The 57,671-nt window shown below is 68.1% G+C and carries 46 protein-coding genes and 1 tRNA gene (2 of these 47 cut by a window edge); 20 read left to right on the top strand and 27 right to left on the bottom strand.

What is annotated here, in order from left to right; translation table 11 throughout:
- The 7 genes from secA to mtrA form a co-directional block, all read right to left on the bottom strand.
- A protein-coding gene (gene secA, locus AB0N75_RS09245; protein ID WP_364648321.1) for a preprotein translocase subunit SecA crosses the window boundary here: on the bottom strand, positions 1 to 391 show its 5' portion. It extends 2,333 nt beyond the left edge of the window; only the first 391 of its 2,724 coding nucleotides appear in the window; it begins with the start codon at positions 389 to 391; the stop codon falls past the left edge of the window.
- A 44-nt stretch (positions 392 to 435) separates the two neighbouring features.
- Positions 436 to 1,686 (bottom strand): crosslink repair DNA glycosylase YcaQ family protein, encoded by a 1,251-nt coding sequence (locus AB0N75_RS09240; protein WP_364648318.1) that lies wholly within the window; start codon positions 1,684 to 1,686, stop codon positions 436 to 438.
- 40 nt (positions 1,687 to 1,726) lie between these two features.
- Complete coding sequence (raiA, locus tag AB0N75_RS09235) at positions 1,727 to 2,452, bottom strand: ribosome-associated translation inhibitor RaiA (RefSeq protein ID WP_364648315.1); 726 nt, start codon at positions 2,450 to 2,452, stop codon at positions 1,727 to 1,729.
- A gap of 208 nt (positions 2,453 to 2,660) precedes the next feature.
- Positions 2,661 to 3,485, bottom strand: coding sequence for a phosphoribosyltransferase family protein (locus AB0N75_RS09230; RefSeq protein WP_364648312.1), 825 nt, complete (start codon positions 3,483 to 3,485; stop codon positions 2,661 to 2,663).
- A gap of 108 nt (positions 3,486 to 3,593) precedes the next feature.
- Entirely contained in the window at positions 3,594 to 5,291 is a 1,698-nt protein-coding gene (locus tag AB0N75_RS09225; RefSeq protein ID WP_364648309.1) for an LpqB family beta-propeller domain-containing protein, read from the bottom strand.
- A 10-nt stretch (positions 5,292 to 5,301) separates the two neighbouring features.
- Positions 5,302 to 6,927, bottom strand: a complete 1,626-nt coding sequence (gene mtrB / locus AB0N75_RS09220) for an MtrAB system histidine kinase MtrB (RefSeq protein ID WP_364648786.1) — start codon at positions 6,925 to 6,927, stop codon at positions 5,302 to 5,304.
- Positions 6,928 to 6,996: 69 nt separating this feature from the next.
- Entirely contained in the window at positions 6,997 to 7,674 is a 678-nt protein-coding gene (mtrA, locus tag AB0N75_RS09215; RefSeq protein ID WP_127511342.1) for an MtrAB system response regulator MtrA, read from the bottom strand.
- Positions 7,675 to 7,867: 193 nt separating this feature from the next.
- Between mtrA and AB0N75_RS09210 the strand changes: the two genes are divergently transcribed.
- The 7 genes from AB0N75_RS09210 (at position 7,868) to AB0N75_RS09180 (ending at position 16,318) form a co-directional block, all read left to right on the top strand.
- Positions 7,868 to 9,397 (top strand): glycerophosphoryl diester phosphodiesterase membrane domain-containing protein, encoded by a 1,530-nt coding sequence (locus tag AB0N75_RS09210; RefSeq protein WP_364648306.1) that lies wholly within the window; start codon positions 7,868 to 7,870, stop codon positions 9,395 to 9,397.
- Positions 9,385 to 10,071, top strand: coding sequence for a DUF4129 domain-containing protein (locus tag AB0N75_RS09205; protein ID WP_364648303.1), 687 nt, complete (start codon positions 9,385 to 9,387; stop codon positions 10,069 to 10,071). The genes AB0N75_RS09210 and AB0N75_RS09205 overlap by 13 nt, the downstream gene beginning before the upstream one ends.
- The gene (locus AB0N75_RS09200; protein ID WP_364648300.1) at positions 10,068 to 11,330 is read left to right on the top strand and encodes a DUF4350 domain-containing protein; all 1,263 of its coding nucleotides are present in this window, start codon (positions 10,068 to 10,070) and stop codon (positions 11,328 to 11,330) included. The genes AB0N75_RS09205 and AB0N75_RS09200 overlap by 4 nt, the downstream gene beginning before the upstream one ends.
- On the top strand, positions 11,327 to 12,352 hold the full coding sequence (locus AB0N75_RS09195) for a MoxR family ATPase (RefSeq protein ID WP_364648298.1): 1,026 nt from the start codon (positions 11,327 to 11,329) through the stop codon (positions 12,350 to 12,352). Before AB0N75_RS09200 ends, AB0N75_RS09195 begins: the two co-directional genes overlap by 4 nt.
- Before the next feature lie 7 nt (positions 12,353 to 12,359).
- On the top strand, positions 12,360 to 13,652 hold the full coding sequence (locus AB0N75_RS09190) for a DUF58 domain-containing protein (RefSeq protein ID WP_364648295.1): 1,293 nt from the start codon (positions 12,360 to 12,362) through the stop codon (positions 13,650 to 13,652).
- Positions 13,653 to 13,655: 3 nt separating this feature from the next.
- Positions 13,656 to 14,306: a DUF4166 domain-containing protein gene (locus AB0N75_RS09185; protein ID WP_364648293.1), complete on the top strand. Its 651-nt coding sequence runs from the start codon at positions 13,656 to 13,658 to the stop codon at positions 14,304 to 14,306.
- A 311-nt stretch (positions 14,307 to 14,617) separates the two neighbouring features.
- Positions 14,618 to 16,318 carry a DUF222 domain-containing protein gene (locus AB0N75_RS09180; RefSeq protein ID WP_364648291.1) on the top strand — a complete coding sequence of 567 codons (1,701 nt, stop codon included), beginning with the start codon at positions 14,618 to 14,620 and terminating at the stop codon, positions 16,316 to 16,318.
- Positions 16,319 to 16,620: 302 nt separating this feature from the next.
- Here AB0N75_RS09180 and AB0N75_RS09175 read toward each other — a convergent pair whose 3' ends face one another.
- The 5 genes from AB0N75_RS09175 to AB0N75_RS09155 all read right to left on the bottom strand — a co-directional run bounded on the left by AB0N75_RS09175 (position 16,621) and on the right by AB0N75_RS09155 (position 21,454).
- Positions 16,621 to 17,679, bottom strand: a complete 1,059-nt coding sequence (locus tag AB0N75_RS09175) for a hypothetical protein (RefSeq protein WP_364648288.1) — start codon at positions 17,677 to 17,679, stop codon at positions 16,621 to 16,623.
- 1 nt (position 17,680) lies between these two features.
- Positions 17,681 to 18,046: a chorismate mutase gene (locus tag AB0N75_RS09170; protein ID WP_127511335.1), complete on the bottom strand. Its 366-nt coding sequence runs from the start codon at positions 18,044 to 18,046 to the stop codon at positions 17,681 to 17,683.
- A gap of 72 nt (positions 18,047 to 18,118) precedes the next feature.
- Positions 18,119 to 19,255: a tRNA 2-thiouridine(34) synthase MnmA gene (gene mnmA, locus AB0N75_RS09165; protein WP_364648286.1), complete on the bottom strand. Its 1,137-nt coding sequence runs from the start codon at positions 19,253 to 19,255 to the stop codon at positions 18,119 to 18,121.
- 80 nt (positions 19,256 to 19,335) lie between these two features.
- Entirely contained in the window at positions 19,336 to 20,559 is a 1,224-nt protein-coding gene (locus tag AB0N75_RS09160) for a cysteine desulfurase family protein (RefSeq protein ID WP_364648283.1), read from the bottom strand.
- A gap of 229 nt (positions 20,560 to 20,788) precedes the next feature.
- The gene (locus tag AB0N75_RS09155; protein ID WP_364648280.1) at positions 20,789 to 21,454 is read right to left on the bottom strand and encodes a helix-turn-helix domain-containing protein; all 666 of its coding nucleotides are present in this window, start codon (positions 21,452 to 21,454) and stop codon (positions 20,789 to 20,791) included.
- 177 nt (positions 21,455 to 21,631) lie between these two features.
- Here AB0N75_RS09155 and AB0N75_RS09150 point away from each other — a divergent pair, with 177 nt between their 5' ends.
- The 3 genes from AB0N75_RS09150 to AB0N75_RS09140 are packed head-to-tail and all read left to right on the top strand — an operon-like array spanning position 21,632 to position 24,617.
- Positions 21,632 to 22,867 carry an FAD-dependent oxidoreductase gene (locus AB0N75_RS09150; protein WP_364648277.1) on the top strand — a complete coding sequence of 412 codons (1,236 nt, stop codon included), beginning with the start codon at positions 21,632 to 21,634 and terminating at the stop codon, positions 22,865 to 22,867.
- Positions 22,864 to 23,808 carry a dihydropteroate synthase gene (folP, locus tag AB0N75_RS09145; protein ID WP_364648274.1) on the top strand — a complete coding sequence of 315 codons (945 nt, stop codon included), beginning with the start codon at positions 22,864 to 22,866 and terminating at the stop codon, positions 23,806 to 23,808. The genes AB0N75_RS09150 and folP overlap by 4 nt, the downstream gene beginning before the upstream one ends.
- On the top strand, positions 23,805 to 24,617 hold the full coding sequence (locus AB0N75_RS09140; protein ID WP_364648271.1) for a pyrimidine reductase family protein: 813 nt from the start codon (positions 23,805 to 23,807) through the stop codon (positions 24,615 to 24,617). Before folP ends, AB0N75_RS09140 begins: the two co-directional genes overlap by 4 nt.
- Here AB0N75_RS09140 and AB0N75_RS09135 read toward each other — a convergent pair.
- Positions 24,539 to 25,444, bottom strand: a complete 906-nt coding sequence (locus AB0N75_RS09135) for a YegS/Rv2252/BmrU family lipid kinase (protein WP_364648268.1) — start codon at positions 25,442 to 25,444, stop codon at positions 24,539 to 24,541. The two genes, AB0N75_RS09140 and AB0N75_RS09135, sit on opposite strands and share 79 nt — an antisense overlap.
- A 116-nt stretch (positions 25,445 to 25,560) precedes the next feature.
- On the opposite strand from AB0N75_RS09135, the gene AB0N75_RS09130 reads away from it, so the two are divergent.
- The 3 genes from AB0N75_RS09130 to AB0N75_RS09120 all read left to right on the top strand — a co-directional run bounded on the left by AB0N75_RS09130 (position 25,561) and on the right by AB0N75_RS09120 (position 27,681).
- A complete protein-coding gene (locus tag AB0N75_RS09130; RefSeq protein ID WP_364648265.1) occupies positions 25,561 to 26,487 on the top strand; it encodes a J domain-containing protein in 927 nt (308 codons plus the stop codon).
- A 66-nt stretch (positions 26,488 to 26,553) separates the two neighbouring features.
- Positions 26,554 to 27,021 (top strand): tRNA (cytidine(34)-2'-O)-methyltransferase, encoded by a 468-nt coding sequence (locus tag AB0N75_RS09125; protein WP_364648262.1) that lies wholly within the window; start codon positions 26,554 to 26,556, stop codon positions 27,019 to 27,021.
- A gap of 72 nt (positions 27,022 to 27,093) precedes the next feature.
- Positions 27,094 to 27,681: an anti-sigma factor gene (locus tag AB0N75_RS09120; RefSeq protein ID WP_364648259.1), complete on the top strand. Its 588-nt coding sequence runs from the start codon at positions 27,094 to 27,096 to the stop codon at positions 27,679 to 27,681.
- A 65-nt stretch (positions 27,682 to 27,746) separates the two neighbouring features.
- On the opposite strand, the gene AB0N75_RS09115 is transcribed toward AB0N75_RS09120, so the two are convergent.
- The 4 genes from AB0N75_RS09115 to AB0N75_RS09100 all read right to left on the bottom strand — a co-directional run bounded on the left by AB0N75_RS09115 (position 27,747) and on the right by AB0N75_RS09100 (position 32,010).
- Positions 27,747 to 28,475 carry a PIG-L deacetylase family protein gene (locus tag AB0N75_RS09115; protein WP_364648783.1) on the bottom strand — a complete coding sequence of 243 codons (729 nt, stop codon included), beginning with the start codon at positions 28,473 to 28,475 and terminating at the stop codon, positions 27,747 to 27,749.
- Between the two features lie 23 nt (positions 28,476 to 28,498).
- Positions 28,499 to 29,443, bottom strand: coding sequence for an electron transfer flavoprotein subunit alpha/FixB family protein (locus tag AB0N75_RS09110; protein ID WP_364648256.1), 945 nt, complete (start codon positions 29,441 to 29,443; stop codon positions 28,499 to 28,501).
- Positions 29,444 to 29,476: 33 nt separating this feature from the next.
- Positions 29,477 to 30,292 carry an electron transfer flavoprotein subunit beta/FixA family protein gene (locus tag AB0N75_RS09105; protein ID WP_364648253.1) on the bottom strand — a complete coding sequence of 272 codons (816 nt, stop codon included), beginning with the start codon at positions 30,290 to 30,292 and terminating at the stop codon, positions 29,477 to 29,479.
- Between the two features lie 152 nt (positions 30,293 to 30,444).
- Complete coding sequence (locus AB0N75_RS09100) at positions 30,445 to 32,010, bottom strand: trypsin-like peptidase domain-containing protein (RefSeq protein WP_364648250.1); 1,566 nt, start codon at positions 32,008 to 32,010, stop codon at positions 30,445 to 30,447.
- Positions 32,011 to 32,344: 334 nt separating this feature from the next.
- Between AB0N75_RS09100 and AB0N75_RS09095 the strand changes: the two genes are divergently transcribed.
- The gene (locus AB0N75_RS09095) at positions 32,345 to 34,420 is read left to right on the top strand and encodes a TPM domain-containing protein (RefSeq protein WP_364648247.1); all 2,076 of its coding nucleotides are present in this window, start codon (positions 32,345 to 32,347) and stop codon (positions 34,418 to 34,420) included.
- 75 nt (positions 34,421 to 34,495) lie between these two features.
- Positions 34,496 to 35,263 (top strand): PspA/IM30 family protein, encoded by a 768-nt coding sequence (locus AB0N75_RS09090; protein WP_364648244.1) that lies wholly within the window; start codon positions 34,496 to 34,498, stop codon positions 35,261 to 35,263.
- A 73-nt stretch (positions 35,264 to 35,336) separates the two neighbouring features.
- Here the strand turns inward: AB0N75_RS09090 and AB0N75_RS09085 are convergent, their stop codons facing one another.
- The 4 genes from AB0N75_RS09085 to AB0N75_RS09070 all read right to left on the bottom strand — a co-directional run bounded on the left by AB0N75_RS09085 (position 35,337) and on the right by AB0N75_RS09070 (position 41,110).
- The gene (locus AB0N75_RS09085; protein WP_364648241.1) at positions 35,337 to 36,518 is read right to left on the bottom strand and encodes a hypothetical protein; all 1,182 of its coding nucleotides are present in this window, start codon (positions 36,516 to 36,518) and stop codon (positions 35,337 to 35,339) included.
- Between the two features lie 152 nt (positions 36,519 to 36,670).
- A tRNA-Met gene (locus AB0N75_RS09080) sits at positions 36,671 to 36,744 on the bottom strand.
- Positions 36,745 to 36,789: 45 nt separating this feature from the next.
- Entirely contained in the window at positions 36,790 to 39,705 is a 2,916-nt protein-coding gene (locus AB0N75_RS09075) for a UPF0182 family protein (protein ID WP_364648780.1), read from the bottom strand.
- A 271-nt stretch (positions 39,706 to 39,976) separates the two neighbouring features.
- Positions 39,977 to 41,110 (bottom strand): S16 family serine protease, encoded by a 1,134-nt coding sequence (locus AB0N75_RS09070; RefSeq protein ID WP_364648238.1) that lies wholly within the window; start codon positions 41,108 to 41,110, stop codon positions 39,977 to 39,979.
- 274 nt (positions 41,111 to 41,384) lie between these two features.
- On the opposite strand from AB0N75_RS09070, the gene AB0N75_RS09065 reads away from it, so the two are divergent.
- A complete protein-coding gene (locus tag AB0N75_RS09065) occupies positions 41,385 to 42,818 on the top strand; it encodes a zinc-dependent metalloprotease (protein ID WP_364648235.1) in 1,434 nt (477 codons plus the stop codon).
- Here the strand turns inward: AB0N75_RS09065 and AB0N75_RS09060 are convergent.
- Positions 42,815 to 43,480 carry a YgjP-like metallopeptidase domain-containing protein gene (locus AB0N75_RS09060; protein WP_364648232.1) on the bottom strand — a complete coding sequence of 222 codons (666 nt, stop codon included), beginning with the start codon at positions 43,478 to 43,480 and terminating at the stop codon, positions 42,815 to 42,817. The genes AB0N75_RS09065 and AB0N75_RS09060 overlap by 4 nt on opposite strands.
- 151 nt (positions 43,481 to 43,631) lie before the next feature.
- On the opposite strand from AB0N75_RS09060, the gene AB0N75_RS09055 reads away from it, so the two are divergent.
- A complete protein-coding gene (locus AB0N75_RS09055) occupies positions 43,632 to 44,705 on the top strand; it encodes a TOMM precursor leader peptide-binding protein (RefSeq protein ID WP_364648229.1) in 1,074 nt (357 codons plus the stop codon).
- A 39-nt stretch (positions 44,706 to 44,744) separates the two neighbouring features.
- On the opposite strand, the gene AB0N75_RS09050 is transcribed toward AB0N75_RS09055, so the two are convergent.
- Together AB0N75_RS09050 and nudC are read right to left on the bottom strand one after the other, a co-directional pair.
- Entirely contained in the window at positions 44,745 to 46,874 is a 2,130-nt protein-coding gene (locus AB0N75_RS09050) for an ATP-dependent DNA helicase UvrD2 (RefSeq protein ID WP_364648227.1), read from the bottom strand.
- A complete protein-coding gene (nudC, locus tag AB0N75_RS09045) occupies positions 46,871 to 47,818 on the bottom strand; it encodes an NAD(+) diphosphatase (RefSeq protein ID WP_364648224.1) in 948 nt (315 codons plus the stop codon). Before nudC ends, AB0N75_RS09050 begins: the two co-directional genes overlap by 4 nt.
- Positions 47,819 to 47,979: 161 nt before the next feature.
- Between nudC and AB0N75_RS09040 the strand changes: the two genes are divergently transcribed.
- Entirely contained in the window at positions 47,980 to 49,458 is a 1,479-nt protein-coding gene (locus tag AB0N75_RS09040; RefSeq protein WP_364648221.1) for a macrolide 2'-phosphotransferase, read from the top strand.
- A 25-nt stretch (positions 49,459 to 49,483) separates the two neighbouring features.
- On the opposite strand, the gene AB0N75_RS09035 is transcribed toward AB0N75_RS09040, so the two are convergent.
- Genes AB0N75_RS09035 through AB0N75_RS09025 form a run of 3 tightly spaced genes read right to left on the bottom strand, consistent with a single transcriptional unit; the run spans position 49,484 to position 56,468 of the window.
- A complete protein-coding gene (locus tag AB0N75_RS09035) occupies positions 49,484 to 52,840 on the bottom strand; it encodes an ATP-dependent DNA helicase (RefSeq protein WP_364648218.1) in 3,357 nt (1,118 codons plus the stop codon).
- The gene (locus AB0N75_RS09030; protein ID WP_364648215.1) at positions 52,837 to 56,097 is read right to left on the bottom strand and encodes an ATP-dependent DNA helicase; all 3,261 of its coding nucleotides are present in this window, start codon (positions 56,095 to 56,097) and stop codon (positions 52,837 to 52,839) included. Before AB0N75_RS09030 ends, AB0N75_RS09035 begins: the two co-directional genes overlap by 4 nt.
- Positions 56,094 to 56,468 (bottom strand): MGMT family protein, encoded by a 375-nt coding sequence (locus tag AB0N75_RS09025; protein WP_364648213.1) that lies wholly within the window; start codon positions 56,466 to 56,468, stop codon positions 56,094 to 56,096. The genes AB0N75_RS09030 and AB0N75_RS09025 overlap by 4 nt, the downstream gene beginning before the upstream one ends.
- 120 nt (positions 56,469 to 56,588) lie before the next feature.
- Between AB0N75_RS09025 and AB0N75_RS09020 the strand changes: the two genes are divergently transcribed.
- Together AB0N75_RS09020 and AB0N75_RS09015 are read left to right on the top strand one after the other, a co-directional pair.
- Entirely contained in the window at positions 56,589 to 57,287 is a 699-nt protein-coding gene (locus AB0N75_RS09020) for a 3'-5' exonuclease (protein WP_364648210.1), read from the top strand.
- A 186-nt stretch (positions 57,288 to 57,473) separates the two neighbouring features.
- Positions 57,474 to 57,671, top strand: partial view of an ATP-binding cassette domain-containing protein gene (locus AB0N75_RS09015; protein WP_364648207.1) — the beginning only. Its footprint extends 795 nt past the window's final position; the window shows 198 of its 993 coding nt (coding positions 1–198); it begins with the start codon at positions 57,474 to 57,476; its stop codon lies beyond the right edge, outside the window.

Here is a 57,671-nt window from a genome sequence, read left to right as displayed (position 1 = left end):
TGACCGTGACGACGTGGACGCCCTTGCCGGTGAGAGCGTTCAGGTAGGCAGGCGCGGTAGCCACCAGCGTCTTGCCTTCACCGGTCTTCATCTCCGCGATGTTGCCCAGGTGCAGGGCCGCCCCACCCATGAGCTGGACGTCGAAGTGGCGCAGCCCCAGCGTGCGGCTGGCGGCTTCGCGGACCGCGGCGAATGCTTCAGGGAGCAGGTCGTCAAGCACCTCGCCGTCCTGGTAGCGCTGTTTCAGCGTGTCGGTTTCCCCGCGCAGCTCGGCATCGGTGAGGGACTTAAAGTCCTCTTCCAGCACGTTGATCGCATCGGCGTAACCGCGCAGCCTCTTCAGCGTCTTCTTGTCGCCGGTACGAAGCACACGCTCGAGAATCGTTGGCACTACATTGCTCCCAGTCAGTCGCGCAGAATTCTGGCTTGTTCAGTCTACGTGAGAGACGTGCCGCGCACTGTTTTGGTTCCCTGGGCCCGTTTCGCAACCTCCCGGGCCAGGCCGGCAGCCAGATCGCCCCTGTCCTCAACCGCCACACGGTCCAGCGCCAACCATCCGGCCATGGCCGCGAGCTCGGCTGCCAGCTCCGCGGCCGTGCCGGGTGGAGCGTCGACTTCGGAATGCGCCGACCTGACCACCAGCCTGCCTGCGGGCCGGTCCGCCTTCAGGTCCACCCGGGCACACAGCCGGTCCCCCAGCAGGAACGGCAGGACGTAGTAACCGTAGGTCCGCTTCGCCGCCGGCGTATAGATTTCGATCCGGTAGCGGAAGTTAAACAAACGTTCGACCCGCTGGCGCTCGAAAACCAGGGAATCGAAGGGGCTCAGCAGCGCCCGGCCGGTGGCCCGGCGCGGCCTGGCGGCACCGGCATGCAGATAGACCTCCCCTTTCCAGCCATCCACCTCCACGCGTTCCAAGGTGCCAGCGGCCTCCAGCGCCCTCACCGCGCCGGCCGCAGCCCGCGCCGGGACACGGAAGTAGTCGGCAAAGCATTTGACCGTCCCGATACCGTGGGCCCGCGCCGCGGCTTCAGTCAGCCGGAGCATCGCTTCTTCCGGATGGGGCCGGTGCCCGGCGTCATGCGGCGCGGGCAGAACCCTGTCGGTCAGGGTGTAGAGCCGCTCAAATTGTGGGGTGCGCGCGGCGGCGCTGACCAGCCCCTGTTCAAACAGAGCCTCCAGCACCCGTTTGACCGCGTTCCAGTTCCAGCCCCAGTCGGTCTTGGCCCGGGTCTCCTCATGGCCGATCCGGTCCGCCACCGCGCGGGCAGTCAGGCCCCGCGAGGTGGCCAGCGCGTCGAGGATCCGGGCGGACAAATCCCGGACCACGTCCGGATCCATTCCGGCAGCGCCCACCCAGCGGCGCCGCTGCCACTGGCGGAGATCGGCGAAATCCTCCGGCTTGATGTAGCTGGCTTCGTGGGCCCAGTACTCGATCATGCGCCGCGGCGCTTTCCCGGCCAAGCGGTGCAGGATATCGACGTCGTAGCCGCCGAGCCGGGAGAAGAACGGCAGATAGTGCGAGCGCACCAGCACATTCACCGAATCGATTTGCAGCAGCCGTAGCCGGTCAAAGGTCCGGCCCACCTGCCTTGCTGTCACAAGACCGGTGGGCCGTTCCTTGGCCAATCCTTGGGCGGCCAGCGCAATGCGGCGGGCCTGGACCAGACTGATGCGGGCTGTCATGCCTTCATATTAGGCATCCATTAGGCAGCCGCTGCGGCAGTCAGGCGTTGGCGTTCTCCTGCGAGCGGTAGGCCAGCAGCTCTTCGCGCGCCTTGGCTTCTTCGGCACTGCAGTCGGCATCGAGGGTAATCACGCCATAGGTCCAGCCACGGCGGCGGTAGACGACGCTGGGCGCGCTGGTTGCCTTGTCAACGAACAGGTAGAAGTCGTGTCCCACCAATTCCATGTTGTCCACGGCATCGTCGAGGGTCATGGCCGCGGCCGGGAAGACCTTGCGGCGGATCAGCACCGGCGAGTCTCCCGCGGGGATGTCGTTTTCGATCTCGTAGCCGGTTCGTTCCTCGGCCGGGGTCTGGAGAGCGGCCGCGGAGGCCAGCGTTTCTTCATGCAGCGGCACGTCCGTGCTGGCTGGTTCCAGCGTGGCGGTGGCCTGGTGGACGGCGGTCGGAGTGTGGCGTCCGTGATGGACCTTGCGGCGGTCCCGGGCGCGGCGCAGGCGCTCCAGAAGCTTGTTATAGGCGATGTCGAAAGCTGCGAACTTGTCCGCTGCCTTGGCCTCCGCACGGACCACGGTGCCGCGTCCGAGCACGGTCAGTTCGACGGTCATCGAGCTCTCGGCATTGCGGGCATTGGCTTCTTTGGTGACTTTGGCATCAAGCCGTTGGACCTTGTCGCCCAGCTGCTCGATCTTGGAGATCTTCTCCTCAGCGTACTCGCGGAACCTGTCGGAAACGGACAGGTTGCGGCCGTTGATGTTGAATTCCATGGTGCCCTCCATAGTTGCCTAGATGACACAACAGCGACTGAAAGAGAAACTCCTTTCAGCCGCTGAAGACGGGAATCCTCCCTTACGGGAGCCCATACCTCACGTTAGATCACGTATGCCTTTTATTCACCTTTTAGTCAGATAATCTCGAACATTTCCTGCCGATTCCCTGCGGAACCCGCACCAACATCGGCTCGTCCGGCGCTCATCAGGATGGTCCGTCGGCGTGTCCAGCCGGAGCCGAGGCAGCTGCCAGCACCGCTCCGCCCAGGGGAACTCCGCCGGCGGCGCGGAGCGCCCTGGCCAGCTCGGCCATCGTGGCCCCGGTCGTCAGCACATCATCCACCAGCAGGCAGCCGCGCCCGGCGATCTGTGGCACGTAACGCTTCGGCACGGCCATGCTGCCGGCAACATTCCGCTGCCGGGCGGTCCGGCCCAGCGACTTCTGCCCGCCCGGGGAAGTCCACCGCATCAGCCGCTTTCCCGAGCCCGCCGGCCGGACCGCCGGCAGCAACTGCACTCCGGCCGGCAGCAGTCCGTGCCGTTCCAACCGGGAGAGCAGCAGCTGCAGCGGATCGTAGCCGCGGCGCCGGCGGGAGATCCCACGGCCGGGAACCGGGACCAGCACCGCGCCGTCGGGCCGGCCGGCACGCTCGGCGGCCGCGTCCAAGGCGCCCGCCAACGCGACGGCCAACACCGGGGCCAGTTCGGTCCGGCCATGATTCTTGAAGGCGAGCACTGCTTGGGACAATTCGCGCCGGTAGGGACCGCCCGCCGTCACCGGCAGCGGCCGGCCGGCCTCGTCCAGCGGGAGCGATTCGGACGCCTCCTCGACCGCCACCGGGCGCAGCGTGGAGCGCCGCAGCCGCTGCCTGCAGGCAGCGCACAGCACCTGGTCCGGCGCACCGCAGGCCACGCAGTCGGTCGGCAGCAGGAGCCGCCCGAACTGCCCGGACCAGATCCGCAGGGCCTGGACGCTCCGGCTGAAATACAGCCGGTCCAGCCCGCCGCCCAGCTCCGCCGTCGTCCTCATCGCCGTGTCCCTGCCATGCACCAAGCTTTGCCTTCCCCTGCCGCACCGGGGACGGATGCCGTGCGGTTGTGGACACGGCTGGGCCAGCAGCGGCCTGTGCAGGCGAAGCTAGCCCGGGAAGGACGGATCGATGACCAACGGCGAATTCCGCTGCGGCGCCCAGCTGTTGCCCACCCGGATGTAGAGCATCTCGTTGGTTTGCGCGTAGACGTCCTGGTCACCGTTTCCGGCGCTGATCTCCACCATGCCTTGCAGCGGTGCGGTCCGCTGGCTGCTGCCGTCCAGGTGCAGAATTTCCGCGGTCACGGCCTCTTCCGCCGAGGACTTCATGACAATGACGGTGTCCTCGTTCGCCCACACGCCGGTGTCCACCGGCACCGACGCTTTCAGCCGCTTGGGCGTGGTGATGCCGCGCGGCCGCCCATCCCGGTCTCGGACCACGCCGGCGATATACACGCCCGTGCTTTCTCCTTCGCGGGTGATGATCAAAGCCCTGGAGCCTTCGCGGGAGATCTGCAGCTCGGTCACCGTCCGCTCGGTCAGCCACTGGGCACTGACCGCAACCACTTCGTCCGGCTTCTCGATGGAGACCGCGGAAACCCTCCCGCTGCCGTCGCCGGCGGCGGTCCAGGCCCAGCCGAAGGGATCAACGCTCGGACCGGTCAGTTCCCGCCCTGAAGCCGCTTCCACCGCCCTGCGGTCTTCACCGATCACGAACATCCGATTGCGCTCTGCGGTCAGGAACGCGAAGCGCTCCTGGTCCAGCGACATCGCCGGTTCGCGCGGGCTCAGCCGGTCAACCGAGGGCAGGCCCTCGGGCTTGACCGGACGCGATCCCTCGTAGAAGACCAGCTCCTCGTTCAGGATCCCGACCTGTACATTGCCGACGGCGGGGTCGGTCACCGCGGCCTGGAACTCAGGATCGGGGCCGCTGCCCAGATCCACTTCCCGCTGGTCAACAGTCATCTGGACCGTGGAGACGGTATTGAGCTCGCCCAGGGTCAATTCCAGCTGCTGCTGCATCTGCTGTCGGCGCAGGAACGTGGTGCCGGTCAGGACCTCAGCGGAAAGGTCAACGCTGGCAGCGCCCGATTCGATGGGCACGGCCCGGCGCACCAGCTGCGATCCCTCCGGGAAGGCGCTGATCACCGCCCCGGCCAGGTACGGTGCCGGCCCCTCCAGCATGGCCGCTACGATGGCCGCCGAAATTCCCTGCCGGTTGGCGAACCAGCGCACATCGGGGACAGCGTAGGTGTAGGTGGGGTCGTAGAAGTAGAGGTTGTACGGGGAGAACAAGGTGCGGAAATCCACGGTGGAGACCATGGTCCCGTCCGGGATGCTGGAAATACGCCATTCGCCGTCCACCTCGGTCAGTTCAACGGGCAGCGATTCCGTGGCGCCTTCCTCGGCCTGCGTCCGCACCCCTGCTTCGTTGATGGAGGTGTCAACTTCCACCTGGAGCACGAACTCGGTTTCGGACGGCGAGCCCACGGTCTTCACGACGTTTCGGTACACCAGCGTCCGTTGCACCGGCTGCCATTCGCCCGCCAGATCCGGCGCCAGGAATTCGCGCGCTATCCGGTAGTCGTCCTGCGGCGCCGTCCCGGCCTGGATGAATCCCTCGACAATTTCCTTCGGGTCGTCCCCGGGCGTCGGTCCCGGCGGGTTGAAGGTGTATCCAGTCCCCCGACTGTCGCCGGAGTCGGCCTGGACCGTCGCGACCGGTCCCGACATCGGGATGGAGGAGCAGGAGGCCAGCGCCAGCATGGCCAGTACCATGACGACGACGGCGCGCAGGCGACTCACGCGGGCGGCCTCAGCTGGGGTCCGGAACACCGTTTTCCTCCTGCTGTTCGAGTAGGACGTTCTCCGCCGCCGGATGCCCGTGCATGCCGTTGGCACCGGCGGGCGGCAGCGGCAGCGGCGAGTGCGTGAGCGTGCCGCCGCTGTGCCGCGGCAAGGTTAAGCGGAAGCAGGCACCGTTGCCGGGCTCGCCCCACGCCTGAAGCCAGCCGCCGTGCAGGCGCGCGTCCTCGGTGGAGATGGACAGTCCCAGGCCGCTGCCGCCGGTGGTCCGCGCCCGGGCAGGGTCGGCGCGCCAGAAGCGGTCGAAGACCCGGGAGGCTTCCATCGGGGTCATGCCGATGCCGTAGTCCCGGACCGCAACGGCCACCGCTTCCTCGGTGGCACCGACGGTCAGTTCCACCGGGTTGCCGTCGCCGTGTTCCAAGGCGTTGACGATCAGGTTCCGCAGGATGCGTTCGATCCGTCGGCGGTCCATGTCCGCAATGCAGCGCGGTTCCAGCGCGATCAGGCGCAGTTCGGAACCAGAGTTGTCCGCCAGCGGCTGGGCAGCGTCAAGCGCTGTGCGGGCTATCTCCACCAAATCGGTCGGTTCCGCATCGAGCGCGGCAGCACCTGCGTCGAAACGCGAGATTTCCAGCAGGTCGGCCAGCAGTGCCTGGAAGCGCTCCACCTGGTTGTACAACAGCTCGGTGGAGCGGGCGTTGATCGGATCGAAGTCCTCGCGTGAGTCGTACAGCACTTCGGCTGCCATCCGGACCGTGGTCAGCGGGGTGCGCAGTTCATGCGAGACGTCGGATACGAACCGCTGCTGCATCTCGGACAACGTGGCCAACTGGGTGATCTGTTCCTGCAGGCTGCCGGCCATGTGGTTGAAGGAGGCTCCCAGCCGGGCCAGTTCGTCCTCGCCCCGGACTTCCAGCCGCTCCTGCAATTGGCCGGCGGCCAGCTTCTCCGACACGATCGCCGCCTGGCTGACCGGGTGCACCACCGCACGGGTCAGCAGCCAGACGATGCCGCCGACCAAGACCAGGAGCAGTGCGCCGCCGATCCAGAGCACGCGGTGGATGAAGTCCAGCGTCTGCTGCACGGAGGAGAGGTCGTAGACCAGGTACAACGCGTAGGCGTTGCCCGGCGGCAGCTGCACCTGGGTGCCGAACCCGATAGCCGGCACGTCGCTGTCGCCTACCGGCAACGCGAGTGCCTGACGGTACTGTCCGCTGCCGGTGGCGACCTCTTTGGCCAGCCCCTCCGGGATGATGTTGGCGGTGATGGACGTGTTGGACTGGCTGAACACGTAGAGGTTCTGCCCGCCCGGCAGCGGCGTGAGCAGGTAATAGCGCGGGGCTTCCGCGCCGGTGCCCTCCAGCAGTTTCAGCGTGTCCCCCACCATGCTGGCCACGGTGGCACGGTCGCTGGCGGACGAGCTCTCGAAGATGGTCTTGACTTGGGACAGGCCTCGCCGGGACTCGGCCTCTGCCTGGTTGACGCGCTCTTGGTAGAGCCCGGAGGCGATCTGGCTGGAGAGGAACGCGCCCACGCCCAAGAACGCGAAGGCGGTGAGCAGGACGGCAGCCGTGACCGTCCGGAACTGCAGCGATCTCCGCCATTTCCGGTTCAGGAAGTCGCGGCCCCGCAGTGTGGCATGCCAAGCGGCCTCAGCTGCCGCCTTCAGCTTGGCTTTCCACCGGTTGAGAACCGGCTCCACTTACCCTTGGCCGGCCTTGTATCCGACGCCGCGAACCGTGAGCACCACTTCGGGAGCTTCCGGATCGCGCTCGATCTTGGAGCGCAGCCGCTGGACATGCACATTGACCAGCCGGGTGTCTGCGGCGTGGCGGTAGCCCCAGACCTGCTCCAGCAGTAATTCACGGGTGAACACCTGCCACGGTTTCCGGGCCAATGCCACTAACAAATCGAATTCCAGCGGGGTCAGCGAAATCCTCTCGTCCCCGCGGTGCACCACGTGGCCGGCGACATCGATCACGACGTCGGCGATCCGCAGCGTCTCAGGGGCCCGCTGGTCTCCCGGGCGCAGCCGCGCACGCACGCGGGCCACGAGTTCTGCCGGTTTGAACGGCTTGGGCACATAGTCGTCGGCGCCGGACTCCAGTCCGCGGACCACGTCCGACGTATCCGCCTTGGCTGTCAGCATGACAATGGGGACATCCGATTCGCCGCGAACCTGTCGGCAGACTTCGATCCCGTCCAGTCCAGGCAGCATCAGGTCGAGCAGCACCAGATCGGGCTTGCTGCTGCGGAACACCTCGAGGGCCTGGGAACCGTCCGCGCAGAACACCGGATCGAAACCGTCGTTGCGCAGCACGATGCCGATCATCTCGGCCAGGGCCTCGTCGTCGTCTACGACCAGAATGCGTGCCTTCATATCTCCTAATTGTCCCCTATTTGACTGAGTTCCTGCCGCAACGGCACACCGGGCGCACCTAAAACGAGCCCACGGCCGGGCCCGGCCCGGGATTCTAGGAACTCACGGACCGAAACTATAGGCTGATGAGAGGCTAACACTTCGCCGACAGCCTCCCGCAGTCGGCCACACGAGATCAGAAAGACGGAACGCGATGAGCCACGGGGCCAACGACGCCGGGCATGACAGCAGGGATCCGCAGCAGGGCTCCGGCGGCGCCAGTTCCGATCCGGCCGGGCAGGGCAACGACGCCGGCCCGCAGCGGCCGGGCCGGCAGGATGCGGCCGGGCAACCGGTCTGGAACCAACCGGCAGCGCCGGGTCAACCGGGACAGTCCGGCCAGCCGGTCTGGGGCCAGCAGCCGGTGTGGGGGCAGCCTGGACCTGCCGCAGCACAACCTACGTGGGCACAGCCGGGCCAGCAGGCGCCGCCCGCCCCGGCCGGCTGGAACCAGCAGCAATGGGGGCACCCCGCTCCCGGCCAAACGGCAGGACAGCCCGCACCGGGTCAGCCGTGGGGGCAGCCCGGACAGGCATGGGGACAGCCCGCCCCCGGCGGCCAGCAGCCAGGCTCGTGGCAGGGGCTGCAAGGCGGCGGCTGGCCCGCGCCGACCGGCCCCGGTCCGTACCGAGGTTATGTGGCGCCGCCGAAACCGGGTGTCATCCCGCTGCGTCCGCTTGGCGTGGGCGAGATCCTCGACGGCGCATTCCAAGCTGCCCGCAAGAACGCGGCGGCCGTCTTCGGCACGGCGGTCCTGCTTCAAGTAGTGATCAGCGCGCTGGCCTGGTTGGTGGGTGGCCTGATCATTTCGGCCTTCGGCGGCCTGCAGGTCATGGCCAACGAGGAACTGACGGACGAGTCCGCGCTGGCTTTCGGCCTCTCCATCATCATCTCCTCCTTGGTTCTGGGCCTGCTGTCCAGCGTTGGGGTCTTGGTTCTGCAGGGCGTGCTCGCCATTCCCACGGCCAGGGCCGCGGTCAACCAGAAAACCGGCTTCCGCCTGATGTTCGCGCTGGCCAAGGGCCGGATCGGGGCCCTGGCGGGACTGGGCCTGCTGTATCTGGCCCTGACGGCCGTTGCGCTGGTGCTGATCGTTGCCGGCTCGTTCTTCCTGGCCGACCAGCTGGGCGTGTCCTCGGTCTGGGTCATCGTGCTGATCATTCTCGCCCTGACGGCTGTTTCCATCTGGATCGGCATCAAGCTGATGCTGGCCCCGGCGGTCATCATCATGGAACGTGCACCGCTCTTCCACTCGCTCGCCCGGTCCTGGCAGCTGACCAACCGCAGCTGGTGGCGGACCTTCGGCATCATCCTGCTGTGCACCATCATCGTCACGGTGATTACGTCGGTCATCAGCATGCCGATTTCGTTCATCCTTGGCCTGGCCGGCCCGCTGCTGGGCGATCCGACGTCGGCCGAGAGCATGCTCTCCACCATGGGACCGCTCACGCTGGCTTCGATGCTGCTGTCTTCGATTTTCTCGGCCATCGGCTACGCGTTCCAGGCCGCGGTGATCGCCCTGGTCTACATCGACCTGCGGATCCGCCGCGAGGGGTTCGACGTGGTGCTGCTGCGCGAGCACGAGGCGTCCGGCGGCCAGGATACGCGCAGCATTCCGGGGCTCGGCGCCGGAACGGCTCCCGGCTCCGCGGTCCCGGGAGCATCCGGGCCGTGGGGGCCGTGACAGTGGCCCCGGCCGCTCTGGCGCTCGCCGCGGCCCTGCTAAACCCGGATCCGGAGGAGGCGCGCGAACTGCTGGTCCGCGAGCTGGCCAAGGAGGAATACCAGAACGCCCGCCCCTCCGTGTTGGAGTCGGTGTTGCAGCGGATCCTGGACTGGTTCGCCGACCTGATCTCCCAGCTGAACGGCTTCAGTCCCAATCTGGGCACGTTGATCCTGGTCCTGGCCGCCCTGCTGTTGATCGGCGCGGCCGTTTGGGTGGTCAAGCCGCGGCTCAACGCCCGGCGCCGTGCAGCGGCAGAAATTTTCGACGCCGCCGTCCCGCTCACCGCCGACGAGCACCGCCGGAACTCCCGTGACGCGGCCGCCCGAGAAGACTGGGACACGGCCCTCGCCGAGAGGTTCCGCGGGCTGGTGCGCTCGATGGAAGAGCGCGTGGTGCTGGATCCACAGCCCGGCCGGACCGCCGACGAGGCAGCCGCCGGGATTGCTGCCGCGTTCAGCGCCGAAGCCGGACGGCTGCGGGCTGCGGCCAACCGTTTTGACTCCGTGCGTTACGGCAAAGTTCCTGCGTCCCGGGACGATGTGGAACGGCTGGCCGCCCTGGATGACTCGCTGGCTGCAGCGTCGCCGGCGGCGGCAAGAGCGAGCATCCCACCGCTGGCGGTCCCGCGATGACCCCGACAGGAACAGCCCCGGCGCCGGCAGAAGCCGGAAACCGAGCCGAACGCCCAGCCGATCGCGCGGAAGTCAACGCAGCCGGGACCCGGCCGGAAACGGTCGGCGACGGCGGCAGCGTGTGGTCCACGCTCCGCAACCGGCTGCGTCGGTGGAGCTTCTGGCTCGTCTTGCTGGTGCTGCTCTGCGGCGTCGTCGCCTTGGAATTGCTCCGCGGCCCGGCAGCCGACCGTGCCGACCTCTCCCCCGGCAATGCCGCGCCCAACGGTGCCAAAGCCGTGGCCGAGGTGCTCCGTCAGCAGGGCGTGCAGGTGGTTGCCACTGGCTCGCTGCAGGAAACGCACGACCAACTCCAGGCGGCCGACGCCACGTTGCTGGTCCATGATCCCAACGGCTACCTGGCGGCGGACCAACTGGAACCGCTGAAGCAGCAAACGGACCACATTGTGCTGCTTGAACCCGGCTTCGAGGCCCTGCGGGCGCTCGCCCCCGGTGTCCGGGCAGCGGGCGTGGTCCCGGGCGAAGGCGGGAACTTGCCAGCCGGCTGCACGGTCCCCGGCCCCAGCCGGGCCGGCGAGATCACCCGCGGCGGCCTGTCCTACCGCGGCGGCAGCGAGATGTGCTTTGCCTTCGAAACTCCTGCGGGGGACGCGGCACCCTATGTGCGCTCCGACGACGGGGTCACCGTGGTGCTGGGGGCAGGCCATGTGCTCAGCAACAACGCCATCGTGCAGGCCGGCAACGCGGCGCTGGCCCTGAACACTTTGGGCGCCACGGACCGGCTGGTCTGGTACCGGGCGGGACCGCAGGACATGCCCGTGGCCGAAACACCGGTCAACCCGATGAGCCTGCTGCCGGGATGGGTGCTGCCGGTTTCGCTGTGGCTGATGGCCGTCGGTGTCATCGCCATGTTCTGGCGCGGGCGCAGGCTCGGCCCGCTGGTGTCCGAGCCGCTGCCGGTTTTGGTCCGCTCGGCCGAGACGATCGAGGGCCGCGCCCGGCTCTACCAGAATGCCAAGGCCGTGAACCATGCGGCGGACAATCTGCGTGCCGCCACCCTGACCCGGCTCGCCGCCCACCTGCGCCTGCCCGCGGGAGCCGGCAGCGCCGACGTCGTTACTGCGGTGGCCCGGAACAGCGGACGCGCACGGGCGGATCTGGAACGTATCCTGCGGGACGAAGCGCCCGGGACCGAAGCCCGGCTGGTGGTCTGGGCCCAAGAACTTCAGCAGCTAGAGAAAGAGGTAACGCACCGATGAGCGAACAGACAGGACAGCGGCAGGCGGCCCAGTACGGCAGCGGCCCCGCCGTGGCCACGCCGCCCTCCGACGACGACCGCCTGCGCCAGGCCCTGCACGATGTGCGCGGCGAAGTGGCCAAGGCCGTGGTGGGCCAGGACGCCACCGTGACCGGGATGCTGATCGCCCTGCTCTCGCACGGACATGTGCTGCTTGAGGGCGTGCCCGGTGTGGCCAAGACACTGCTGGTCCGCTCGCTCTCCGCCGCGCTGAGCCTTGATACCAAGCGGATCCAGTTCACCCCGGACCTGATGCCGGGCGACGTCACCGGCTCGATGATCTACGACACGCACACCTCCGAGTTCCGTTTCCGCGAGGGTCCCGTGTTCACGAACATCCTGCTGGCCGACGAGATCAACCGCACGCCGCCGAAGACCCAGGCCTCGCTGCTGGAAGCCATGGAAGAACGCCAAGTCTCGGTGGACGGCACCTCGCGGAAGCTGCCCGAGCCGTTCATCGTGGCAGCCACGCAGAACCCGGTGGAATACGAGGGCACCTACCCGCTGCCGGAGGCCCAGCTGGACCGGTTCCTGCTGAAGCTGACCATGAACCTGCCGGACCGGGACGCCGAGATCGAGATTATCCGCCGGCACAGCCTGGGCTTCGACCCGCGCGACCTGCAGGGCGCCGGGGTGCGGGCCGCGGCCTCTGCCGAGGACCTGGTCCAGGCCCGGGCCGCCGTGGCCCGGGTGGCGATTGCACCCGAGGTCGTCGGCTACATTGTGGACCTGGTCCGGGCCACCCGGTCGGCGCCGTCGTTCCAGCTGGGCGTCTCGCCGCGAGGCGCCACCGCGCTGCTCAATACCTCCCGGGCCTGGGCCTGGCTGAACGGGCGCAGCTTCGTTACACCAGACGACGTCAAGGCGCTGGCCCTGCCGGCGCTGCGCCACCGAGTCGGCCTGCGGCCGGAGGCGCAGATGGATGGCGTCCAGGCCGACGACGTGCTGCAGAGCATCCTGGCCACCGTGCCGGTCCCCCGCTGAGCACGTCATGGCGATTACCGGGCGTTTTGTCCTGCTGGCCCTGGCGGGCATGATTCCGCTGCTGCTCTTTCCGCGGCCGGCCACGGCCCTGGCGTGGTGCCTGCTCTTGGCCGCCGCACTGGGCGTTGACCTGGCGCTGGCGCTTTCGCCGCGCCGGGTGGGGCTGCAGCGGCGGCTGCCCGCGAATGTCCGGCTGGGCGAATCAGTGACGGCCCAGCTACTGCTGGCCAATCATGGCCGCCGCCAACTGCGGGCCGTGGTGCGCGATGGCTGGCAGCCCTCGGCCGGCGCCGCGAATCCCGACCAGGGCGTGCGGATTTCGCCGGCCGAACGCCGGCTGCTCGAGGTCCGGCTGACGCCTCAGCGCCGCGGCGACCTCCTGGCCCACCACGTGGCCATCCTGTCGCTCGGTCCGCTGGGCGTGGCCGCGCGGCAGATTACCATCGACCTGCCGGGCCGGCTCCGCGTGCTGCCGCCCTTTCATTCCAAACGGCATCTGCCCTCCAAACTGCGCAAGCTGCGCGAACTTGACGGACGGGTTGCGGTGCAGATCCGCGGGGCCGGCACCGAGTTCGACTCGCTGCGCGACTATGTGCGCGGCGACGACGTGCGCTCGATCGACTGGCGAGCCACCGCCCGGCGGCAGGCCGTCGTCGTCCGCACCTGGCGGCCGGAACGCGACCGCCGCGTGGTGATCGTGCTGGATACCTCGCGCACCTCGGCGGCACGGATCGACGACGAGCCGCGACTGGACACCGGGATCGAAGCGTCCCTGCTCCTGGCAGTGCTCGCAGAACGCGGCGGCGACCGCGTGGACTTTTTGGCCTACGACCGGCGGCCGCGGGCCAAAGTCGCTTCCGCGGCCAAAGGCAACCTGCTCAGCCAACTGGTCAACGCCATGGCACCGCTGGACCCGGAGCTGATCGAAGCGGACTGGTCACAGATACCTGCCGAGGTCCATGCCCTGTCCTCGCACCGGTCCCTGGTGGTGCTGCTGACCGCGCTGGATTCCGGGGCCGCCGAGGAGGGGCTGCTGCCCGTACTGGCCCAGCTCAGCGCCAAGCACACCGTGGTGGTCGCCTCGGTCAGCGATCCGCACATCGACCGGCTGCGCACCGTGCGCGACACCGCCGACGACACGTTCCGTGCCGCCGCCGCGGAGCGGGCCGTGCTGGAACGGGCCGCCGTCGCGGCGCAGATCCGTCAGCTCGGCGCGGAAGTAGTGGACGCTCCCCCGCACGAACTGCCGCCCCAGCTGGCCGACATGTATATCCGGCTCAAAGCCGCGGGACGGTTGTAGCTCATGCGCACCGCAGAATCCGTCTACCAAAGGGCCATGGGAGCCGACTTCGCCCGGCTCCAGCCCGAACTGCAGCAGTACTTCTCGCTGGCGCCTGCTGCGGAGCACGACAACGGTGCCACGGTCAGCGGCGTCGGTTCCGGAACGTTCGACGTGGCGGGTTGCCCGGTCCCGGCGCTGCGGCCCTTCCTCGGCCTGACCAGCAGCGACAACGCCTTGTTCCCCGAGTACCAGCGCGACGTGCCCTTCACCATCGAGAACCGGGCCTCGCAGAATGCCGCCGGCCAGCCGCAGCTGACCGCCGTCAGAACACTCCACTTCCACAACCGGACCCGGATCATGGAGGACCAGACCAGCTGGGATGAAAATCTGGGCACTGCCATCGGTGCCCTGGGCCGCAGCGGCCGGCTGCTCACAGACGTGATGTGCTCGGTGGGTACCGGCGGCCGAATGCGGATCATTTCGCGCCGCAGCCGCCTGGCTGCCGGACGCCGCTCGGTCCGGCTTCCGCTCTTGTTCGAGGCTGCAGCTTTCACCGAACAATGGTGGGACGAATCCGGCCATCGTTTCCGGATCCGCACCAAGGTCATTCAACGCCAATTCGGAACCGTGCTCGAATACGACGGTTCCTTTACCTATTCGGACCGCGTCTGACCGAAGTCTCTGAGCGCATTCCGTGCCCAGGGTGCTCCGAGTCTCTTCAGGCTTGGTAGGCGGTGTACTCCCATCGGCGGGTCCGCCAGCGCTGCCGTGCCCTAGAGCGCCGCGAGATCCTGGAATCCGATGCTCCGTGTGCGCCGTTTTCTCTTGTCAGCCGGCTCCCTCCGAGAATGTCTGACCCGGCTTATAAGCTCTTTTCAGTAGCAGTTCAGTACCAAACGTTGGCCACCGGGTCTGGTTTTCCGGTGGTGTTTGCGGGCTTCGTTCCGTAACCGTTCGTAGTCGATCCTGTGCCCTGCGTGGGCGTGCTGACGATTGAGACGCTGAAGATGTTTGATCCGGCAGTAACTGAACCTTCCGCCGCAGTCCCGGCCGCGGATGTCAGCGGCGTGGTTGTTGCGTTGCCGCCGATCGATCTTGAGGCGTCTGCAGAGGAGTTGGTGGACCAGCTCGCCGCGAGGGAGGACGCTAAGGACGCGATCGCCGCGGATCAGGCCAGGCTGATGGTCGCGCTGGAGCAGCGGATCCGGGCCGAGCGGGCCGCCGCCGGCGTGCCGGCCGCGCGGCGGGGTGAAGGGGTCGCCAAGCAGATCGGGTTGGCGCGCCGGGAGTCCCCGCACCGTGCGGCCCTGCTGCTGGGCCGGGCCAGGGTCCTGGTCAACCAGATGCCGCACACGCTCAACGCACTCGGGGCGGGGCAGTTGAACGAATGGCGGGCGGCGATCCTGGTCCGGGAAACCGACTGCCTGAGCCCGGAGCACCGCGGCCGCGTGGATCAGGAACTGGCCGGGAACCCGGACCGCCTGCACGGAATGGGCAACCGGAAGCTGGAGGCCGAAGCCAAACGGATCGCATACCGGCTGGACCCGCGGGCCGTGGTCGGCCGGGCCGCGAAGGCCGAAGCCGACCGGCACGTCTCCTCCCGGCCCGAACCCGACGTGATGGTCTCGGTCCGGACCCTGCTGCCCGTATCCCAAGGCGTCGCGGTGATGGCCGCACTGCATCAGGAAGCCGAGCGGCTGCGCAACGCCGGCGACCCCAGAAGCCGGGGCCAGATGATGGCCGATACCGTGTTCGAACGCGTCACCGGCCGGATCACCGCCGACCCGGCCCGGCTCGAGGTGCAACTGGTGATGACCGACCGAGCCCTGCTCCAGGGCGCGAACGAACCGGCCTGGCTGACCGGCTACGGCATCGTCCCGGCCCAGTACGCCCGCGACCTGATCCGCCTGCCCCAAGACCCACCGGAGCGGGCCAGTACCGATGCCGGTGCCGGCGGGAACCAGGCAGGCAAAAGCCCGCCAGACCAGAACCCCTCCGGCCCGCCGGGCAGCGGTTACGGGCAAAAGGCGCCGCCCGGTGTGGGAACCGGGCAGAAGGCGCCGCCGGCGGGGACCGAGCCGGGCTGGAAGACCGCCCGCGAACTGGCGCGGCAGGACAGGCTGCGGAACCTGAAGGTCGGCGGGGTGGAGGATGTTTGGATCCGGCGGCTGTATACCGCGCCGGGGACCGGGCAGCTGCTGGGCATGGACTCGAAGGCCCGGAAGTTTCCCGACGGGATCCGCCGGATGGTCATGGCCCGGGACGCGTTCTGCACCGGTCCCTGGTGCGAGGCGCCGATCCAGCACATCGACCACATCGTCGCCCACGCCGACGGCGGACCCACCTCCCTGGCCAACGGGCAAGGGCTGTGCGAGCGCTGCAACCAATCAAAGGAAGCCGACGTCTGGTCCGCCAAACCCCTCCCCGGGCCCCGGCGCAGCGTCCAGACCACCACCCCGACCGGCCACACCTACACCTCCACCGCACCACCCCTGCCCGGCACCACAGCCAGCGGGCCGACCGCAGAGCCAGTGGTTGGTTCGCGTGGAAGTCGATCTGCCCGAGAGACGCGGTTCTTGGTGAAAGCCGCCCTCCGGCAAGCGGGTGCTCCCGACGAAGGCCGCCGCCCTGGTAGCAGCGCTGATCGTGGGGGGCGGTTGTCCGTATCCTGCGGGAAGAACTGATTAGCCCTGCCGCGTGACGGGAAAGAGCGGCGCGGGGATACCAGAGCAACCAGTTCCCACGCCGCGTCCGCGGAACCTAGCCCAGGTGCTTGTCAGCAAAGACCTTCATGGCATCCCGCACGAACGATGCGCCATGTTCGCCGCCGCAGTTCCAGCGACGGGCGGATCAGCTCAGGGACGGTCGGCTCGCCGTGAGTTGGCCAACCTTCCAGCCCGTTCGGCCGCTTTGCTGGACCCGATGCGATATAACGGGAACCGCCCGCCCACAGGCGTCATGGCAATCGCCGTCCCGACCGGAGTGCTCATCCCTCTGCGACAACCTGGTTCAGCGCGTCGGCCGTCTGCGTCAACCGCTTCACTAGGGAGCGCGCGGTGTCCGGGGCGGATCCGGCCAGCCCGGCCGATGGCGTGATCCTCAGCTGGGGCAGGCGTTTCAACGGCAATCCGAGCTGCCGCCACGGCCGCACTACTGAATCGACCAGTGCCGTGACCTGCGGGATGCTTCCGGCGGCGGGGTCGATCAGGCCGGTCCAGATGCGCCGGTCTGCTTCGACGGCCGCGGCGATGGTTTCCCACTGCCGGGTGCCCAGGCGGCCGGCAGGGACGGCGAACCCATCCAGGCCGCTGGCCGCCACCGCCTCCAGGGCGGAGTCGGTGGCCGGAATCTGGGCCACCACCTCCACGGCGCCGGCGTCGCGCAGGGCCGCGGCCAGCAGGTCCCAGGCGGCGGATGCTTCCGACGCCGGCACCGACCGCAGGGTGCGGTAGCCGCTGGCGGTGGGAATGGTCCCGGCCAGCACGGCGTCGATGTCCGGCTCGTCCAGCTGGACCACCAGCTCCGTGCCGGCCGGCAGCGAGGCCTTGACCTGGGCGAGGTGGCCTGCCGCACCGGCCGCCAGCGACTGGGCCAGGTCGCGCCGGGCACCGGCGTCGATGAGCGCGCGTTCGCCGTTGTGGAGGTAAAGATTGGCGGCCAAGGACATCGGCCCGCGCAGCTGCACTTTGAAGTGCGAACCCGGACGCTCTTCGGCACCCACCACATCGGCCAGCACATTCAGGTCGGTGCGCAGGGCGGAAACAGCCCGGCGGTGGTCCTGGCCCGGGCGGTCCACCAGCCGCCAGCCATGCGGCTGCAGGTCGATGAAGAGTTCCTCCAGCAATCCGGCCGTCCGTGCCACCGGGTCCGAGCCGACACCGCGGTCGGGCAGCTCCACCAGATGCGGCAGGTTGGGTTCGCCGAGTTCGCCGCGAATGATCCGGGCCGCTTCGGCCGGATCAGTACCGGGCCAGCTGCCCAGCCCGGTGGCGCTCACCTGGCTGGGGCCCGCCCCGGCAGCGGCTGCCTCGGAGCCGGCCGTCACCTTAGTTGCCGCCGTTGTGCTCGTCGGAGATGGCCTGGTGGTGCCTGATGACCTCGGAAATGATGAAGTTCAGGAACTTCTCCGCGAAAGCCGGGTCCAAGTGCGCTTCCTCGGCGAGTCGCCGCAGCCGGCCGATCTGGGCGGTTTCGCGGTCGGGATCGGCCGGGGGCAGCTTGTGCCTGGCCTTGAGGTAGCCCACCCGCTGCGTGGCCTTGAACCGCTCGGCCAACAGATAGACCAACGTGGCGTCGATGTTGTCGATGCTGCCGCGCACTGCCAGCAGCTCGGCCATCACCTCGGGGGCCACCTGATCGGAGAGGGAGCTGGCGGTCGGGTCAAAGTCATCGGCAAGGTGGGGCTCGGTCATGATCCCAGTTTATGGTTCGGCCCGCACCGGCATTGCACCGGTTACTCCAGTGTGAAGTCCGCCGGCGGTGGGTCAGGAAACCTTGGCCGGGTCCCAGCTCAGCGAACGGGCCGAATCAATGGTTGCCTGGCCCAGCACCCGGGTCCCCTGGTAGAGGACCATGGTCTGGCCCGGAGCCACGCCGCGCATCGGCTCGATCAGGGTGACTATCAGTTGCTGCCGGCCGTCGTCGTCGAGCTCCGACTGCGCCCGGGCGGCCACTGGGTCGCCGTGCGCACGGACCTGGACCATGCACTCGAATGCGGTCTGCGCTTCCACCTCGGGCAGCGGCAGGCCGGCCCAGGAAACCTTGATGCCGCGCATCTGGTCCACGGCCAGCAAGGCCTCCGGCCCCACCACCACTTTGTTCTCCTTGGGCCGGATCTCCAGCACGAACCGCGGCTTGCCGTCCGGTGCCGGCCGGCCCAGCTTCAGTCCGCGGCGCTGGCCCACGGTGAACGCGTTGGCGCCCTCGTGTTCGCCGACTACCTGGCCGTCCTGGTCAACGATTGATCCCGTCTCCATTTCGATCTTTTCGGCCAGCCAGCCGCGGGTGTCGCCGTCGGAAATGAAACAAATGTCATGGCTGTCCGGCTTGTTCGCCACGGAGAGCCCGCGCCGCGCGGCTTCGGCGCGCACTTCGGCCTTGGACGGCGTTTCGGCCAGCGGGAACATGGAATGCTTGAGCTGCTCGTGGGTCAGCACGCCCAGCACGTAGGACTGGTCCTTGGCCCAGTCGGCGGCGCGGTGCAGTTCCCGGTTGCCGTGCTCGTCTTCGATCACCTTGGCGTAGTGGCCGGTGCACACCGCGTCGAAGCCCAGCGCCAGCGCCTTCTCCAGCAGTGCGGCGAACTTGATCCGTTCGTTGCAGCGCATGCAGGGATTGGGCGTCCGGCCGGCGGCGTATTCGGCGATGAAGTCGTCCACCACATCTTCCTTGAACCGCTCGGAGAAGTCCCAGACGTAGTACGGGATGCCCAGGATGTCGCAGGCGCGCCAGGCGTCCCGCGAATCCTCGATGGTGCAGCAGCCGCGGCTGCCGGTGCGGAGCGTGCCGGGCATCCGGCTCAGGGCCAGATGCACACCCACCACGTCATGGCCGGCCTCCACCGCCCGTGCCGCTGCCACGGCGGAGTCCACGCCGCCGCTCATCGCTGCCAATACCTTCATGAATTCAATTCCCTACTGATGTGTTGTCCGTGTCTGCCGCGGCCCTGTGATTCGAGCCGATGCAGCGTGCGTTGCGCCGGTCAATCCGCCTGTGTGCCGGCGGTCTGGATGCTGGAGACGTGCCCGGCCATGCCGGCCTTTTTCGCCCGTGCGTAAGCCTCCGGCAGCGCAGCCACCAATGCGTCAACGTCGGATTCGGTGGTTGTATGCCCGAGCGTGAAGCGTTGTGCGCCACGGGCTTCTTCTTCGCTCAGCCCCATCGCCAGCAGGACGTGCGAGGGCCGCGGCACTCCCGCGGTGCAGGCCGACCCGGTGGAGGACTCGACGCCGGCCAAATCCAGCAGGAACAGCAGCGAATCCCCCTCGCAGCCGGGGAAGGTGAAGTGCGCGTTGCCCGGCAGCCGCCGGCCGTGCTGTTCCGGATCCGGAGTCCCCCGCAGCACCGCCTCCGGAACGGTGTGCCCGACGCCGGCAATGAGTTTCTCGCGCAGGTCCGCCAACCGCCGGGCTTCTTCCGGCAAATGCCCGACGACGGTCTCGGCCGCGGCGGCAAAGGCTGCGATCGCCGGCGTGTCCAGGGTTCCGGACCGGATGTCGCGTTCCTGTCCGCCGCCGTGCTGGACGGGCGTCAGCTTGACGTCCCGGCGGACCAGCAGCGCGCCCACGCCCACCGGGCCGCCGATCTTGTGCCCGGTAATGGCCATGGTGTCCAGTCCGGAAGCCTTGAAGTCCACCGGCAGGTGCCCGAAGGCCTGGACCGCGTCGGAGTGCACCGGAATTCGCTGCGCCTGGGCGGCGGCAACGATCTCCGCCACCGGCTGGACGCTGCCTACCTCGTTGTTGGCCCACATCACGGTGATCAAGGCCACGGCTGCGGGGTCCGCGTCGATTTCGCGCTGCACGGCCTCGATGGAGACCACGCCGTCCGCGTCGACCGGCAGCCAGACTGCTTCGGCGCCCTCGTGCTTTTCCAGCCACTCCACCGTGTCCAGCACCGCATGGTGTTCTACCGGCGAACACAAAATACGGCGGCGCCGGGGGTCAGCGTCGTGCCGCGCCCAGTACAGCCCCTTGACGGCCAGGTTGTCCGCTTCGGTGCCGCCGGAGGTGAAAATCACTTCGGACGGGTGGGCTCCGGTTGCGGCGGCGATGGACTCGCGGGCTTCCTCGACCACCCTGCGGGCACGACGGCCGGAGCCGTGCAGCGACGAGGGGTTGCCGCTGCGGCTGAGTTCGTGGGTAAGTGCGGCCAGGGCCTGCGCCAGAATGGGCGTGGTCGCCGCGTGGTCAAGGTACACGGGCACGCCAACATTTTACATGGCCCCCTGCATGTACCCCAGCCGTCGCCCGGAACGGCCGGCGGGCTGACCGGCGGGATGACCGGAGGGAAGGGCCGTCCGGCTGCCGGCAGGCGGGAAGGGCCGTCCGGCTGCCGGCAGGCGGGAAGGGCCGTCCGGCTGCCGGCAGGCGGGAAGGGCCGTCCGGTCGCCGGCAGGACCGTCTCCCGCCCCGGGCATCACACGGAGCGAGGCATCAGGCGGGCGGGCGCCGGTTGATTCTGGCGCAGCAGAACGGCCCGTCCGGATCGGCGGCGACGCTGTGGTGCCGGTCCGCGCAGCCGTCCAGCATCCCCTCCAGCAGGGCCAGGTTCAGCCCGCACACCGTCTGCGTGTGGCTCCGGGCCAGCAAGTGGAACGGGCAGTTTCCCAGCGCAAATCCGGCCGCATCGGGCAGCGGCCGGTAGCCCGCCGATGCCAGTGCGGCTTCCATCCCGGCGGCGCCGGCCCCGAGCTCCAGGCCCTTGGCCCGGGCGGCCTCGGCTACCAGCTCATGCGCCGGGCGCGCCGTCCTGGCCGATTCCTCCACCGCCGTGGCCAGCAGCTCACCGGCCAGGTCGTAGGACCGCTCCGGCACGGAGGCCGAGACTTCCGGCACCGCCGCCGTGTACACCTTCGACGGCCGGCCGGAGCCCGGGCCGGATTTGCCGCTGAGCTTGCGGAACTCCACAGTCAGCAGCCCGTGCCCGGCCAGCGCGTCCAACTGCAGGGACACGGTGCTGCGCGGCAGATCCAAGGCGGCCGCGGCTTGGTCCCGGGTCACCGGTTCGGCGCTGTGCCGGACGAATTCGAACAGGCGGCGGCGGACGTCGTCGCCCAAGGCGGTGACGGCCGAGAGTCCGGGCGGAGGGTGTTCGGTCATGGCGCTCTTTCCGGTGGCTGATCCATTGACTTCTGCGGGACGGATTTCTAAAGTCGAACATAACCATTTTAGAACATCTGGCCCTGCCCGAACAGGCAGCTGCCGGTGCTTCCATCAGATCGGCGGCTGGGGCTGTGAAACGCCCGGTGCCCGCCGGCACTTTGAAGGAGCGCTGCCATGGCAGAGAACCCGATTGTCATTGCCGGAGCCGGGCTGACCGGCGCCACCGCTGCCGAGGCGCTGCGGCAGGGCGGCTACCGCGGCGAAATCGTCCTGGCCGGCACCGAGGACCGACCACCTTATATTCGGCCGCCGCTGTCCAAGGACTTCCTGGCCGGACGCGAGGACGCGCAGGCGGCACTCGTGCAGCCGCCGGGTTGGTATGCGGAGCATGGCGTCCGGCTGCTGCGCGGCACCACGCTGGAGTCTTTCGATCCCGGCGCCCGTACCGCGACGTTCTCGGATGCCATCACGCTGAAGTACTCCCGGCTGCTGCTGGCCACCGGCGCATCGCCGCGGCGGCTGGACCTTCCCGGCGCCGGCCTGGAAGGGGTGCACTATCTGCGCACGCTGGATGACAGCGAGTCCCTGCACACGCTGCTGGCGGCCGGGAACCAGCGGCTGGTGGTGCTGGGCATGGGCTGGATCGGCATGGAGGTTGCGGCCACGGCGCGCCAACTGGGAAACGAGGCCACCGTCGTGGGCCGCGGCCAGATCCCGCTGGCGTCGGCGTTGGGCGGAATCATCGGCGGCATCTTCGCGGACACCCATCGCCGCGAGGGCGTGCTGCTGCGCACCGGGCGCCGACCGGTGGAAATCCTCGGCGGGAACGGCACGGTCAGCGGCGTTCTCCTGGACGACGGCGAGCGCCTCCCCGCGGACGTGGTGCTGGCAGCCATCGGCGCCGTCCCGAACACCGCGGTGGCCGAGGCAGCCGGGCTGACGGTGTCCAACGGCATCGAAACCGACCAGCGGTTGCGGACCTCGGCCGAGCATGTCTTTGCAGCCGGTGACGTGGCCCGCGCCTATCACCCGGGCTACGGCGCGCCGCTGCGCAGCGAGCACTGGGCGAATGCCATTGCGCAGGGCAAAACTGCCGCTGCCGCCATGCTGGGCCGGGATGCGTCCAACGATGACATCCCGTACTTTTACACGGACCAGTTCGGCATCGGGATGGAGTATTCCGGCTACTTCCCGTGGGCGGCGGAGAGCGAACCGGTCATCCGAGGCAGCTACCAGGATCCGGACAAGTTGGAGTTCGTTGCGTTCTGGCAGCGCGAGGGCAAGGTGGTGGCTGGTATGAATGTAAATATCTGGGACGTCCAGGAGCCCATCCAGGACCTGATCCGGTCCGGCCGCACGGTGGACGCCGCGGACCTGTCCAACCCCGACAAGGAGCTGAGCAGCCTGTGAGTCAACCACTGACGGAGCGAACGCCGTCCGGCGCCTTCCTGCCCGAGTTGCACCACCCGGTGCACGAGTTCGGCGCCCGCCGGTTCGATTTCCGCTCGCAGGTGGCACTGATGGCCATCGTCAACCGCACGCCCGATTCGTTTTACGACGGCGGCCGGACCTTCGCGCTGGAGGCCGCCATCGATGCTTCGCTGCAGGCGGTCGCTGCGGGGGCGGACTGGGTGGACATCGGCGGCGTGCCCTTCGCGCCGGGGCCGGCCCTGTCAGCGCGCGAGGAAGCGGAACGGATTGTTCCGGTGATCGAGGCGGTGCGGGCCGCCTCGGACGTGGTGATTTCCGCCGACACATTCCTGCCCGAGGTAGCCGAGGCGAGCATCCGCGCCGGTGCGAACGTCATCAACGACACCACCGGACTGCAGAACCCGGACATGGCGGCGGTGGTAGCGGAGGGCGCGGCGCATCTGGTCATTACCCACTCGCTCGCCGCGCCGCGCACGGTGTATCCGCGGCCCCACTATGACGACGTGGTGGAGGACGTTGCCGGTTTCCTGCGCCGCAAGGTGGACCTGGCCGTGGAACTGGGCATCCCTGCGGAGAAAATCATCATCGACCCGGGGCACGACCTGAACAAGAACACGCTGCATTCGCTGGAAATCACCCGCCGCTTCGGTGAAATCGCCGCCCTCGGCTACCCGGCGCTGGCGGCGGTTTCCAACAAGGACTTCATCGGCGAAACGCTGGACCAGCCCAAACAGGAACGGCTGTCCGGATCGCTGGCTGCCGCCGTCATCTGCATCATGAACGGCGCGCGGATCCTGCGCATGCACAACGTTCCCGAAGCCAGCGCCGCCATCCGCATGGCCGAGGCCGTGCTGGGCTGGCGCGAACCGTCCTTTCTGAAGCACAACATGGGCGACGTCAACGAACCGGCGGCGCAGTGACCCGGCCGATCCGGCGCCTCCTGCCGCCCGGGCCGGAACAGGCCTCCGACCAGGACCTGCTGGACTGGTACGGCGAACTCCCGAGGTCTGGCCCGTGGGTCCGGTTCAACTTTGTGGCCAGCCTGGACGGTGCGGCCACCTATGAGGGCCGTTCCGGGACGCTGGGCGATGAAGTGGACCAGCGCGTCTTCCTGCTGCTGCGGCGGCTGGCCGACGTGCTGGTGGTCGGGGCCGGCACCATCCGGGCGGAGGGCTATGGCGGCGAACTGCTCTCGGCCGAGTCGCAGGCCTGGCGCACCGCGCGCGGCATGAGTCCGCATCCACCCGTCGCGGTGGTCTCCGCCTCGCTGGACCTCGATCCGGACAGCGAGTTCTTCACGGCCGCACCGGTGCGCCCCATCGTGTTGACCAGTGCCGCCTCCCCCGCGACCCGTCGCCGCGCACTGGAACGGGTGGCGGATGTGGTCGACGCCGGCACCGCCCGGGTAGAGCCCGCGTTGATGGTGCGGGCGCTGGCGGCCCGCGGCTACCAGCAGCTGCACAGCGAAGGCGGACCCACCCTCTTTGGCAGTTTCCAGGCTGCGGGACTGGTCGACGAGCTGTGCCTGACCATCAGCCCGCTGCTGGCCGGCGGCATCGGCAAACGGATCTCGGACCATGTTCCCGGCCAGTCGCTGCAGCGGCTTCAACTGCGCCAGGTGCTGGAGTCCGGGTCCATGCTGCTGCTGCGTTACACCGCCGCTGACAGCGCACCCGGCACCACGTCGACGGACACCGGCAGCCTGCCGACCGGCTCGCCGTCGGCATAGGCGGTGACCCCTGCGGCTTCCAGCCGCACCGTCCGCACCCGCTCGATGTGGACCGCTCGATGGTCGGCATGCCGGCCGGCGTAGACGCGCGGAAAGATGCCCAAGAAGGCGGGGCGGGACAGCGGCGAGACGATGAACAGATCCAACGCACCGTCGTCGTACGCTGCCTCCGGGACAATGCGCATTCCGCCGCCGATCGACCGGCCGTTGGCAACGGCAACCAGCATCGCCTCGGTCCGGCGCGGCACCCCGTCCACGACCAGGCTGTAGCTGAGCGGGCGGAAGGAGGCGAGTTCGCGCAGCATCGCCAGCGGGTAGCGCAGGCGGCCGCGCGGGAAGCGCCAGCGGTTGGCCCGGTCGTTGACCGCGGCGTCGAAGCCGGCGGAGAGGACCCCGGCAAACCAGCAGGTGGTTCCGTCCGCGCGGGTGACCCGCCCCAGGTCCACCTTGCGCGGCTGCTCCAGCGCCTGCAGGAAATGCCCGACGGCGGTGCGCGGCTGCGTGGGCAGGTTGAACAACCGGGCAAAATCGTTCCCGGTCCCGGTCGGCACAATGCCCAGCGGAACCTGCGTGCCCGCCAAGGCGTTGACTGCTAAATGAACCATTCCGTCCCCGCCCACCACCAACAGGGCGGAGATCCCGCGGCGCAGCTCGCCGGCCACCAGACCCGCCAGCGCGGACCACGTTTCCGCCCGCAGTTCGACGGCGTCACGGCCGCGGCTGGCCAGTTCCGCCATCACCTCCGCACCGGCGCGGGCGGTTGTCCCGAACCCGGCGTGGGGGTTGATCGCGACGGCGATCGGGGCATCGGGCGGCAGCGAAGTCACAGCAGATCATTGTGGCAGCAAGTTCGCGTGCAGCCGCGGCACGACACAGGCGGCCGCTTCCCGGCGGTTACACTGGGCTTCGCGCAGGACCCCCAGACCCTACAGAGAGGCGGCCGGTGACTCCCCCATCCCACTACGATGCCTTGGGGCTGCCGGTCACTGCCACCGAACAGCAGATCAAGGCCGCGTACCGCAGGGCCGCAAGGGCCACCCATCCGGACCACGGCGGGGATCCGGCCGAGTTCCGCCGCGTGAGCCTGGCCTATGAAGTCCTCAGCAACCCGCAGACCCGGTCCCGCTATGACCGGTCCTACGGCGCCGCCACCGCACCGGACGCACGGACGGACAGCGCCGAGTCCTTCGCAGCGTCCGCCGCGCCCCGGCGGACACCCGGGCAGCGCGGTCCCTCGGCATCCGATGCGCCGGTCTTCGTACCTGCCTATGAGTCCGCCGGGGCCTCCACCGGTCTGGCGGAAAACATCGCCCGGCAGCAAATCCATGGGGTGCCGCGCAAGCGCGGGATCTTCGGTGCCGGCGCCCGGCTGCGCCGCGAGGCCCTGAGCGTGCAATTGATCAGCCGGCAGATTCTTCCGGCGATTCCGTCGGCGCGGCTGGTCAATGGGCTGCATTCGCCGGCCGACAACGGGTTCATCGACCATGCGCTGCTGGCCGGCTACCGGTTGGCCCTGATCGATTCGATGCTGCTGCCGCGGGGAAACTTCCGCTGGGACGGGCGCACTCTGCACAAGGACGGCCGCGTACTGGAACCGCCGCTGCTGGCACCGGCGGTGCGGCGGATGCAGGATTTGTTTCCGGAACTCAATGTCACCGGCTGGATTGTGATCCATTCAGCGGACGGCAACCTGCACGAACCGGTGATCGACTACACCCGCGGCTACGATCCCGACGGCATTGCGCCGGTGCACGTGGTCAATGCGGCCCGGCTGGTGCGCGAGATTAAGCAATTCCTGTCCTCCGGACCGGCACCGAACACGGTGCATGTCCCCTCGCTCGCCCGGCTGCTGGCTGGGATGCACAGCTGACGGCTGCGGGTTCGCCGACCGCCGGCCGGTCCGGGACGGTGCTTCGGCGCGCTTAGGATGGACTCCGTGTTCCGCATCCTCTTCTACACTCCCGAGATCCCCGGCAATGCCGGCAACGCCATCCGGCTGGCCGCGGTCACCGGAGCCGAACTGCATCTGGTTGAACCGCTGGGTTTCAGCTTCGAAGACTCCAAACTCCGCCGCGCCGGCCTGGACTACCACGACCTGGCGGTGGTCCACGTGCACGCCGATCTGGAGGCCGCCTGGCAAGCCCTGCAACCGGAGCGGGTCTTCGCTTTCACCTCCGATGGCGAGACTTCCTACGCGGACGTCTCCTACCTTCCGGGCGACGTGCTGATGTTCGGCCCGGAGTCCGTCGGGCTGCCGGAAGCGGTCAAGCAGGATGCCCATGTGACGGCTCGCCTGCGCTTGCCCATGCTGCCGTCGCTGCGGTCGCTGAACCTGGCCAATTCGGCCTCGATCGCCGTCTACGAAGCCTGGCGGCAGCACGGCTTCGCCGGGGCGAAGCTCTAGCCGCGCGCCGGAACGGCAGCGTGTCGGCGGCCACAGAGGCACCGCGCCCGGGGACCGATAGACTGGCAGCCTATGGATACGCCACAGCCATCTGATCGCCTGGCCAGCCCCGGAAACTCCACCGAGGGGAACGACTACGCAGCAGCGGATGAGGACCACTCCGTCTTGCACGCCGACCAGTTGACCGGCGGAGCAGACGAGGACGTGCGGCAGCCGATGCCCGCGGTGACCAAGTGGCTGTTGCTGGCCCTGGCTGCCATCGTGGTGATTATTGGTGCCATCGCCGTGGCCGGAGCCCTGGGCGGAACCTCTGACCAGGACGTCGCGGATGCACCGGACGTTGTCTCCAGCCAGCAGGAAGTGGAGGGCGGCGGCACCGTCGACGCCTCGATCTCACTGGAGAAGAACGCTGCCGTCCTGACGTTCAACGACGTCGCGGCGTCCGAGGGGCGCACCTACCAGGTCTGGCGGGTCCCGCTGGACGGCTCCGCGCCGGTATCGGCCGGCACCATTGAGGCCGCGGACATTACCGCGGGCAACCCGGTAGTGGTCGACGGCATCTCCACCACCCGCGAACTGGCCGTATCCGTCGAGGCGCCGGGCGGCGCCGAGTCCCCCAGCCTTCCGTTCGCCGTCATCATTCCCACGCCGGCCGGCTAACCTGCTGCGCTGCCGGCGCCAGTGCCCGGCAGCGCAGGGCCCAACGCCGTGCCGGCCCGCCGCCGTCAGAATCCGGCGATCGTCTCCGGGGTATTGATGCCCACCACGTGGAAAGCCTCCGCACTGCGGCCGGCCGGAAGCCCGCCGCGCTCGGCGTTCTCCACCAGATTCTGCCGCACGCGGGCGTCCATCCCGGCCAGGTCAGGGTGCTGGCTCGCGTGGATGCGGATGGCGGCCAGCTTGGTATCGACCCAGTCGGTGATGTCCACGAAGTGGTTCTCCCGCTCTCCCGGCCCGCCGTAGAACCACAGATAGGGCACCTTATAGGCGGCCAGCCCTGCCTCGAGCAACTCGGGATACGCGTATGGGTTCTCCACCGCCGGGTAGATCGCGCGGGTCACGATCTCACCGCAGGCCAGATGGTCCGGGTGGCTCTTCTGGATCCGGTCCCAGGCCCGCTCCGGGTGCATGGACAGCACAATGTCGGGACGGATCCGCCGCATCAGTTCCACGGTCTGCCGGATCACCTCGTGGGTGGGTTCCAGGTAGCCGTCGGGCTGGTGCAGGAAGTGCAGGTCGGTCACGCCGGCCAACGCCGCGGCCTTCGCCTGCTCGGCCGCCCGCAGTTCCACGATGCCGGCTCGCTGGCCGTCGTCGAAGCCGCCGGCATCGCCGTCGGTCATGATGCAGTAACTCACCGGCACGCCCGCGGCCGTCCAGCGGGCGATGGTGCCCGCCGCGCCGAAATCCAGGTCGTCCGGGTGTGCGGCAAAAACGAGGACGCGTGCCGGCATGAACTCCGCAGCGGTCACCGCGGCTAGCCCTTCCGCCGGCGGATCTCGGCGGCGGCCTGCGGCAGGACTTCAGCCAGGTCGCCGACGATGCCGAAGTCGGCAATCTCGAAGACCGGCGAATCGGCGTCGTTGTTGACCGCCACAATCACCTTGGCGGTCTGCATGCCGGCCTTCTGCTGGATGGCGCCGGAGATGCCGGCCGAGACGTACAGCTGCGGCGAGACGGTCTGGCCGGTCTGGCCCACCTGTGCCGAGTGCTCGATCCAGCCGGCGTCGGTGGCGGCCCGTGATGCGCCGACCGCCCCGCCCAGGGCGTCGGCTAGGTCCTCGATCGGCGAGAAGTCTCCGCCGGTTCCGCGGCCGCCGGCTACCACCACGCGGGCCTCGGTGAGCGCCGGCCGGCCGCTGGCCGCTTTCTCCGCGCGGTGGGTGATGCGGGCCGCGGGGCCGAAGTCCCCGGCGTCCACTGTCGCCACCTCCGGCACGGCCGCTTCGGCCGCTGGGGCCTCGGCAACGGCGTTGGCCTTCACGGTGATGATCGGCGTGCCCCGGCCGACCTGTGCCTGCACCATGTAGGCGCCCGCGAGCACGCTCTTGGTCACGGTCAGGTCGGCGGAGATACCGATCGCGTCGGTAATGACGCCGGAGTCGAGCTTGATCCCGGCCCGGGCAGCAATCTCCTTGCCTTCGAACGTGTTGGGCAGCAGCACCGCGGCCGGGTTGGCTTCACGGGCGGCAGCGGCCACGAACGCAGCCTTCGGGGCCACCAGGGCGCCGTCCAAGTCGGCGGACGGCCGGTAGATGGTGCCCACGCCGTAGTCCCCAAGCGTGGTGCGGACGGCGTCCGTGAGGTCTCCGTTGAACGCCGCCACCGGCTCGCCGATGCTGCGCGCCAGCGTGAGCAGTTCCAACTGGCCCTTGTGCAGGGTCTGGCCGGGATGGTCGATAAAGACAAGAACTGTGGGCATGGTGCCGATATCCTTCGCGGTTTCCGTGGCGGACTAGAGCAGGTTTTGGGCGGCCAGGAAGTCCACCAGGCGGATGCCGGCGTCGCCCTCATCGGTAATGATGGTGCCCTGCGATCGCGGCGGGCGTGCCTCGGCCGTCCGGACGGCGGTCCAGGCGCCGGCGGTGCCGACCTCGGCGGGCTGGATGCCCAAGTCCGCCAGCGTCACCGTGGCAACCGTCTTTTTCTTGGCCGCGATGATGCCCTTGAAGTTCGGGTAGCGCGGTTCGTTGATCTGGTCGGTGACGGACACCAGCGCCGGAAGTTCGGCTTCCAGGCTGTCGGCGTGGGTATCCCCGTCGCGGCGGGCACGGACCGTGGTCCCGTCCAGCTCCAGGCTGGCGGCGAAGGTCAGCTGCGGCAGGCCCAGGCGCTCGGCCAGCTGCGCCGGGACCAGCGAGGTTTCGCCGTCCGTGGACGCCATGCCGGTGAGCACCAAGTCAACGTCGCCGAGGCTCCGGATGGCCGCCGCCAAAACCAGCGACGTTCCGGTGGCATCGGAGCCGGCCAGCGCGTCGTCGTTCACATGCAGGCCTTCGGTGGCGCCGATCTGCAGGGCCTTCTTCACCGCAGTGGCTGCCGCCGCCGGGCCCATGGTCAACGCAATGACCCGGTTGCCGGCCTTCGGCCCGCCGCGCTCCTCCGCCAGCTGCAGGGCGGATTCAATGGCGTATTCGTCCAGTTCGGAGAGGATGCTCTCGGACCGGTCCACCGTCGCCGGATCGCCGGTCAGGTGGCGGTCGAACTGCGCGTCCGGTACATATTTGACCAGCACCACGATGTTCAAGGCTGTGCCTGCTGCTTTTTGCATCCTCGCTGAACTTCCTTCCGCCGTCCACGGCCCGCGCGGGTGTTGCGGGCCGCTGCAAACACCCTAACCTTACCGGGAACGCCACGTCGGTAAACACCTGCGGCCCCGCCGTGAATGGCAGGGCCGCAGGTGCGTCGCAGGAACCGTGGAGGTCAGGCTTGGCCTTCGCTGAGCGTCACGTCGGCGGTGTGCGTCTCGCCGCCGCGCAGGTAGGTGACCTTGACGGTGCTGCCGGCGGCATGTTCACGGATGGCGGCGGTCAGGGACTGGCTGTCGCCGATCACGCGGTTTTCCACCCCGGTGATTACATCGCCCTTCTGCAGTCCCGCCTTCGCCGCGGGCGAATCCTTCACGACCTCGACCACATCCGCGCCGACCGAGAACTGCGTGTTGCCGGAGGAATTGCCGGAGGCCTTGGCAGTGACCGAGACCCCCAGCATGCCGTGGCTTGCCGACCCGTCCTTGATCAGTTCCTGGGCAACCCGCTGCGCGTAGTTGCTGGGAATGGAGAACCCGACGCCGATGCTGCCGCTGTCTTCGCTGGAGGACGCGATGGCGACGTTGACGCCGATGATCTCGCCCTTCGTGTTCACCAGCGCGCCGCCGGAGTTGCCGTGGTTGATGGCCGCGTCGGTCTGGATCACATTCAGGAAGATGCTGCCTTGGTTGGCGGACTGCTGCTCGCCGGGGAACTGGAAGTTGAACTGGTCGTTCGGGCTGGGCTGCGCGCTGTCGCCGGAATTTTCCGGAACCGCCGAGGAGGAGACACTGATGGTCCGGCTCAACGTGGATACGATTCCGTCCGTGACGGTGCCTGCCAATCCCAGCGGCGCGCCGATGGCGATGGTGGTGTCGCCCACGTTGAGTTTCGCCGAGTCGCCGAACGTGGCGGGGGTGAGGCCCTCGGCGTCGATTTTGATCACGGCCAAGTCCGACAGCGGGTCGGTGCCGACCACCTTGGCCTTGTGCACCTTGCCGTCGCTGGTGCGTACCTCGACGTCGGGACTGGACGTTTGGCCGCCGAGCGTCACCACATGGGTGTTGGTGAGGATGTGGCCATCGGTATCCAGGATGATGCCGGAACCGGAACCGCCGGTGTTGCCGCTGGCCACCGAAATTGTCACCACGCTCGGGGACGCTTTGGCCGCGGCCGCGGTGATTTCGTTGACCGAATCGGTGTTGTTCACAATCAATTGCTTGGCCGGGCTGCCGGCAATCGAGGTGCCGGCGGTGCCGTCGGCCAGCGCCTGCGAACCCACAGCCACGCCGCCGCCGGCCAGGCCCGCAAGCAGCATGCCGGCAATCACTGTCCCGGTGCCGAAGCGCTTCTTGGCGCTGACCGCGGTCTGCTGGCCGCCGTAACCGGCAGCCGTTCCGGGGCCGAAGCCGGTTGCGCCCTGGCCGTGGCTGCCGTAGCCGCCGTGTCCGCCGTGTCCGGACGAAGTGTCCTGGCCGTAGGACGGAGCGGCATACTGGCCAAACGTGCCAGGAGCGGACTGGCCGTACTGGAGCGTCGGTGAGGTCGTCGGTGAGGTCAGGGGCTGCGTCTGTTCCTGCGCCGGGACCTGCCGGGCGGCGTCAGGGGCCGGGGAACCGAACTGCTCGGTGTCGTTGGCGGCGGACCGCTGCTCTCCGGCTCCAGAGGCCGGCGGATTCTGCGGCTGGGGCGGTACTGGCCGCGCTGGCCGCTGCTGCGGGTCCTGATTATTCTCAGTCATGGCAGGTCCTTTCTTGGTCTGCAGTCCACTATGCACGGCATCGCTGGGATAACGTCGCACGTTTCCTGAAAGGTTTCTGGGAAGCAGCCGGACGTGTACGACGGCGGCGTCCGACCCCGGCCTGGGGCGCGGCCTGGCCGCGGTGCGGCTCAGGGACCGGGCCGGCACCCGCGCTGCGGCCGCTCCGCGTTCGCCGCGGGCGGAGAGCATCGGTGGACTGTGTCAAATACGGGACCATAGAATCACAATGGCGGATCCGCCCCGTTCGGGGGCCGGACCATGCTGACGAGCCGGGGCACCACGGCCCCAGTTTGCGTTTGCCGAAGGGACCTTCATGCGTTCACCGTTCAGGCGTCTGGCGGCCATAGCCGGCCTGACAGCAGTCTTCCTTTCGCCGGCCGCACTGGCGCAAGCCGTGCCTCCGGTCGACTTCCCGCCAGGCGATTTTGTGGTGGACCAGGCCGGCGTACTGGGCTCCCGGACCGGCGAAGTCGAGGACGCGGTCCGTGAACTGCAGCAGTCCGAAGGCTTGAACGTCTTCATTGTGTACGTCGACGAGTTCACCGACCCGGCCGACCGCCAACAGTGGGTAAAGGCCACCTCCGAACTCAACTCGATGGGCTCGGTCGATAGTGTGCTGGCCGTTGCGGTGGACAGCCGCGAATATGTCTTTGAATCTGCCCAGGACAATCCGGTCGAGCCTTACGACCAGAACATCGCCCGGTCCATCCGGCCGGCCCTGGGCGCCGGGGAATGGGCGGACGCAGCGCTGATGACCGTGGCTGCCGTCAAGGACGCTGCCACGGGCGGCGACGGGACGGCGTCCGGTGGCGGCGCCTCGCTGGCCCCGGTGCTGCTGATCGGCGGCGGCGTGGTGGTGGTGGGCGGCGGCGCGGCCCTGCTGTATGCCCGGTCCAAGCGCAAGAAGGACTCCCGCCGGCAGCCGCAGCTGGTGGCCGGCCCCGACGGCCGTCCGATCGATCCGCATGACGCCATGTCCGTCGAAGACCTGCGCAAGAAGGCCGGAAGCCTGCTGGTGGCCGCCGACGATGCGATCAAGTCAAGCGAGCAGGAACTCGGCTTCGCCATGGCGCAATACGGCGATGAAGCGGTGCAGCCGTTCCGCCAGGACATCACTGCGGCAAAGTCGCACATGATGGAGTCGTTCAAGTTGCAGCAGCAGCTCGACGACCATATTCCAGACACCGAACAGGAACAGCGGGCCTGGCTGGGCGACATCATCCGACGCTGCGAAGCGGTCAACGATTCGCTCCAGGCACACAAGGAAGACTTCGACGCTCTGCGAGAGCTGGAAAAAACCGCACCGCAGGCGCTCGAGCAGGCACGGTCTGCTGCCCACGAGACCCGCGGCCGGCTGGCCGACGGGACTGCTCGGCTGCAGGAGCTCCGCGCCCGCTATGCCGACAGCGCGCTGCAACAGGTGGCTGACAATATCGATCAGGCCGGCGAGAGGTTGAATTTCGTCGAAAACGCGGCCAACACCGCACAGGCCAAGCTCGACGAAGGCGACCGCAGCGCCGCGGTGATCGCCGTGCGTGCCGCCGAGGAAAGCCTGCATCAGGCCAATATCCTGCTGGAGGCCATCGCCAAGACGGCCAGGGACCTCGAAGAGGCCCGGAACAGCATGGAACGGACCGTCTCCGAGGCTGCACAGGACATCGCCCAGGCCAAGGCCGTGATGGCGTCCGGGCAGCACCCCGAGCTGGCCGGTCCGGTGGCGGGGCTGGAGGCGGCGCTGTCCTCGGTCCAACAGCAGGTTGCCGGTGGACGTATCGACCCGATCATGATGGTGCAAAGGCTGGAAGAGGCCGTGGCGCCGCTGGATGCCGCGCTGTCCGGAATCCGGGACAGCCAGGACCGCAGCCGCCGCGCCCGCGAGGCATTGCAGCACGCCATCATGTCCGCGCAGGCCCAGATCTCCGGCACCTCCGACTATATTCAGGCCCGGCGCGGCGGGGTCCGGAGCGAGGCCCGGACCCGGCTGGCCGAGGCGGAACGGAACCTTGACCATGCGCTGGCGATCGCGGACTCCGATCCGGAGCAGGCCCTCAACTACGCCCGGCAGGCCAATGCCTTGGCCCAGCAGGCCAGCCAAATGGCCCAACAGGACGTGGACGGTTTCGGCGGCATGGGCGGCTTCGGCGGCGGCGAGATGTTCGGCGGCCGGGGCGGCGGACTGGGCGGAGCCATCCTCGGCGGCATCCTGATCGACTCCATCCTGCACGGGGGCCACGGCTCGCACGGCGACGGCGGCTTCTTCGGCGGCGGCGGTGGCGGAGGCGGTGACGTTTTCGGCGGCGGCGGTTTCGGCGGCTTCGGCGGCGGCGGCGGGTTCGGCGGCGGCTTCGGCGGATTCGGTGGCGGCGACGGAGCCGGTGGCAACTTCTAGACCAGACAGGCTGGGCAGCCAACCGGCTGCCCGGAAGGCAAACAGTTCGAGTAACCCAGATCGAAAGGCATCACCGTGGTAAAGCACTCCATTTTCGGCCGCATCGCACAACTGGCCAAAGCGAACATCAACTCACTGATCGATCAGGCCGAGGACCCGCAGAAAATGCTGGACCAGATGGTCCGCGACTACACGAACAACATCGCCGAAGCCGAGAGCGCCGTTGCACAGACCATCGGCAACCTGCGGATGCTGCAGGACGACTACAACCAGGATCTCGAGAACGCCAACAGTTGGGGCAACAAGGCGTTGGCGGCCAGCAGGAAGGCCGACGAATACCGTTCCGCCGGACAGGCCACCGATGCAGAGAAGTTCGACAACCTCGCCAAGGTAGCGATCCAGCGGCAGATTTCCTCCGAGAACGAAGCCAAGGGCGCCGAGCCGACGATCTCGTCGCAGACTGAGATCGTCGAGAAGCTCAAGCAGGGCCTCAACCAGATGAAGTCCAAACTCAATGAGTTGCAGAACAAGCGCGATGAGCTGATCGCCCGCTCCAAGACCGTGCAGGCGCAGACGCAGGTCCACGACGCCATTAAGAGCATCGACGTTCTGGACCCGACCAGCGAAGTCGGCCGCTTCGAGGAAAAGATCCGCCGCGAAGAGGCAAAGGTCCGCGGCCAGGCCGAACTCGCCGCCTCCAGCCTCGACGCGCAGTTCGAAAGCCTGGAAGACCTCGGCGAACAGACCGAGGTGGAGGCACGGCTGGCAGCGCTTAAGGCCGGCAGCAGCACCGCGCCCTCGTCACTTGAGGCCGGCAAGCAGACGACGTCTGAAACCTACTGACCCTCCCCCACCGGGGCACGTCGAAGGGCTACGGCCGCACCTGGCGAAGGTGCTGCCGTAGCCCTTCTTCGCGTCAGCGGCGCGGCTTCGCGGCCCCGGGAGAGCGGCGGCTTGCTCCGCGCCCGGGCTTGGCCGCGACGTCCGGTGCGCGGCGGAGTGCCCTCGGGTTGAAATGCCGCGGCCGGTGCTCGTCTGCCTCCGGCCACCCGGACGCCTGCACCGGCGGCGCCGTCTCTTCCTCGTCCGGCTTCGGCATCGGACGACGGCGGGCACGCACCGCGGATGCCTGTGCGGGCCCAGCTGCTGCCGAACGGGACGCGACAGCGGCTGCCGAACGGGATGCGACAGCGGCTGCCGAACGGGATGCGAAAACGGCTGCCGAACGGGACGCGACAGCGGCTGCGCCGCGCGGAGACTCTTCTCCATCGCGGCCTTCTGGCCGTTTGCGCAGCAGGAGCCAGCCGGTCAGCGCCACGTAGGCGGCCGGGATCAACCACACCGGGACGGCCTGCAGCACGTCCGTCAGGGCCCCGTGGACGCCATGCGCGGCGTCGATCAGGCGGTCCTCGACCTCGGTTCCTGCGGCGTCCCGCACGGCAAAGAAGGCGTAGTAAGCGGTGCCTAGCCCGGCGAGCAGGAGCAGGTACCCTTGCGCAGTGTCCAGGACCGTTCCGCTGGCGGGCCATCGCCGCCCGGCAGCGCCTCCCAGCCATGAGGCGGCAGCACAGAGAAGGCCGAATCCGGCGATCAGGCCCAGGAGGTAAGCGGCAATCTCCACCGCAGCGGCTCCTGCACCGGACCCTAGCTCGCTTTCCATCCTCGTGAGCAGTTCCGGAAGTTGCGGAGCCAACGATGCCAGTCCGGTCACGGCGCCGGCCACGGCGAGGCCCACGAGACGGATGCGGACTCCGCCGACCGGCGACGCTGCTTGCAGCAGGGGCACACGGCCGCCGGCGATCAGGAAGGATGCCAGCAGCACCACTAGCATCCCGGTGCCGGCGGAGACATAGGCCAGGGCGCCCGCCGCGGCCGCCGGTCCCCCCGGGACCAACAGCGCCACCGAAAACGAGGCAGCGTAGCCGCCGGTCAAGGCCAGCGCCGCGGCGGCCGACCAGCGCGAGGCCGCCGGCGTCGAGATGTCGGAGGCCCGGGCGGCGACCATCGCGAGCCAGACCGGCAAAAACAGCAGGCTGCATGGATTGAATAGAGCTGCTACTCCGGCGGCCACCGCATAGCTGGGCACAGATTCAAGCATGGGATAAACAGCGATCTTTCCAGGGGAAAATCGGGAACGGGTGAAACCATTCTATCCGCCTCGTGTTCCACCAGCTGATCCGCCCAGTGTTCCGCGGCACGGCACGCAAAAACCCCGCCCGATATGACATCGGACGGGGCCTTTACTCTTCGTTGCGGGGAGAGGATTTGAACCTCTGACCTCTGGGTTATGAGCCCAGCGAGCTACCGAACTGCTCCACCCCGCGGCGCAGTGAAAACAATACCGGCCGCGGGATGGTGAAGCAAATCGGCTATTGACCCTCGGTTGGCTGCGGGGAGGGCTGCTCGGTGGCCCCGCCCGTGCCGCCTCCGGAGATGGCTTCCTCGGCGGCGATCGCGTCCTGGAGCGCGGACTGCAGGCGCTTCTGGGCTTCGCCGTAGGCGGCGAAGTCGCCCTTGGCCAACGCTGCTTGTCCGTCCTGGATGGCGGTGCGGGCCGTCTGCAGCGCCGTCTGCAGTTTCTGCTCGGAGGTGGTCGTCGTCGGAGCTTCCGGTGTCGCCGGGGTCTCACCAACGTTGCCCTGGTCGCCGGTAGTGGCACCCGAATCGCCTTGGAAGACCTGGTCCAGTGCCTCGGATAGCGTCGGCGCAAAGCCCACCGATTCGCCGAAGCTCACCAGTACGCGGCGCAGGATCGGGTACGACGAAGCGCCCGAGGACTGGACGTAGACCGGCTGCACATACAGCATGCCGCCGCCAACCGGAAGGCTGAGCAGGTTTCCGTTGATGACTTCGGACGCACCCTGGCGCAGCAGGTTCAGTGCCTGCGACACCTCGGTGTCCGAGTTGAACAGGTTCTGAGCCTGGCCGGGGCCCGGCACGGTGATGTCCCGCGGCATTTCGAGCAACCGCATGGTGCCGTAGTCTTCCGCCTTCACGCCGTCTTTGCCAGTGCCGGCATCGGCATTGACGGACAGGAATCCATACAGCACGTTGCGCGCCGGCTGGCCCGGCGGGGTGAACGGAATGAACGGGGTGGTCAAGGAGAACGACGCCTCGTCTTGCTTGGGCATTTTCAGCGACAGGTAGTACGGCGGCTGCTTCACAGACGACCCCTCACCCAGGGTCGGGTCCGCGGGCACGCTCCACGCATCGGAGTTCTCGTAGAACTGGCCGACATCGGTCACGTGATAGCGGGTCAGCAGTTCACGCTGCACCTTGAAGAGGTCCTCTGGATAGCGCACGTGGGCCATCAGGTCCGCAGACATCTCGCTGTAGGGCTTGATCGTGGTTGGGAAGACCTTCTCCCAAGCCTTGAGCAGCGGGTCGTGGTCGTCCCAGGCGTACAAGTCCACCGACCCGTCGTAGGCGTCCACGGTTGCCTTGACGGAGTTGCGGATGTAGTTGACGTCCTCGGCGGGAAGTGCGACCGTGGCACCTTCCCTGGTGGTCGAATCAATCGTTGCCGATTCCAGTTGCTGCGGCGTCGAGTACGGGAAGGCCTTGCTGGTGGTGTAGGCGTCGACGATCCACTTCACCCTGCCGTCCACGATCGCCGGATAGGCGTTGCCGTCCACCGTCAGGTAGGGGGCCACCTTCTCGACACGTTCGCGGGGGTTGCGGTCGTAGAGGATCTGGGACTCGGAGTTGACGGCGTCGGAAACCATCAGGTCGGTGGACTGGAACTTCAGGGCGTACACCAGTCGGTTGAACCAATTGCCGATGCTCGGACCGCCATTGCCGTCGAAGGTATTCCGGGTGTCTGTTTCGGCGTTGGCGCTCTGCGGCCTGTCGATCTCGATCGGGTTGTTGCCCTTGGGCGCGCCCACGATCGAATAGTCCGGCGACTTTTCGCCGAAATAGATCCTCGGCTCGTAGTTTGAGTCGTTCGCCAGCACACCCTGGGTCGGGATGCCGGAGAGCAGGAAGGAGGGTTTCCCGTCGGGTTCGACCCTGGACCCGGCTGCGGCCACCACGCCGTAACCATGCGTGTACAGCAGGTGTTCGTTGACCCAGCCGGCTGGCACGCCCGCGGTGTTCAGTTCACGGACGGCAATGACGGTGTCCTGCACCTCGCCGTCGATGTTGTAGCGGTCCACGTTGAGGGTCTTGTCGAACTGGTAGTACTGGCGGAACTGTTCCAACTGGGCAAACGCGTCGGAGACGAGGTTCGGATCCAGCAGGCGGATGTTCGCCGTGGTCTCCGCATCCGTACGGAGCGCACCGGCTTCCGCTTCCAAGGTTGCCTTGTAGTTGGTGGACTCGATCTTATCCAGCCCATAGGCCAACTGAGTCAGCGCGATATTGCGTTGAATGTAGTCGGCTTCAACCTTCTGCTCGTTGGGCTCCACCTGGAAACGCTGCACGATCCACGGGTAGACGCCGCCGGCCAGGATCGCCGTCACGATAAGCATCGCCGTGCCCACGATCGGGAGGCGCCAGCGTCCGACGAATGCGGAGACGATGAACAGGATGGCCACCAACACGGCGGCGACGGCCAGGATGGCCTTGGTGGGAATGACCGCATGGACATCCGTGTACAGCGCGCCGGTCCACTTCCCGGCGTCGGACTGGACCGTGGAATAGCGGTCAAGCCAGTAGTTGATGCCCTGCAGGATCAGGAAGAGCGCGGCGAAAACGGCCACGTGGATCTTGGCGGCGGTGGACGCGAAAAACCCCTTGTCCTCCAGCCGGATGCCGCCGTACAGGTAGTGGGTGAGCAGTCCTGCGATGCCGGCGATCAGCACCACGCTGACCAAGTAGCCGTTGATGAAGCCCAGGAACGGCAGGGTGTTCATGTAGAAGCTGTAGTCGAGGCCGAACTGAGGATCGGCCTGGCCGAACTGCTCCTGGTTGAAGAACAGCAGCACGGTCTGCCACGCCGAAGCCGCGGCGGTGCCGGCGAAAGCGGCGAGCACCAAGGGGATGCCGATCATCAGCAGGCGGCGGACCGGTTCCAACTGCTGCTGGTAGCGATTCAGGTTGTCCTGCAGCGAGCTGTCCGGCGCGTACACCGGGCGCGAGCGGTACGCCACCCGGAGGCTGAAGTAGACGGCGAGGCCCATGATCAGGAAAGCAATCAGGAAGATGGCAATCCGGGTGCCGTTTTCTTTGAGGAAGACTTCCAGATAGCCCAGCTGGTTGTACCAGAGGATGTCTGCGTAGATCTGCGAGAAGAAGACGAAGCCGACTACCAGGACCGCCACCACAATGAGGGTGGGGACCAATGCGGAGCGCTTCTTGCCAGGACTGCTGGGCGGTGTTGGCCGGTCGCCGTAGGACCGGTCTTGTCCGAACGTCACTCGTTACCTCGTTATTTGCGTGTTTAGCATCGCGGGCAGACCCGCCGCTGTCGGGGATACTCCCCCTAGGTTCCACGAACGGACGGCTCGGAGGGTTCCTTCCCCATTCTGCCTTGTCAGCACCGGCCCGGACGAACCGCTGTGGCCGTCGGGACGTTACTGTTGCCTGAATGTGACCGCCGGCCGCTGAAACGAATCAACTGCAGCCGGGCAGCGAGGAGGCGTCCTTGCCTTCGCCGATCAGCCTGACCGCGTGGACTGCGTCGTCCAAGGTGGCCACCGAGACAACCTGCAGACCGTCCGGGACATGGCCGGCCACCTCGGCGCAGTTGGCCTCCGGCGCCAGGAAGACGGTAGCTCCGGCTTCTGCCGCACCGACCAGTTTCTGCCGGATTCCGCCAATCGGGCCAACGGTTCCGTCGGCGTCGATGGTGCCGGTCCCGGCGAAGTGCTTGCCGCCGGTCATTTCGCCTTCGGTCAGGGTGTCGATGATGCCCAGTGCAAACATCATGCCGGCGCTGGGGCCGCCCACGTTGTCCAGCTGGATCTTTACCTTGAAGGGGAAGTCGAATTCGGTTCCCAGCAGGACGCCCAATTGGTAGTCGCCGTCGCCGTTTTCCTTCGGTGCGACGTCGATGGTTTCCTGCTGGCCGTCGCGCGTAATGCCCAGTTCCACCGGGGCGCCCTCACTGGCATTGAGCTCTTCGCGCAGCACGTCGATGCCGGTGACCCGCCGACCGTTGACCGTCCGGATGGTGTCCCGCGACTCTAGCTTCCCGGCAGCCGCGGCGTCCGGGGTGAAGTCGGCGACCGACAGGGTCTGCGAGAACTTAACATCCAGCTGGGTCAGGGCCGCCGCGATCGATGACTCCTGCGACGACGCCATCAACGCGGCGTTCTGCTGCTGAATGTCGTCCTGCGTCACGTTCGGCGGATAGACCAGATCGGTGGGCGCGACGCTTCGCTGCGGGTCCAGCCAGGCGGCCAGGACCTGAAGCATGTTGATCTGCGAATTGGGTCCGCCCTCCACATAGACCGTCGTGAGGTCCAGGGCGCCGGAGGTCTTGTAGGTCTGACGGTCCGGAACCTCGATCAGGGGCGTTCCGGAGATTTCGCCGATGGTGTTAATCGCCGGGCCCGGGGTTTCGATGACGTACCCCGCCGGCAGCGCCAGTCCCAGCACGCCGGTCACAACCGCCACCACCGCGGCGGCCGCCATGACCGGCCCCCGGCGGTCCAGGGGACGCGGCGCAACAGACTGCGGCCCGGCGACATCGCCGTCCCAGCCGTCCATGCCGTGCTCAGTGCCGTTGTTGGTGGACTGTGTCACCTGATGGATTCCTTCTCGCCGCTCGGTTGTACGCAGACGGCACGGCCGCCTGATGGCGCGCACGGCGCCTGCTCTAGCGTACGCCGTGCGCCTGGCATCCGCCCTCCGGGTCCTTGCTCGGCCTAGAGCGAACTGCACACGCTCCGGCGCGACAAGGAATCCCGGCTGCCGGTAACGTGGGAGTGACGCAACATCCCGGGCACAGTCCCCCGCTGCCTCCCCGGCAGCCGCTGCGGCTTTGCTCGCTCCAACCCTTCGAGGACCGGTGGTAGTGATGACCCCCAAGCAGCCAGACGACGACGCGCAAGATCCGCTGTCGGAGATGTTCGCCAGGCTCTTCGGCGGTCAGGCAGGGGACGTGGATCCCGCCGCCATGGCCAAGGCCGCAGGGCTGCCGTCCGACCCCAACGCCTTGGCCCAGATGTTCCAACAGGTGCAAGCCATGATGAACGCACCGTCGGAGGGGCCGGTCAACTGGAAGCTGGCTCATGAAAGCGCCCGCAAGGTGGCCGCTTCGGACAGCGACCCGTCGGTTACTTCCCTGCAGACCAAGGCGGTCGACGAAGCCCTCCACTTGGCCGAGATGTGGCTTGATCCTGCCACGACAATTCCGGGCACGGGGGTCATCGGCCGTGCCTGGTCCCGCGCCGAATGGGTCGAAGAAACGTTGCCCACGTGGAAGCGACTGACGGAGCCGGTCGCCAACAGCATCGCCTTTGCGCTGACCTCAGCGCTCACCGAGCAGGTTCCGGAAGAAATGAAGCAGATGCTTGGCGGCGCGCATTCCATGCTGCAGAACCTGGGCGGGGCGATGTTCGGCATGCAACTTGGCCAGGCCGTGGGAGCCCTGGCCAAGGACGTGGTCAGTTCCAGCGACATCGGCGTTCCGCTGGTGGAGGGAAAAATGGCCTTGCTCCCGGCCAACGTCAAGTCCTTTGGTGAAGGCCTGGACATCCCGGCGCAGGACGTCCTGCTCTTCCTGGCCATCCGCGAGGCGGCCCATACCCGGTTGTTCACGCACGTGCCGTGGCTGTCGGGCTACTTGCTGGGAGCCATCGAAAGCTACGCGCGCGGCATCCACATCGATATGGGCCGGATCGAGGAAGTTGCCCGCAACATCGATCCCGGCAACCCTGAATCCATGCAGCAGGCCCTTTCGCAGGGCGTTTTCATGCCGCAGCGCACCCCGGAGCAGGATGCCGCCCTGATCAAGCTGGAAACAGCCCTTGCGTTGGTTGAAGGCTGGGTGGATGAACTCACCGCCAGCGCCGCGGCCAACCTGCCGTCCGCGCCGGCGTTGCGCGAGACGGTGCGGAGGCGCCGCGCCACCGGCGGTCCTGCCGAACACGCGTTCGCGGCCTTGGTCGGCCTGGAACTTCGTCCTCGCCGGTTGCGCGATGCCGCGGCACTGTGGGCGGCACTGAAGGAGGAACGCGGGATTGAGGGACGCGACGACGTCTGGAACCACCCGGACCTGCTACCCACGCCCGAGGATCTGGACGATCCGGCCGGCTTCAGCGCCCGCCGGAAACTGCTGGACGCCTCCGAGGCCGAAGTCGATGAGGCGCTGCAGAAACTCTTGAGCGGCGGGTTCGACGAGCAGCCAGGCGATGACAGTTCCCCGGGACAGGACGAAACACCCGACGGGAACGACGACGGTTCAGCTGAGGGCGGTCCGAACGGCTCCGGGAACGGAGACCGCAGCTAGGCGTCGCCTTCGTCGGCGCCATCCACCACATCGTCGTCGTCCTGCAGGCCGCGGCCCATGGCAAACGCCGCGCCGGAGAGGAAGGCCTTGGCCCGTTCCAGCTGCGGGTAGGGCTGCAGCAGTTGCCAGAAGCGCGGCCCGTGCCCTGCCTCCAGCAGATGCGCGAGCTCGTGCAGGATCACATAGTCCACCACCCATGCGGGCATCTCTTTGATTTTGTCCGAGATGCGGATGCTGCCCCGCGTCGGGGTGGCCGATCCCCAGCGGTCGTTCTGGTTGGACACCCAGCGGATGCTTTCCGGCACCGCGTCGCCGGCCAGATACCGCTCCGACAGCTCGCCGGCGCGGCGGGCCAGCTCGGCGTCGTTGGTTGCAGTACGGCCTGCCGGACGTGCACCGCGGGTCTCGAGCTTGGCCAGCATCCGCCGCACCCACTCCTGTTCCTGTGCCTGCGTAAAGTGGCCGGGAATGGAGATCACGGCGGCCCCGTCCCGCCACGCGGCCGAGACGGTCCGGCGACGGCGCGCGGACCGTTTGACCACCACGGGAGCACCGCTGGATGTGGTCAACGGCACGCGCTCCCCGGTGCCGGCCACCAGCGGCACCGGCCGCGAGGGTTCCCCTGATGCGCGGGATTTCTGCGTCTGTTCTGCTCGGGACATGCGTTGAGGTTACCGGGTGCTTCGGACCGCCCGCATCCGCCCACGGCTCCTGCCCCGTTTTCTGTGGATAACCCTCGGGCAGCTGGCACCGCCGTGCCAGCATGGACTATCAGCTCGCTCCCGGGGGCGGACAAACGGCAAGGAGGTGGCCATGGCCCGGCTGAAAATCAATCCCGGCCTGCGCATGGTCGAATTCGCAGCGGGCAGTGTGCAGTTTGGTCTGGGGGCCGGCGGGCTGGTGCTCGAAGGAACCGGGGAACCGGACCGGCAGTTCCTGCGCCGCCTGCGTCAGGGTTTCGATTCCTCCGAGCTGGACGCAGTGCGCGCCGGCTGCGGCCTGGACGCCGAACGCGCCGCCTTGTTGCTGGCGGCGCTGGCGCCGGTGCTGGTGCCCGATGCCGGCGGGGAACGCCTGTCCGGTCTGCGCGCGGACCGGCTGGGCCCGGACGCGCGCCACTGGTCCGCGGTCTACTCGGCCGATGCTGAGGGGCCGCTGGCGGCCCGGAGCCGCTGCGTGGTGCAAATCATCGGGCTGGGGCGCACCGGCGCAGCGCTGGCCACGGCCCTGACGGCCGCCGGCGTCGGCACCCTTCTGCTGGAGGATCCGGCAGTGGTGGGCCCGGCGGACGTAGGCTCGGGCGCCTTCCGGATCACCGACATCGGCCTCATCCGAGGACAGGCTGTCCGGCGTGCGGCCCGCCAGATCGACCCCACGGTCGCTTGCCACCTCTTGCCGGGCGCGACCGCGGAACAAGGGGCCGCGGGGATCTTTCCGCGTGCGCTCAGCCTGGCCATCTACGTCGACCGCGACGTGGCGGACCCTCGGGTCGCGGCGGCGCTGATGAGCCGGGGCCATCCGCATCTGAGCGTCCTGGTGCGTGAACACGACACCTTGATCGGGCCGCTGGTGGTCCCCGGTCACTCAAGCTGCCTCGGTTGCGTGGAACTGCACCGGGCGGATGCCGATCCGACGTGGCCCGCGGTCGTGGCCCGGCTGACCGGCACACGTGGCAAGGCCTCCGCCCGAAGCCAGGCCGACGAGGTATCGCAGTCGGTAGCGGCCGCCGGCTTGGCCGCCATCCAGGCTCTGTTGTTCCTGGACGGACGAAACCAACCGGGCAGTTTTTCCGCCGTGCTCAGGCTCGAGAGCGGCGACGGCACCCTGACCCGGCACAACTATCCGCCGCATCCGGACTGCGGTTGCATGCTGGCCGCGGCGTCCTGACACAAACAGCATGAGGAGACCGCCGGAGACCGCGACAGCTCAGTTTGCGGCCAGGATCCGCAGCACGTCCTCGCCGTAGCGCTCCAGTTTCGCGGGTCCCACGCCGGCCAGCTTGGACAGCTCGGGCAGCGACTGCGGCCGAGCCTCGGCGATCGCCACCAACGTAGCGTCGGTGAAGATCACGAAGGCGGGCATCGACGCATTGCTGGCCGTGTCCTTGCGCCACTCGCGCAGCGCCTCGAACGTCGACTCCTCGTAGGTGGGAGGACAGTTGTGGCACCGGCCGACCTTGCGCTCCGCTCCGCTGTTCAGCAGGGTGCCGCACACCCGGCACACCGCCGGCGCGGCTTGCTTGCGGCGTGCGGGGCGCTGGCCGGACACGCTCCGTACCGAGGAAGAAGAGGCCGGCCGCAACCCGTCCAGGAACCGGGATGGCCTGCGGTTGGCTCGGCCGCCCGGAGTCCGGGCCAGCGACCAGGACAACCCCAGATACTGACGGGCACGGGTGACGCCGACATAGAGCAGGCGGCGCTCTTCGTCCACGGCCTCGTCCGTGTCGGCGAAGGAGATCGGCATCAGTCCCTCGCTCAAGCCCACCAAAAAGACCGCGTCCCATTCCAGGCCCTTGGCGGAGTGTAGAGATGCGAGGGTGACGCCTTGGACGGTGGGAGCGTGCTGCGCAGCCGCGCGCTCGTCCAGTTCCGCGACGAAGTCCAGCATGGTGAACACACCGCCGGCTCCGGCCCCGCGGACGGCATCCAACTCCTCGGCCAGCCCCACCAGCGCAGCCAGCGATTCCCAGCGTTCGCGCACGGCTCCGCCGGCCTGCGGGGCATCTCTGGTGTAGCCCAGGTTCGCCAACACATCGCGGACCAGTTGCGGCACGGGTTCCGTTCCAGCGGCGCGGGACGATGCACGCAACTGCAGGATCGCGTCACGGACCTCCCGGCGCTGGAAGAACCGCTCGCCGCCGCGCAGCTGGTAGCCGATACCGGCACTGGCCAGCGCTTGTTCGTAAGCCTGCGACTGGCCATTGGTCCGGAAGAGCACGGCAATCTGGGCAGCAGCCACGCCGTCGTCGATCAGGCCGCGGATTCGGGTGGCCACCTGCGCCGCTTCCGCCTCGTCGTCGGCGCATTCGGTAAAGGTCGGCTCGGGGCCGGCCGGGCGCTGGGCGATCAGCTCCAGGGGGGTGGGCCAGCTGTCCGTTCCGCGCGTCGGCTGCCGGGTTCGGGCGGCAAGCAGCGAATTGGCCAACTGCACCACCTGGGGCGTGGAGCGGTAGTCCCGCACCAGCTTCACCACATCGGCTCCGGGGAAGCGTTTGGTGAACTCCAGCAAATGGCGTGAGGTCGCGCCGGTGAAGGAGTAGATGGTCTGGCTGGCGTCGCCGACGACGCACAGCTCGTCGCGGTCCCCCAGCCAGAGGTCAAGCATCCGCTGCTGCAGCGGCGAGACGTCCTGGTATTCGTCCACCACGAAGTGCCGGTACTGGTCCCGCACGGCGGCGGCGACCTTCGCGTCCTCCTGCAAAATCCCGACGGTGATTAACAGGACATCCTCGAAGTCGATGATGTTCCGGTCCGTCTTGACGTCCTCATACGCCTGGTACAGCCGCGCCACCGTGGTTTGGTCGAAGCCCGCCGGCGCTGCACGACCGGCCGCCCGGCGGACGTAGCTCTCGGGCGTCAGCATGGACACCTTGGCCCATTCGATCTCGGCGGCCAGGTCACGGATGGCAGCCCGGTCGGTGGTCAGCCGCAGGCGCCGCGCCGCTTCGGCGATGACGCTGGCCTTGTGGTCCAGCAAACCAGGCAGCGGGCCGCCGACCGCCTGCGGCCAGAAAAACTGCAACTGGCGAAGCGCCGCGGCGTGGAACGTGCGGGCCTGTACGCCGCCGACGCCCAGGTCACGCAGCCGGGTCCGCATTTCGGCGGCCGCCCGGGCCGTGAAAGTCACGGCCAGCACACGCTGCGGCTGATACACCCCGGTGTGCACTCCGTAGGCGATCCGGTGGGTGATGGCCCGGGTCTTGCCGGTGCCCGCCCCCGCAAGGACGCACAGCGGGCCGGCCAGCGTAGTGGCCACCTGGCGTTGTTCGTCGTCCAGCCCGGACAGGATCTGCTCGTCGAGGCTGACCTCCGGGCGGGACGCTGCCGATGCGCTCATTGCCCGGCCTGGGGCAGTTCGCCGCCGTACCAGTGCTCGATCAGCGCCCGCGCAATGGAAATGCCGCTGGCAACCTGGACCTCGTCGGCCTCCAGGGCTGCGGCCAGTTCGGCGCGGCTGAACCAGCGCGTCTCTAAGATCTCCACACCGTCCGGCACCGAGACCGCATCGGTTGCAACGGCCGTGAAGCCAATCATCAGCGACGCCGGGAACGGCCACGGCTGGGAGCCAAGGTAAGTGGGCGAATGCACCACGACGCCGGACTCCTCCTCGATCTCCCGCACCACCGCTGCCTCCAGCGACTCCCCCGGTTCAACGAATCCGGCCAAGGTTGAATACCGGCTGGCCGGCCACGCACTGTTCCGGCCCAACAACAGCCGGTCGTCCTCGTCGATCACCGAGACGATGATCGCCGGGTCGGTGCGCGGGAAATGTTGGCTGTCGTCGGCCGGACACCTGCGCACCCAGCCGCCCTGCTCGATTTCCGTGCGCTTGCCGCAACGCGGACAGTGCGTGTGCGACAGATGCCAATTGGAAATGGCCGCGGCTTCCACGAACAGCCCGGCGTCCTGGGCGGAAAGCTCCGCTGCCACATCGCGCAGGCTCAGCCACTCGCCGTCGTGCTCCGACAATTCCGCGCCTTCAGGCAGCACGGACAGCACAATGTCCGTGCCAACCGGTACATCCGCTCCTTCCACGGCCCGGCCGAGGTAGATGGAGAGCCCGGTGGCGGCCCGTTCGCGGCTCGGCAGCAGCACAATCTTGCCGCCGCGGACCAGCGTTTTGCCGCCGGCGATGAGCATCACATAGGTGCTGTCACCGCCCCAGATGCTGTCCAGCAGGCCCGGATGGCTGCGCCGTTCGCAGCCGCGGTCCATGGTGGTGCGCGCCAGCATCAGCTGGCCCAGCGGCGGAAACCCGGCGGAGGCGGTGCTAAGACTCATGCATCTACCGTACTCACCGCGGGGCCCCGACCGTTATTCGGGCAGTCGGGCTGTGGAAGGCACGACGGCGGTGCGTACCGGTGCGGTCTGCGTCACCGATCCGGCGACTCGCCGCGGCCGTGGACAGGCTGCCGGTACCGGTTGCACGTACGGTGGACTACGTGAGAAAGACACCTCTGGAGCTGGCGGCGATAGCCAGCGCGGCCGTACCCGGGTTGACGCCCACGGGCGTTGCCGGTTTGCCAGACGATGCAGCGGATTTCCAGTCCGCCGTGCTCACCGATTCGGCCGGCAAACGGTGGCGGGTGCGTTCGCCGAAACACCCCGAGGCCAGTATGCGGCTGGAGACGGAGCTGCTGGTGCTCCGTGCTTTCTCCCCTGCCATCCGGGCAGAGCTGCCCTTCCAGGTGCCCACTGTCGCCGGAACCGTCCAGCAATCTGAGCTGCGCACGTTCGTCTACAACCACGTGCCGGGCAGCATTTTCGGGCTGGAGGCGCTGGTCGCCTCCGCGGCCTCAGTTCCGGTGTCCATCGGGCGGGCAACGGCAGGCATCCACGATCTGCCGCCGGCCATGGTCGATGCGGCCGACCTGCCCAGCTACACCGCCGACCAGTTCCGCCAGCGCAAGCTCAACGAGCTGGACCAGGCGGCCACCACCGGCAAGATTCCGCCCGCGCTGCTTCGCCGCTGGGAGCACGCTCTGGAGGACGTGGCCCTGTGGAAGTTCAACCCGTGCGTGGTGCACGGCGATTTGCACGAAGACAACCTGCTGGTCCATGACGGCAGCGTTGGCTCGGTGACCGGCTGGACGGATCTGCGCATCGGCGATCCGGCCGACGACTTTGCCTGGCTGGTGGCCGTGCACGAACAGTCGTTTGCCGACGTGGTGTTGGAGTCCTACCGGAAGTACCGCAAGGATCCGGTGGACCCGCACCTGATGCGCCGGGCAGCGCTGGCCGCCGAATTCGCCTTGGCGCAATGGCTGGTCCGCGGTCTGGCAGCGGACGATCAGACCATGGTGGACGAAGCCGTGGAGATGCTGAACGAGCTCGAATCCGATGTGGCAGAGCACGGCGGCCAGCCCATCAGTGTCACCGCTCCCCCGCCGCCCGCCGTTCCCCCGACCCTAGCCTCGGCTCAGCCCGCTCCCGTACCTGCGCCGGGCGCTCCGGAACTGGAGCCGGAGCCGGAGACCAGCGATGCCTCAGCCGGTGCCGCCGGTGCCGCCGGTGCCGCGGCCGATGCTCCGGCCGGCAACCCGGGGAACGCCAATTCGGCCGACACCGTCGCAGACGCGGCCGAGGACGCCGGTTCCGCGGATGACGCGGAATCCGCAGCGGACGGCGGACGTCCCACCCACACGGACCCGCCCCGCGTGCATCTCTCCACCGGCTCCGGTCATCGGAAGGTCACGCTGCTCCCGGTTGAGGATCTAGGGGCCGATTCCGCTATCTCGGCAGCGCCCAAGGACCGGCAGGACAACCAGGCTCCGGCCGGCCGGCAGGATAGCGGTCCGGACAACGGCGCCCCCGAGGACAGCAGTCTGGACCGGGCAGAACGCGCAGACGGTCAAGACGCGCCGGCAACCGGCCCTGCGTCGGTGGACACCACCGCGTTGCCGGTGATCAACCAGCAGTGACCACCGCTGCCACAGCGACACCCTCCTAGGCGTAGGCCCGCAAGACCGCCGCTTCCAGTTCCTCTTCGCCGGCCAGATCGTGCGGCCTCACCAGCCGGTCCTGGGCAACGTAGTAGAAGGCGGCCTTGACCTGGTCCAGGTTGATTCCCTGCAGTCTGGCCCACGCCAGCCTATAGACGGCCAGCTGCACGGATTTGACGGCCATCTGCCGGCCCGTCGGGGCGGTGCCGGTCTTCCAGTCAATCAGGTCCCAGCAGCCGTCGGCGTCCCGGAAAACTGCATCGATTCGCCCGCGCACCACAACGTCGCCGACCCGGGTCTCCACGGGCACTTCGATGGCTGCCGGCACCCGGCCGGCCCATTCCGAGTCCTTGAACGTCTTGATCAGCCCGTCCAGGTCGTAGGCCTCGTCGATGTAGGAGTCGGCCGCCCCCGGATACGCCTCGAGGTCCAGCATCCCCGTGGTGCCGAAGTATTCCTCGATCCACCCGTGGAAGGCCGTGCCCTTCCTGGCTGCCATTCCGGGCTTGCGCGGCACCGGACGGCGCAGGCGCCGGGTGACTTCGGCGGGGTCATCGGCCAAGTCCACCAGCAGCGAAGCGGAGATGTGGGCCGGCAACTGCACCTCTCCAGCAGTTGGCGCGGCATTGTGCCGTTCCAATAACAGTCTGGCTTCATGCGCCCACGCTGAATCCGCGGGAGGCCGGCGGTCCTGTTCCAGCGATTCGAGCACTGCCTCGGCTGCCTGCTCCATGGCCGCACGCCGGCCGGCACGTTGGCGTTGTGGCACACCGTTGCGGTAAACCCGCGGTCCTTCCAACGGGTCAAAGGGCCACAGCGCCGATTCCACTTCGGCGCGGAACGGATTTTCCGGCCCAAGATCCTCGTCCTGCACCCAATGCGCCACCTGCACCGCACCGGGTGAGCTCTGCGACAACTCGTGCAGTTCGGTGAGAAACACCGAGGCTGCCGTTGGTTTCACCTTGCTGCCGGTCCAGCCGGCGGAACTGCAGACCAGCAGATGTTTGGCCCGGGTATAGGCGACGTAGGCCAGCCGGCGCTCTTCGTCTTCGCCGTGGGCCTGGACCTCCCCCTTATAGTCAGCCTCAGCGTTCAGCCAGGACAGCTGGTCCGGCTGGTCGGTGTCCCATTGGGGCAGATCCGAGCGGTCTCCGCGCAACGGCCAGGGCAGCGCGGCGTGGCCGCTGCTCCACCGGCTGTCCGAAGACGAGGGGAAGGCTCCGTCGTTGAGCCCCGGCACGAAGACCGCATCCCACTCCAGCCCCTTGGACGCGTGGACGGTGAGGAGTTGCACGGCATCGTGACGAACATCCACTTGGGCCATGTCCAGTCCTCCTTCCTCGGCGGCCGCGGCTTCCAGCCACGCGAGGAAGGCCAGCAGGTCAACGCGTTGCGATGTCTGCATGAACGCGGCCGCAGCATCGTGGAACGCATCAAGGTTGCGCCGCGCCTGGTGGATGCTCTGGCCGGGTTTGGAAGCGACCTCGATATCCAGCATCATGGTGCGTTCTACTTCACCCAGCAGCAGCGTCAAGTCGTCGCCGATGAAGCTGCGCAGGTAGCGGACCTCATCCGCCAGGCGTGCCAGCCGCTCCAGCGCTTCAGCCGTCAACGAGCGCCCATGGCGTGAGGTCCAGCCGGGTCTGGGCAGCCGGTCGAGAGCCTCAATCAGTGACGCTGCCTCGGCCAGATCGTGTTCGACGACGGTTTCCGCGGTCGCCTCATCCCGGTCCAGATCGGGAACCTCGCCGGCCCGGACGGCGCTGAGGCGCTTGCGCTCCAGGAAGCGCGACCAGTCGGCCAAGGCCATGAGGTCCGCAGGTCCAATCCGCCAGCGGGCACCCGCCAGCAACCGCATCAGCGCATCGGAGCGTCCCGGATCCGCCAGGACCCGCAGCATTGCCACCAGATCCACAATGTCAGGCTGGGCCAGCAGTCCGGCCAGCCCGACAATTTCGTAGGGAATGCCCCGTTCGTCCAGTGCTTTGGCGATGCCGGGGATCTGGGCTCGCCGCCGGCACAAGACCGCTGCGCTGACTTGTTCTGCCCTGCCCGTTTCCGGATCCCGCGCGAAGACTGTCATCCTCGCCCGTTCGATGGCGTCGGCGAGGGCCTCGGTCTCTTCCGCCTCGGTCGCGTACCGCCCCAGCGCCACTGTTCCATCTGTGGCTCCGGGCCGGGGGCGCAGCGGCGGAACACTGATCCTGCCGGGGCGCGGCCGGTTCGGATCCTCCCTGTTCAGCGGTGCGGAAATCCGGTTGGCCATCCCCAGGATGTTCTCGCTGTTGCGCCAAGCCACCGTGAGGAAGCCCGCTGGAGCGGGGGCGCGGCGTCCGTCGTCGTCCACCAGCGGGAATTGCTCTTGGAAGGCGAACAGCTGGCCTGCCGAAGCACCGCGGAAGCCGTAGATGGATTGGTTGGGATCTCCCACTGCGGTCACGGCGTGCCCGTCCCCGAACAGTTCGGAGAACAACACCATCTGGGCGTGGGAGGTGTCTTGGAATTCGTCGAGCAACACCACTTTGTAGCGGCTGCGTTCGAGCTGGCGGGCCTGCGGCACTTCGCGGGCGATGCGCGCCGCCAGCGAGACGAGATCGCCGTAGTCCAGTACGCCGCGTTCCCGCTTGGCCCGGTTGTACGCGGCCGCGAGGCCTGCCACGGTAATCCGCGTGCGCAGCCGATCCAGCAGTTTTCGGACGTCCTGTTTGGCCGGCTTCGCGCTGCCGTCGATGTAAGGAAGGGCGGCGACCCGCTCCACTTCCGTCTCCAAGTATTCGGCCGCCTGCTCAGGGGTCACCAGATGCTCCGAGCATTCTGATGCGAACTGCATGACGGAGCCGACCAGCGTCGACTTGGCGGCGACCAGATGTTCGATGGGGCCGTCATAGGCTTCCACGCATTGGCTGGCCAGCTGCCAGGACTGCGCTGTGCCGAGCAGCACCACGTCGCGTTCGATGCCCAGGCGCAGCCCGTAGTCGCTGACCAGGCCGTTCGCGTAGGAGTGATAGGTGGAGACCTTAGGCTCCACGAATCCGGCGGCATTGTCCGCCTCCTGCGGCAGCAGTCCCTTGCGGTCCAGCCTGGCCAACTGGGCACGGATCCGGGCGGCGAGTTCCCCGGCGGCTTTGCGCGTGAACGTGACGCCGAGGATCTCGTCGGGCCGCACGAGGCCGTTGGCCACCAGCCAGACGACGCGGTCCGCCATGGTCGCGGTCTTGCCCGAGCCGGCGCCGGCTATCACCAGCAAGGGCTGCATCGCGGAGCTGATGATGGCCGATTGTTCCTCGGTGGGCAGATGCTGGCCCAGCGAACCGGCGAGTTCTTCGGGGGTGTAAGTGGTGGTGACCGATCCGATGCTCATTCGGTGACCTGCCTTCCTTCTGCGCACAGGGGACATATTTCCGGGGCCCGGCAGCCGTGGCCGCCGTTCCGGGACCGCTGCGGATCGTGCCGGGCTTCGAACTGCGAGGCGGACATGAGTGCCGCCGCCTCATGGATCATCGGCGTCGCCCAGTCATCGCCGTCGGCCAGGCTTTCCTGCTGCTGGACCTTGACCGATTTCAGGTCCTGTCCGAGTTGGACCAGGGATGCGCCGCCGGCGGCCGGTGGGTGCCCGGAAAAACCTCCGGCCCGCACCGCCGCCTGGTAGCTTCCGAGCTGCGGGTGCCGTTCCAGCTCCGCTTTCGTCGGGGCGGAGCGTCCCGTCTTCAGGTCCACAATGTGCAGCCGTCCGTCGGCGTCCAGCTCCAACCGGTCCACTTGACCGCGGAGCCTGGCCACGCGCTCGGGCCCTTGCAGATCCACGGAGAAGTCCTGCTCCACGCCGGCCAGGCTCCGTCCTTCCAGACGCATCTGGACCACGTACTCGGCCAGTCTCCGGACCATGCCTTCGGCCCGGTTGAAGTCCAACCGGCCTTCCCAGTTCTCCTTCATGCCCAACTGCGGCCAGCGGCGGACAAGTTCCGCCACGTATTCGCTTCCGGTGCCCGCGGGAAGGTCCTGCGCAATAGCGTGGACCAGCGTGCCCAGGCTGCGGGCAAAATCGGTGGCTGCTTCGCCCCCGGCGGCCTGGATGAACCAGTCCAGCGGCGACTTCTGGACAGCCTCCACTTTCGACGGGGATACCGGGACCGGTTCCCCTTCCGGCACGACCGGTGCCGTGCTGCTCAGGGGCAGCAGCCCCCACCAGTCGCGGGGATGCGCCCCCGGCACCGGCACCGGACTGGCCGCCAGCATGGCCAAAACCGCCGCGGCGTCTGCAGCTTGTTCCGGACGGTCAGTTGCTTGCTGGGCGGCCTGCCGGAGTTCCGCGGCCAGCGCCCGCACGGTCCGCGGCCGGAGCACTTCGGTGGCCGGCCGGGGAGTCTCCGGGTCCAGCCACGGATCAACCAGATCCAGGAACTGGGACGGCTGGGCATCTTCCGACTGCACGGCCGTGCAGATCAACCGGCGTTCAGCGCGGGAGATTGCGGTGGAAAAACTACGCAATTCGTCATACCGGATCTCGCGCAGCCGTGCCACCGCGTCGATCCGCCGTGCCTCCTCGGCACCATGCTCCAAGACGTCGACGAATTGGGTGCTGCCCAACAGCTCTCCGCGCAGCCGGGTGTTTGGCCACACCCCTTCCTGGACCCCCGCCACGATAACCAGCGGCCATCCCCGGCCAGCCGCGGAGGCCGGGGTGAGCAATTCCACCGCTTCGCGCAGCTGGGCGCGCGGCGCCAGGTTGTCCATCGGCAGTTCCTGATTCAGCAAGTACTCCAGGAACTGCCTCGGGCTGGAGCCGGGAAGCTGGTCCACATACCGTTCGGCCGTCTGGAACAACGCCATCATGGCGTCGAGATCACGGTCGGCCCGCACACCGGCCGGTCCCCCTTGAAGTGCCTGCGCGGCCCAGCGGTCCGCGAGCCCGGCTGCCGACCACAGGGCCCACAGCACGGTCTCCGCATTGGCGCCCGGCGCCGCCGCTGCCTCCCGGCCGGCCTGCAGCATCCGCGCGACCCTCCGTGCGGCACCGCCCTCCCTCCCCAATGTGCCCAGGAACGCAGCGTCGCCCAGCGCTTCCACCAGCAGGGCATCGCTGGACCGCCCCCCGCCACCGAGCAGCTCTTCGCGCCGCAGGGCCTGGCGCAGGCGGCGCAGGTCAATTGCCGTAGCGCCCCCGATCCTGGAGGTCAGCAGGGAAACGGCGGTGTCTGCGTCAAGCAGATCCGGATCGAGGGCCATGGCCAACGCATCCAGCAACGGCCGGACGGCCGCTTCGTCGCGCACCGCGCTTTCAGCCACCGGAACTTTAACCGCAATGTCCTGGCCGGTGAGGTAGCGCGCGAGGGAGGAGAGTTGGCCGCCGGTTCGGACGATCACCGCCATCTCACTGAGCCGGTAGCCCTCGAACAACCGGGCCTCCAGGATCCGCTGGGCGACATAGCGGTGCTCGTGGACGGGCGAGGCCACCACGTGCGCGCTGGCGGAGGGCGCACCATCCGCCACCGCGTCCCCTCGGCCGGGTTGGATGGCCGCTCCGGTTTGTGACGTCGGGCCAGGATGAACAAGTTCGCGGGCGCGGTGGGCACCGGCAACCTGGGAGATCCTCGCCGCGGTGGAATGCCACGAGGCCGCGATTTCGGGTGCCATCCGGTGCGAGGTGGTCAACACCAGCGTCTGCAAGGGTTTGTCCCGGGCACCGAGGAGCCCCGGAAGTTTACCGATCACATCCGGCCGGGCGCCGCGGAACCCCTGGACGACCGTGTCCGGTGAGGCCGCAAGCACGGCGTCCTGTCCCTCGACGAGCAACGCCAACAGCTCGAAAACGGCAGGATTGGCTTCCTGCAGGTCATCCGCCAGGATCAGCTGCAGGCGGCTGCGTTCCCGGTCAAGGAGTCCGGGATGTTCCAGCAACAGTTGACGCGCCGATGTAATGATGCCGGCCGGGTCGAAGGCCTCAGGCATCCGGAGGTCGATCAGGTCCCGGTACTCACGGTAGAGCTGTGCCGCGGCAATCCAGTCCGGGCGGCCGCACTCGGCGCCCAGGAGCTCCAACTGCGCGGCAGTGCTGCCGTACTCGGTCAACCGGTCGAAAAGCTGGCGGATCTCCTGCCGGAAGCCACGCGTCGCCAGCGCTTGCTGCAGGTCATCCGGCCAGTCGGCTCCCTGGCCATAGCCCGCTCGATGGCCGGCCAGCAGCTCGGCGATGATCTGGTCCTGTTCGGGCCCGGACAGCAGCCGCGGAGCCCGTTCCACCAGCGGCAGCAGACCTTCCACGCGGGCCCGGCGGATCAGGTCGAAGGCGTAGGCAGACCAGGTTCTGGCCGGGGACGTGCCCAGGCTGCGGTCGAGCCGCGCCGTCAAGGCATCCCTGAGCCTCGAGGCTGCCAGCCGGTTTGGGGCCATGAAAAGCAGGCCCGCCGGGTCCAAGCCGGTCTTCTCCACACGACGAACCGCATGCTCCACCAAGGCGGTCGTCTTCCCGGTACCCGGGCCTCCGAGTACCAGCACCGGGCCGCAACCGAGGGGCAGGCCAATGACTGCTTCCTGGTCCCGGCTCGGCAGCGGGGCGCCTGCGGACGTGGATTCGGGCCGGACCAGTTTCAGCCCCGCCGCTGGCTTAGTCTCCATCATGCGCCCATCCCATCAGTCGCCTCGGACACTTTGCGCCGCAACCGCTCAATCGCCGCGAATTCTTCGTCGTGGGGCATCCAGCGGGCCTGGACCATGCGCACCTTCGCCGGAGCGGCAGCCGGCTCTGACAGCGGTGTCCCCTCCCGGCGGTAGTGCACCACCGCCCGCGCCATCAGCGCATCGGGCAGTGAACCATTGGCACGAATGATGCGCCACCAAGGGGCCGCTTCCCCGTGTAGCGACATGATCCTGCCGACCAGCCGGGGTCCGCCCACCTCGAGCAGCTCGGCAACGTCCCCGTACGAGAGCACGCGGCCGGGCGGAACGATCGCTGCGAGGTCAAGGACCGCTTCTACCACCGATTCCCGCATTACACCATTGTAATTTGACCTGCCCGTGCCGCCCTACACAAGGCACCGGAAGCCCCGGAGTTTCGCGCGCGCCGCCGTGCCTCCCCGTTTTCGTCCGACCCGGCGGCTACGGTTACCGGCATGAACAGCTGGCATGAACGTCCCCGGGCCGCCTTCGATCTGGAAACCACGGGCCGTGATCCGCATACTGCCCGGATCGTCACGGCTTCCCTTGTGCTGGTCGACGAAGTGGGACGTACGGTGCAGGAGCGCGAGTGGCTGGTTGACCCCGGCGTCGACATACCCGCCGAAGCGGCAGCGATCCACGGCATCAGCACGGAACGCGCACGCGCCGAAGGCCTCGATGCAGCCACCGCCACCGCCGGAATTGCCGAGGCGTTGGCCGGATTATTTGACGCCGGCGTTCCCGTCATGGCTTTCAACGCCGCCTACGACTTCACCGTGCTGGCGAATGAATGTGCGCGGTACGGCCTCGAATCCCCGGCAGCAACTCCGGTGATCGATCCGTTCATACTGGATAAGCAGATGGACCGCTATCGGCGGGGGAAGCGCACGCTGGTGGCGCTGTGCGAACTCTATGGAGTGCGACTGGAGGCTGCTCATACGTCGGCAGCCGACGCGCTGGCAACCATCGGAGTCGCTGATGCCCTCGCCCGCCGCTACACCGGGCTGTGCATCGACGCGGCCGACCTGCATGAACGGCAAATCGGCTGGTGCGTACAACAGGCAGCCAGCTTTCAGGAATGGTTGCGGCGCACCGATCCGGACGCAGTCGTGGACGGCGTCTGGCCCGTCCGGCTGATGCCCGCGGCCGTTTGACGCCTGCCCCCAAGCGCGAGATTCCGAAGCACCCTTAGGGAGTTGGACTGTCAACTTCGGGTCGCAATATGACGCAACCTCTTGCTGAATTCCGGCGTGCCGCCCGGGCTGTCATAATTAAGACTTGGCGGCGGCGCGTGCTATGGCGGCCGCCAATGCTTCCTGAGTTCAACTCCCCGAGGTTTCATGATCACCGTTACCGACCTGCGCAAGGTCTACCGCCAGGGCAACCGCGAAGTGGTAGCCCTGGACGGCGTCAGCCTGTCCGTTCCCAAGGGGTCCATCCACGGCATCGTCGGCCATTCCGGCGCGGGCAAGTCCACCTTGGTGCGGTGCCTGACCCTGCTGGACAGCCCGACGTCGGGTTCGGTGTCAATCAACGGG

This window comes from Arthrobacter sp. NPDC089319, assembly GCF_040684925.1.
Lineage (GTDB): Bacteria > Actinomycetota > Actinomycetes > Actinomycetales > Micrococcaceae > Crystallibacter.
Note: the sequence above shows the minus strand (reverse complement) of the source record. Positions and strands in the feature narration are given on the sequence as shown.

Excerpts from the sequence above, each read along its gene's own strand:
- AB0N75_RS09240 (WP_364648318.1), bottom strand. The coding sequence starts at position 1,686 with ATGACAGCCCGCATCAGTCTGGTCCAGGCCCGCCGCATTGCGCTGGCC.
- raiA (WP_364648315.1), bottom strand. The coding sequence starts at position 2,452 with ATGGAATTCAACATCAACGGCCGCAACCTGTCCGTTTCCGACAGGTTC.
- AB0N75_RS09230 (WP_364648312.1), bottom strand. The coding sequence starts at position 3,485 with ATGAGGACGACGGCGGAGCTGGGCGGCGGGCTGGACCGGCTGTATTTC.
- mtrA (WP_127511342.1), bottom strand. The coding sequence starts at position 7,674 with ATGAAGGCACGCATTCTGGTCGTAGACGACGACGAGGCCCTGGCCGAG.
- AB0N75_RS09210 (WP_364648306.1), top strand. The coding sequence starts at position 7,868 with ATGAGCCACGGGGCCAACGACGCCGGGCATGACAGCAGGGATCCGCAG.
- AB0N75_RS09200 (WP_364648300.1), top strand. The coding sequence starts at position 10,068 with ATGACCCCGACAGGAACAGCCCCGGCGCCGGCAGAAGCCGGAAACCGA.
- AB0N75_RS09195 (WP_364648298.1), top strand. The coding sequence starts at position 11,327 with ATGAGCGAACAGACAGGACAGCGGCAGGCGGCCCAGTACGGCAGCGGC.
- AB0N75_RS09190 (WP_364648295.1), top strand. The coding sequence starts at position 12,360 with ATGGCGATTACCGGGCGTTTTGTCCTGCTGGCCCTGGCGGGCATGATT.
- AB0N75_RS09185 (WP_364648293.1), top strand. The coding sequence starts at position 13,656 with ATGCGCACCGCAGAATCCGTCTACCAAAGGGCCATGGGAGCCGACTTC.
- AB0N75_RS09170 (WP_127511335.1), bottom strand. The coding sequence starts at position 18,046 with ATGACCGAGCCCCACCTTGCCGATGACTTTGACCCGACCGCCAGCTCC.
- mnmA (WP_364648286.1), bottom strand. The coding sequence starts at position 19,255 with ATGAAGGTATTGGCAGCGATGAGCGGCGGCGTGGACTCCGCCGTGGCA.
- AB0N75_RS09155 (WP_364648280.1), bottom strand. The coding sequence starts at position 21,454 with ATGACCGAACACCCTCCGCCCGGACTCTCGGCCGTCACCGCCTTGGGC.
- AB0N75_RS09150 (WP_364648277.1), top strand. The coding sequence starts at position 21,632 with ATGGCAGAGAACCCGATTGTCATTGCCGGAGCCGGGCTGACCGGCGCC.
- AB0N75_RS09120 (WP_364648259.1), top strand. The coding sequence starts at position 27,094 with ATGGATACGCCACAGCCATCTGATCGCCTGGCCAGCCCCGGAAACTCC.
- AB0N75_RS09115 (WP_364648783.1), bottom strand. The coding sequence starts at position 28,475 with ATGCCGGCACGCGTCCTCGTTTTTGCCGCACACCCGGACGACCTGGAT.
- AB0N75_RS09110 (WP_364648256.1), bottom strand. The coding sequence starts at position 29,443 with ATGCCCACAGTTCTTGTCTTTATCGACCATCCCGGCCAGACCCTGCAC.
- AB0N75_RS09105 (WP_364648253.1), bottom strand. The coding sequence starts at position 30,292 with ATGCAAAAAGCAGCAGGCACAGCCTTGAACATCGTGGTGCTGGTCAAA.
- AB0N75_RS09100 (WP_364648250.1), bottom strand. The coding sequence starts at position 32,010 with ATGACTGAGAATAATCAGGACCCGCAGCAGCGGCCAGCGCGGCCAGTA.
- AB0N75_RS09095 (WP_364648247.1), top strand. The coding sequence starts at position 32,345 with ATGCGTTCACCGTTCAGGCGTCTGGCGGCCATAGCCGGCCTGACAGCA.
- AB0N75_RS09085 (WP_364648241.1), bottom strand. The coding sequence starts at position 36,518 with ATGCTTGAATCTGTGCCCAGCTATGCGGTGGCCGCCGGAGTAGCAGCT.
- AB0N75_RS09065 (WP_364648235.1), top strand. The coding sequence starts at position 41,385 with ATGACCCCCAAGCAGCCAGACGACGACGCGCAAGATCCGCTGTCGGAG.
- AB0N75_RS09060 (WP_364648232.1), bottom strand. The coding sequence starts at position 43,480 with ATGTCCCGAGCAGAACAGACGCAGAAATCCCGCGCATCAGGGGAACCC.
- AB0N75_RS09055 (WP_364648229.1), top strand. The coding sequence starts at position 43,632 with ATGGCCCGGCTGAAAATCAATCCCGGCCTGCGCATGGTCGAATTCGCA.
- AB0N75_RS09050 (WP_364648227.1), bottom strand. The coding sequence starts at position 46,874 with ATGAGCGCATCGGCAGCGTCCCGCCCGGAGGTCAGCCTCGACGAGCAG.
- nudC (WP_364648224.1), bottom strand. The coding sequence starts at position 47,818 with ATGAGTCTTAGCACCGCCTCCGCCGGGTTTCCGCCGCTGGGCCAGCTG.
- AB0N75_RS09035 (WP_364648218.1), bottom strand. The coding sequence starts at position 52,840 with ATGAGCATCGGATCGGTCACCACCACTTACACCCCCGAAGAACTCGCC.
- AB0N75_RS09030 (WP_364648215.1), bottom strand. The coding sequence starts at position 56,097 with ATGATGGAGACTAAGCCAGCGGCGGGGCTGAAACTGGTCCGGCCCGAA.
- AB0N75_RS09025 (WP_364648213.1), bottom strand. The coding sequence starts at position 56,468 with ATGCGGGAATCGGTGGTAGAAGCGGTCCTTGACCTCGCAGCGATCGTT.
- AB0N75_RS09020 (WP_364648210.1), top strand. The coding sequence starts at position 56,589 with ATGAACAGCTGGCATGAACGTCCCCGGGCCGCCTTCGATCTGGAAACC.